Annotated in this window: 66 protein-coding genes and 1 pseudogene (1 of these 67 only partly in view); 18 read left to right on the top strand and 49 right to left on the bottom strand. The window is 44.8% G+C overall.

Annotated elements, in window-relative coordinates; translation table 11 throughout:
- Positions 1-82, bottom strand: partial view of an outer membrane protein gene (locus ABTQ23_RS08865; RefSeq protein WP_408615346.1) — the 5' portion only. 641 nt of this gene lie to the left of the window's left edge; only the first 82 of its 723 coding nucleotides appear in the window; its start codon is at positions 80-82; its stop codon lies off the left edge, out of view.
- A 199-nt stretch (positions 83-281) separates the two neighbouring features.
- Between ABTQ23_RS08865 and ABTQ23_RS08860 the strand changes: the two genes are divergently transcribed.
- From ABTQ23_RS08860 to ABTQ23_RS08840, 5 genes are all read left to right on the top strand, one after another.
- Positions 282-1,253: a contractile injection system protein, VgrG/Pvc8 family gene (locus ABTQ23_RS08860; RefSeq protein WP_408615345.1), complete on the top strand. Its 972-nt coding sequence runs from the start codon at positions 282-284 to the stop codon at positions 1,251-1,253.
- A gap of 2 nt (positions 1,254-1,255) precedes the next feature.
- Positions 1,256-2,521, top strand: coding sequence for a tyrosine-type recombinase/integrase (locus tag ABTQ23_RS08855; protein WP_408615344.1), 1,266 nt, complete (start codon positions 1,256-1,258; stop codon positions 2,519-2,521).
- A 77-nt stretch (positions 2,522-2,598) separates the two neighbouring features.
- The gene (locus ABTQ23_RS08850; protein WP_408615343.1) at positions 2,599-2,916 is read left to right on the top strand and encodes a MarR family transcriptional regulator; all 318 of its coding nucleotides are present in this window, start codon (positions 2,599-2,601) and stop codon (positions 2,914-2,916) included.
- An 83-nt stretch (positions 2,917-2,999) separates the two neighbouring features.
- Entirely contained in the window at positions 3,000-3,560 is a 561-nt protein-coding gene (locus ABTQ23_RS08845; protein WP_408615342.1) for an EndoU domain-containing protein, read from the top strand.
- Positions 3,553-3,867, top strand: a complete 315-nt coding sequence (locus tag ABTQ23_RS08840) for a hypothetical protein (protein WP_408615341.1) — start codon at positions 3,553-3,555, stop codon at positions 3,865-3,867. Before ABTQ23_RS08845 ends, ABTQ23_RS08840 begins: the two co-directional genes overlap by 8 nt.
- 193 nt (positions 3,868-4,060) lie before the next feature.
- Here the strand turns inward: ABTQ23_RS08840 and ABTQ23_RS08835 are convergent, their stop codons facing one another.
- Positions 4,061-5,812: a hypothetical protein gene (locus ABTQ23_RS08835; RefSeq protein ID WP_408615340.1), complete on the bottom strand. Its 1,752-nt coding sequence runs from the start codon at positions 5,810-5,812 to the stop codon at positions 4,061-4,063.
- Positions 5,813-6,314: 502 nt separating this feature from the next.
- Between ABTQ23_RS08835 and ABTQ23_RS08830 the strand changes: the two are divergent.
- Both ABTQ23_RS08830 and ABTQ23_RS08825 read left to right on the top strand, forming a co-directional pair.
- A pseudogene (locus ABTQ23_RS08830) lies at positions 6,315-6,674 on the top strand (ORF6N domain-containing protein); the annotation flags it as partial.
- 669 nt (positions 6,675-7,343) lie between these two features.
- Positions 7,344-8,489 (top strand): HNH endonuclease, encoded by a 1,146-nt coding sequence (locus tag ABTQ23_RS08825; protein WP_408615339.1) that lies wholly within the window; start codon positions 7,344-7,346, stop codon positions 8,487-8,489.
- Between the two features lie 255 nt (positions 8,490-8,744).
- Here ABTQ23_RS08825 and ABTQ23_RS08820 read toward each other — a convergent pair whose 3' ends face one another.
- The gene (locus tag ABTQ23_RS08820) at positions 8,745-9,623 is read right to left on the bottom strand and encodes a hypothetical protein (RefSeq protein ID WP_408615338.1); all 879 of its coding nucleotides are present in this window, start codon (positions 9,621-9,623) and stop codon (positions 8,745-8,747) included.
- Positions 9,624-10,013: 390 nt separating this feature from the next.
- On the opposite strand from ABTQ23_RS08820, the gene ABTQ23_RS08815 reads away from it, so the two are divergent.
- The gene (locus ABTQ23_RS08815; RefSeq protein ID WP_408615337.1) at positions 10,014-10,994 is read left to right on the top strand and encodes a tyrosine-type recombinase/integrase; all 981 of its coding nucleotides are present in this window, start codon (positions 10,014-10,016) and stop codon (positions 10,992-10,994) included.
- A 19-nt stretch (positions 10,995-11,013) separates the two neighbouring features.
- Here the strand turns inward: ABTQ23_RS08815 and ABTQ23_RS08810 are convergent, their stop codons facing one another.
- The 8 genes from ABTQ23_RS08810 to ABTQ23_RS08775 form a co-directional block, all read right to left on the bottom strand.
- Positions 11,014-11,919 (bottom strand): AbaSI family restriction endonuclease, encoded by a 906-nt coding sequence (locus tag ABTQ23_RS08810; RefSeq protein WP_408615336.1) that lies wholly within the window; start codon positions 11,917-11,919, stop codon positions 11,014-11,016.
- A 126-nt stretch (positions 11,920-12,045) separates the two neighbouring features.
- The gene (locus ABTQ23_RS08805) at positions 12,046-12,312 is read right to left on the bottom strand and encodes a helix-turn-helix transcriptional regulator (protein WP_408615335.1); all 267 of its coding nucleotides are present in this window, start codon (positions 12,310-12,312) and stop codon (positions 12,046-12,048) included.
- An 11-nt stretch (positions 12,313-12,323) separates the two neighbouring features.
- A complete protein-coding gene (locus ABTQ23_RS08800) occupies positions 12,324-14,990 on the bottom strand; it encodes a toprim domain-containing protein (RefSeq protein ID WP_408615523.1) in 2,667 nt (888 codons plus the stop codon).
- Between the two features lie 39 nt (positions 14,991-15,029).
- Positions 15,030-15,377: a hypothetical protein gene (locus ABTQ23_RS08795; RefSeq protein ID WP_408615334.1), complete on the bottom strand. Its 348-nt coding sequence runs from the start codon at positions 15,375-15,377 to the stop codon at positions 15,030-15,032.
- Complete coding sequence (locus ABTQ23_RS08790; RefSeq protein WP_408615333.1) at positions 15,370-15,648, bottom strand: Ogr/Delta-like zinc finger protein; 279 nt, start codon at positions 15,646-15,648, stop codon at positions 15,370-15,372. The genes ABTQ23_RS08795 and ABTQ23_RS08790 overlap by 8 nt, the downstream gene beginning before the upstream one ends.
- A complete protein-coding gene (locus ABTQ23_RS08785) occupies positions 15,645-16,112 on the bottom strand; it encodes a YmfL family putative regulatory protein (RefSeq protein ID WP_408615332.1) in 468 nt (155 codons plus the stop codon). The genes ABTQ23_RS08790 and ABTQ23_RS08785 overlap by 4 nt, the downstream gene beginning before the upstream one ends.
- Complete coding sequence (locus ABTQ23_RS08780; protein ID WP_408615331.1) at positions 16,105-16,398, bottom strand: hypothetical protein; 294 nt, start codon at positions 16,396-16,398, stop codon at positions 16,105-16,107. Before ABTQ23_RS08780 ends, ABTQ23_RS08785 begins: the two co-directional genes overlap by 8 nt.
- Positions 16,399-16,620, bottom strand: a complete 222-nt coding sequence (locus tag ABTQ23_RS08775) for a hypothetical protein (RefSeq protein WP_408615330.1) — start codon at positions 16,618-16,620, stop codon at positions 16,399-16,401.
- Positions 16,621-16,693: 73 nt separating this feature from the next.
- Here ABTQ23_RS08775 and ABTQ23_RS08770 point away from each other — a divergent pair, with 73 nt between their 5' ends.
- Positions 16,694-17,167: a helix-turn-helix domain-containing protein gene (locus ABTQ23_RS08770; RefSeq protein ID WP_408615329.1), complete on the top strand. Its 474-nt coding sequence runs from the start codon at positions 16,694-16,696 to the stop codon at positions 17,165-17,167.
- An 89-nt stretch (positions 17,168-17,256) separates the two neighbouring features.
- Positions 17,257-17,634: a helix-turn-helix domain-containing protein gene (locus tag ABTQ23_RS08765; protein WP_408615328.1), complete on the top strand. Its 378-nt coding sequence runs from the start codon at positions 17,257-17,259 to the stop codon at positions 17,632-17,634.
- Between the two features lie 41 nt (positions 17,635-17,675).
- Here ABTQ23_RS08765 and ABTQ23_RS08760 read toward each other — a convergent pair whose 3' ends face one another.
- From ABTQ23_RS08760 to ABTQ23_RS08750, 3 genes are all read right to left on the bottom strand, one after another.
- Positions 17,676-19,436, bottom strand: coding sequence for an AAA family ATPase (locus ABTQ23_RS08760; RefSeq protein ID WP_408615327.1), 1,761 nt, complete (start codon positions 19,434-19,436; stop codon positions 17,676-17,678).
- A 158-nt stretch (positions 19,437-19,594) separates the two neighbouring features.
- Entirely contained in the window at positions 19,595-19,720 is a 126-nt protein-coding gene (locus ABTQ23_RS08755) for a hypothetical protein (RefSeq protein ID WP_408615326.1), read from the bottom strand.
- Between the two features lie 249 nt (positions 19,721-19,969).
- Positions 19,970-20,344, bottom strand: coding sequence for a hypothetical protein (locus tag ABTQ23_RS08750; RefSeq protein WP_408615325.1), 375 nt, complete (start codon positions 20,342-20,344; stop codon positions 19,970-19,972).
- A gap of 291 nt (positions 20,345-20,635) precedes the next feature.
- Between ABTQ23_RS08750 and ABTQ23_RS08745 the strand changes: the two genes are divergently transcribed.
- Positions 20,636-21,628: a nucleoside triphosphate pyrophosphohydrolase family protein gene (locus tag ABTQ23_RS08745; RefSeq protein ID WP_408615324.1), complete on the top strand. Its 993-nt coding sequence runs from the start codon at positions 20,636-20,638 to the stop codon at positions 21,626-21,628.
- A 117-nt stretch (positions 21,629-21,745) separates the two neighbouring features.
- A complete protein-coding gene (locus ABTQ23_RS08740; RefSeq protein ID WP_408615323.1) occupies positions 21,746-22,165 on the top strand; it encodes a hypothetical protein in 420 nt (139 codons plus the stop codon).
- Positions 22,166-22,213: 48 nt separating this feature from the next.
- On the opposite strand, the gene ABTQ23_RS08735 is transcribed toward ABTQ23_RS08740, so the two are convergent.
- The 15 genes from ABTQ23_RS08735 to ABTQ23_RS08665 all read right to left on the bottom strand — a co-directional run bounded on the left by ABTQ23_RS08735 (position 22,214) and on the right by ABTQ23_RS08665 (position 33,782).
- Positions 22,214-23,392, bottom strand: coding sequence for a contractile injection system protein, VgrG/Pvc8 family (locus ABTQ23_RS08735; protein WP_408615322.1), 1,179 nt, complete (start codon positions 23,390-23,392; stop codon positions 22,214-22,216).
- A complete protein-coding gene (locus ABTQ23_RS08730; RefSeq protein ID WP_408615321.1) occupies positions 23,392-23,832 on the bottom strand; it encodes a phage tail protein in 441 nt (146 codons plus the stop codon). The genes ABTQ23_RS08735 and ABTQ23_RS08730 overlap by 1 nt, the downstream gene beginning before the upstream one ends.
- A 5-nt stretch (positions 23,833-23,837) precedes the next feature.
- Positions 23,838-26,375, bottom strand: a complete 2,538-nt coding sequence (locus tag ABTQ23_RS08725) for a phage tail tape measure protein (RefSeq protein WP_408615320.1) — start codon at positions 26,373-26,375, stop codon at positions 23,838-23,840.
- Positions 26,365-26,487 (bottom strand): GpE family phage tail protein, encoded by a 123-nt coding sequence (locus tag ABTQ23_RS08720; RefSeq protein ID WP_408615319.1) that lies wholly within the window; start codon positions 26,485-26,487, stop codon positions 26,365-26,367. The genes ABTQ23_RS08725 and ABTQ23_RS08720 overlap by 11 nt, the downstream gene beginning before the upstream one ends.
- Before the next feature lie 8 nt (positions 26,488-26,495).
- A complete protein-coding gene (locus tag ABTQ23_RS08715) occupies positions 26,496-26,792 on the bottom strand; it encodes a phage tail assembly protein (protein WP_408615318.1) in 297 nt (98 codons plus the stop codon).
- 26 nt (positions 26,793-26,818) lie between these two features.
- Positions 26,819-27,334, bottom strand: a complete 516-nt coding sequence (locus ABTQ23_RS08710; RefSeq protein ID WP_408615317.1) for a phage major tail tube protein — start codon at positions 27,332-27,334, stop codon at positions 26,819-26,821.
- A gap of 9 nt (positions 27,335-27,343) precedes the next feature.
- A complete protein-coding gene (locus ABTQ23_RS08705; RefSeq protein WP_408615316.1) occupies positions 27,344-28,510 on the bottom strand; it encodes a phage tail sheath protein in 1,167 nt (388 codons plus the stop codon).
- A 159-nt stretch (positions 28,511-28,669) separates the two neighbouring features.
- Positions 28,670-29,116, bottom strand: coding sequence for a phage tail assembly chaperone (locus ABTQ23_RS08700; protein ID WP_408615315.1), 447 nt, complete (start codon positions 29,114-29,116; stop codon positions 28,670-28,672).
- A complete protein-coding gene (locus ABTQ23_RS08695; RefSeq protein ID WP_408615314.1) occupies positions 29,116-30,744 on the bottom strand; it encodes a phage tail protein in 1,629 nt (542 codons plus the stop codon). Before ABTQ23_RS08695 ends, ABTQ23_RS08700 begins: the two co-directional genes overlap by 1 nt.
- Positions 30,741-31,355, bottom strand: coding sequence for a phage tail protein I (locus ABTQ23_RS08690; RefSeq protein WP_408615313.1), 615 nt, complete (start codon positions 31,353-31,355; stop codon positions 30,741-30,743). Before ABTQ23_RS08690 ends, ABTQ23_RS08695 begins: the two co-directional genes overlap by 4 nt.
- A complete protein-coding gene (locus ABTQ23_RS08685; RefSeq protein WP_408615312.1) occupies positions 31,352-32,251 on the bottom strand; it encodes a baseplate J/gp47 family protein in 900 nt (299 codons plus the stop codon). Before ABTQ23_RS08685 ends, ABTQ23_RS08690 begins: the two co-directional genes overlap by 4 nt.
- Positions 32,248-32,601: a GPW/gp25 family protein gene (locus ABTQ23_RS08680; protein ID WP_408615311.1), complete on the bottom strand. Its 354-nt coding sequence runs from the start codon at positions 32,599-32,601 to the stop codon at positions 32,248-32,250. The genes ABTQ23_RS08685 and ABTQ23_RS08680 overlap by 4 nt, the downstream gene beginning before the upstream one ends.
- Positions 32,598-33,197 carry a phage baseplate assembly protein V gene (locus tag ABTQ23_RS08675; protein ID WP_408615310.1) on the bottom strand — a complete coding sequence of 200 codons (600 nt, stop codon included), beginning with the start codon at positions 33,195-33,197 and terminating at the stop codon, positions 32,598-32,600. The genes ABTQ23_RS08680 and ABTQ23_RS08675 overlap by 4 nt, the downstream gene beginning before the upstream one ends.
- 80 nt (positions 33,198-33,277) lie before the next feature.
- Positions 33,278-33,568: a type II toxin-antitoxin system RelE/ParE family toxin gene (locus ABTQ23_RS08670; RefSeq protein WP_408615309.1), complete on the bottom strand. Its 291-nt coding sequence runs from the start codon at positions 33,566-33,568 to the stop codon at positions 33,278-33,280.
- A complete protein-coding gene (locus ABTQ23_RS08665) occupies positions 33,561-33,782 on the bottom strand; it encodes a TA system antitoxin ParD family protein (RefSeq protein ID WP_408615308.1) in 222 nt (73 codons plus the stop codon). Before ABTQ23_RS08665 ends, ABTQ23_RS08670 begins: the two co-directional genes overlap by 8 nt.
- A 219-nt stretch (positions 33,783-34,001) precedes the next feature.
- Between ABTQ23_RS08665 and ABTQ23_RS08660 the strand changes: the two genes are divergently transcribed.
- Both ABTQ23_RS08660 and ABTQ23_RS08655 read left to right on the top strand, forming a co-directional pair.
- Positions 34,002-34,520 (top strand): hypothetical protein, encoded by a 519-nt coding sequence (locus ABTQ23_RS08660; RefSeq protein ID WP_408615307.1) that lies wholly within the window; start codon positions 34,002-34,004, stop codon positions 34,518-34,520.
- A 185-nt stretch (positions 34,521-34,705) separates the two neighbouring features.
- Complete coding sequence (locus ABTQ23_RS08655; protein ID WP_408615306.1) at positions 34,706-35,974, top strand: PIN-like domain-containing protein; 1,269 nt, start codon at positions 34,706-34,708, stop codon at positions 35,972-35,974.
- A gap of 35 nt (positions 35,975-36,009) precedes the next feature.
- On the opposite strand, the gene ABTQ23_RS08650 is transcribed toward ABTQ23_RS08655, so the two are convergent.
- Entirely contained in the window at positions 36,010-36,225 is a 216-nt protein-coding gene (locus tag ABTQ23_RS08650) for a hypothetical protein (protein ID WP_408615305.1), read from the bottom strand.
- Between the two features lie 274 nt (positions 36,226-36,499).
- Here ABTQ23_RS08650 and ABTQ23_RS08645 point away from each other — a divergent pair, with 274 nt between their 5' ends.
- Together ABTQ23_RS08645 and ABTQ23_RS08640 are read left to right on the top strand one after the other, a co-directional pair.
- On the top strand, positions 36,500-37,762 hold the full coding sequence (locus tag ABTQ23_RS08645) for an AAA family ATPase (RefSeq protein ID WP_408615304.1): 1,263 nt from the start codon (positions 36,500-36,502) through the stop codon (positions 37,760-37,762).
- A gap of 1 nt (position 37,763) precedes the next feature.
- Positions 37,764-38,210: a hypothetical protein gene (locus ABTQ23_RS08640; RefSeq protein WP_408615303.1), complete on the top strand. Its 447-nt coding sequence runs from the start codon at positions 37,764-37,766 to the stop codon at positions 38,208-38,210.
- On the opposite strand, the gene ABTQ23_RS08635 is transcribed toward ABTQ23_RS08640, so the two are convergent.
- The 12 genes from ABTQ23_RS08635 to ABTQ23_RS08580 are packed head-to-tail and all read right to left on the bottom strand — an operon-like array spanning position 38,199 to position 44,102.
- Positions 38,199-38,627 (bottom strand): phage virion morphogenesis protein, encoded by a 429-nt coding sequence (locus tag ABTQ23_RS08635; protein ID WP_408615302.1) that lies wholly within the window; start codon positions 38,625-38,627, stop codon positions 38,199-38,201. The genes ABTQ23_RS08640 and ABTQ23_RS08635 overlap by 12 nt on opposite strands.
- Positions 38,617-39,099, bottom strand: coding sequence for a phage tail protein (locus tag ABTQ23_RS08630; protein WP_408615301.1), 483 nt, complete (start codon positions 39,097-39,099; stop codon positions 38,617-38,619). The genes ABTQ23_RS08635 and ABTQ23_RS08630 overlap by 11 nt, the downstream gene beginning before the upstream one ends.
- Positions 39,083-39,352, bottom strand: coding sequence for an Rz1-like lysis system protein LysC (gene lysC, locus ABTQ23_RS08625; RefSeq protein ID WP_408615300.1), 270 nt, complete (start codon positions 39,350-39,352; stop codon positions 39,083-39,085). Before lysC ends, ABTQ23_RS08630 begins: the two co-directional genes overlap by 17 nt.
- The gene (locus ABTQ23_RS08620) at positions 39,285-39,626 is read right to left on the bottom strand and encodes a hypothetical protein (protein WP_408615299.1); all 342 of its coding nucleotides are present in this window, start codon (positions 39,624-39,626) and stop codon (positions 39,285-39,287) included. Before ABTQ23_RS08620 ends, lysC begins: the two co-directional genes overlap by 68 nt.
- Positions 39,623-40,420 carry an N-acetylmuramidase domain-containing protein gene (locus ABTQ23_RS08615; RefSeq protein WP_408615298.1) on the bottom strand — a complete coding sequence of 266 codons (798 nt, stop codon included), beginning with the start codon at positions 40,418-40,420 and terminating at the stop codon, positions 39,623-39,625. The genes ABTQ23_RS08620 and ABTQ23_RS08615 overlap by 4 nt, the downstream gene beginning before the upstream one ends.
- Positions 40,421-40,759: a phage holin, lambda family gene (locus ABTQ23_RS08610; RefSeq protein ID WP_408615297.1), complete on the bottom strand. Its 339-nt coding sequence runs from the start codon at positions 40,757-40,759 to the stop codon at positions 40,421-40,423.
- Positions 40,750-40,956: a tail protein X gene (locus ABTQ23_RS08605; RefSeq protein ID WP_408615296.1), complete on the bottom strand. Its 207-nt coding sequence runs from the start codon at positions 40,954-40,956 to the stop codon at positions 40,750-40,752. The genes ABTQ23_RS08610 and ABTQ23_RS08605 overlap by 10 nt, the downstream gene beginning before the upstream one ends.
- Positions 40,953-41,417 carry a head completion/stabilization protein gene (locus tag ABTQ23_RS08600; RefSeq protein ID WP_408615295.1) on the bottom strand — a complete coding sequence of 155 codons (465 nt, stop codon included), beginning with the start codon at positions 41,415-41,417 and terminating at the stop codon, positions 40,953-40,955. Before ABTQ23_RS08600 ends, ABTQ23_RS08605 begins: the two co-directional genes overlap by 4 nt.
- Entirely contained in the window at positions 41,395-41,559 is a 165-nt protein-coding gene (locus ABTQ23_RS08595) for a hypothetical protein (protein WP_408615294.1), read from the bottom strand. Before ABTQ23_RS08595 ends, ABTQ23_RS08600 begins: the two co-directional genes overlap by 23 nt.
- A complete protein-coding gene (gpM, locus tag ABTQ23_RS08590; RefSeq protein WP_408615293.1) occupies positions 41,525-42,211 on the bottom strand; it encodes a phage terminase small subunit in 687 nt (228 codons plus the stop codon). Before gpM ends, ABTQ23_RS08595 begins: the two co-directional genes overlap by 35 nt.
- 2 nt (positions 42,212-42,213) lie before the next feature.
- Positions 42,214-43,272 (bottom strand): phage major capsid protein, P2 family, encoded by a 1,059-nt coding sequence (locus ABTQ23_RS08585; RefSeq protein ID WP_408615292.1) that lies wholly within the window; start codon positions 43,270-43,272, stop codon positions 42,214-42,216.
- Between the two features lie 11 nt (positions 43,273-43,283).
- Complete coding sequence (locus ABTQ23_RS08580) at positions 43,284-44,102, bottom strand: GPO family capsid scaffolding protein (protein ID WP_408615522.1); 819 nt, start codon at positions 44,100-44,102, stop codon at positions 43,284-43,286.
- Positions 44,103-44,238: 136 nt separating this feature from the next.
- Between ABTQ23_RS08580 and ABTQ23_RS08575 the strand changes: the two genes are divergently transcribed.
- Both ABTQ23_RS08575 and ABTQ23_RS08570 read left to right on the top strand, forming a co-directional pair.
- Positions 44,239-45,993, top strand: a complete 1,755-nt coding sequence (locus tag ABTQ23_RS08575; RefSeq protein ID WP_408615291.1) for a terminase large subunit domain-containing protein — start codon at positions 44,239-44,241, stop codon at positions 45,991-45,993.
- Positions 45,993-46,946, top strand: coding sequence for a phage portal protein (locus ABTQ23_RS08570; protein WP_408615290.1), 954 nt, complete (start codon positions 45,993-45,995; stop codon positions 46,944-46,946). The genes ABTQ23_RS08575 and ABTQ23_RS08570 overlap by 1 nt, the downstream gene beginning before the upstream one ends.
- Here the strand turns inward: ABTQ23_RS08570 and ABTQ23_RS08565 are convergent.
- From ABTQ23_RS08565 to ABTQ23_RS08535, 7 genes are all read right to left on the bottom strand, one after another.
- Positions 46,943-48,679 (bottom strand): P-loop NTPase fold protein, encoded by a 1,737-nt coding sequence (locus tag ABTQ23_RS08565; RefSeq protein WP_408615289.1) that lies wholly within the window; start codon positions 48,677-48,679, stop codon positions 46,943-46,945. The two genes, ABTQ23_RS08570 and ABTQ23_RS08565, sit on opposite strands and share 4 nt — an antisense overlap.
- A 72-nt stretch (positions 48,680-48,751) precedes the next feature.
- Positions 48,752-48,967 carry a hypothetical protein gene (locus tag ABTQ23_RS08560; RefSeq protein WP_408615288.1) on the bottom strand — a complete coding sequence of 72 codons (216 nt, stop codon included), beginning with the start codon at positions 48,965-48,967 and terminating at the stop codon, positions 48,752-48,754.
- Positions 48,968-49,352: 385 nt separating this feature from the next.
- Entirely contained in the window at positions 49,353-50,471 is a 1,119-nt protein-coding gene (locus ABTQ23_RS08555) for a hypothetical protein (protein ID WP_408615287.1), read from the bottom strand.
- Positions 50,471-51,385: a phage antirepressor N-terminal domain-containing protein gene (locus ABTQ23_RS08550; protein ID WP_408615286.1), complete on the bottom strand. Its 915-nt coding sequence runs from the start codon at positions 51,383-51,385 to the stop codon at positions 50,471-50,473. The genes ABTQ23_RS08555 and ABTQ23_RS08550 overlap by 1 nt, the downstream gene beginning before the upstream one ends.
- A gap of 967 nt (positions 51,386-52,352) precedes the next feature.
- The gene (locus tag ABTQ23_RS08545; RefSeq protein ID WP_408615285.1) at positions 52,353-53,369 is read right to left on the bottom strand and encodes a tyrosine-type recombinase/integrase; all 1,017 of its coding nucleotides are present in this window, start codon (positions 53,367-53,369) and stop codon (positions 52,353-52,355) included.
- A 2-nt stretch (positions 53,370-53,371) separates the two neighbouring features.
- Entirely contained in the window at positions 53,372-53,596 is a 225-nt protein-coding gene (locus ABTQ23_RS08540; protein ID WP_408615284.1) for a DUF4224 domain-containing protein, read from the bottom strand.
- Between the two features lie 90 nt (positions 53,597-53,686).
- Positions 53,687-53,887 (bottom strand): hypothetical protein, encoded by a 201-nt coding sequence (locus ABTQ23_RS08535; protein WP_408615283.1) that lies wholly within the window; start codon positions 53,885-53,887, stop codon positions 53,687-53,689.
- Positions 53,888-54,369: the final 482 nt, after the last annotated feature.

Genomic DNA, 54,369 nt, shown 5'->3' with positions numbered 1-54,369 from the left:
TTGCATAAAATCCAGTTGGCATTGTTGCTGCAGAAGCACTGGCAGAAAGAAGCAGCATGCTACTGAGAATTAGTTTTTTCATGATAATTCCTTTTAATTAAAATAATTAAAATAATAGAAATAAGGTGAATAATTTCAGGGCGAGTTTAGAACTGAATATGCAGATAATCAATATAACTATTTGATTTAAAAATAATTAATAAAATAGGATTAATTCTTTTTTGTTGTTTATATTCCCCCAAGGCCACTACTCAGTGGCCTTTTTTATGTGTGAGATCCCTATGTTTAAACTAACCGGCAAGAACGCCGAGCTGATGCTTGCGCGTTTAAAATCGTGGCACCTGAAAGATGGTAATGGCATTGAGGGCGATTCGCTCACCCTTGATATTAACTCATCGGATATTGACGGCATTCCACCCAAAGGCGAGCAGTACACCGTGTATCTCGATGATATCAAGCGCGATGTCTTTCAAATCACCCAACGTACGGCCACCATGCAGCCACGAACCGTGCAAATCGTGCTGACTGTTGCGCCTTTTATGGCTGATTCCACAGAGTTCTTAAAACGTCAATCGGCCAGCTGGGACAACACCACACTGGCGCAAATCGTCTCGGATGTAGTCACCCCATTTGGCTACGATATTTTTGTACATCCTCGATTCCAAAAAATTCAAATCGAGCACAGCGATCGCACCGATGAAAGCGCGCCGGCATTTCTGAATCGCCTAGCGAAACAGTTTGATGCGCTGGCTAAACCTGTCGAACGGCTCTATTTATTCGTACCCATTGGCGAGTCCCAAAGTGCCAGCGGCAAACAGATAGAAACCATCACGCTGACCAAACCTGCTGTCAATCGCCCCGATTTAGCCAACTTTATTAATGTTTCGACCGACCTTGATAGCCGCAGCGGCTTTAGCGGCGTCAAAGCCTTTTATGTCACCACCAACGATGGCCAACGCCATGAGGTAAGTGTGGGGGAATCGCCCTTTAAACAGCTGGGCAAAGATAAAAATAGCGAAAGCGAAGCCACGCAAGCCGCAGGGGCAGAGCTTCGAAAACTACAGAGGCAAGGGCGCAAAGTCACCATTGAAGCACCGCCCAATCCCAAAGCGTTTGCCGAAGGGCTGATTGTACTGGACGCCTCATTTCCGCAAGCCTTTCAGGGCCAATGCTCCATTGACTCAGTCGAGTTCTCAGGCCAAGGCCTGCAACCTACCCACATGACCATTCACGCCACCTTAACCGGAGAGTAACCATGCTCAGCAATCAACGTGCCTTTTTTGCCTCGACCGTGCGCACCAAAATTAGCGAAGCGCAAATCCGCAAATACTTAAGCGATGAATCCGTTCGCCAGCTCAAAGACACCCGCACGTCGCTTTATCTTCGATATCACAAAGACCGCCAACGGGCGTCATGGTGGCTGATGCGCTATGAAGACCGCCAACAATATCGGCATCGTATTGGAGCATGGCCCGCATTATCAGCCAAACATATTATGGAAGTGGTCGATGCGAATTTAGCGAGCCTTGCCAAAGGCGGCTCATCAGAATGTAACCCCTATCTCACGGTGAATGAACTGGTGAAATGGCACATTCAACGGCAGGTCAATCTGCATCAACTCTCTCAAACTCGCCTCACTAATCTGCGAAGCTTGGCAAAAAAACAGATTTACCCAAATTTTAAAGATATCCAGGTGCGCGAACTCACGCGAACCATCATTGACCAGCAACTCATCCAACCCATGCGCGCCAACAATTACACCGTCAGTTACATCAATGCCAGCTTTAGCCTGCTCAAAACAGCCTGCGCGATCGCCAAAGGGGTTCACTTCATGACCACCAATCCAATGGCCGATATCTTTTACAAAGACTTTTTTAGCCAATCCTTTTCAATTCGTAAGAGTCAGGTCAAAGGTTGCCAGCTCAATACCCATCAAATCCCCGATGTGTTAGCCCAATTAGACAATCAACAGCCGCCACAACGCCTGCTTATTCTGATGCTTCTTGCCCATGGCTCGCGTATTGGTGAAACCCGCAATGCTCGTTGGCAGCAAATCGACTTTACTCGGCATCAATGGACCATTCCTGCTAAAAACACCAAGAACCGTCGCGAGATGATCTATCCACTCACGCCCTATATGTTGGATGCGCTGCAATCGTATCGACAATGGCAATACAGCAATGGCTACCAAGCAGACGCTTTATTTCCAACCTCACGGTGGAACCCAAAGCCCATTTATTCCAGCAAGGCGAGCGAGTGGGTGCGAACGTTCTCTGAACAGCGTTGGTCAGCGCATGATCTTCGTAAACGTGCGCGCTCTATTTGGGCTGAACTCGGCGTGGATTACATCGTGGCCGAAGCACTCTTAAACCACAGTGGCAGCGCCTTAGATGAAGCCTATATCTACTCACATATGGCCGATAAGAAGCGTGAAGCCCTGCAGACCTATCACGAATGGCTAAATTCCTGCTGGTTAAACACATTTACACCTGTTTTTTCTCCAAACAAGATCGCCGCTTGATCCTGATAGCTCCTCGATTCAACGCTCCTGCAACTTCCCAGCACACGAAATGATACAAATGAGTGGAAAAATAAAAAATGAACAAAAAACAAACAGTGGATTTAAAGCTCGCTGAAGCGGCTCGTCGCGTTCCTGAACAACTCCATTTAGTACGCTTATCCAAGACGCAACTCAAAGTGCTCAAAACGATTGTGCCAGGCGAAAAAGTCACAGCTGATCAAATTGCCAGTCGATGTGATCTTTCCAAAAGTTGGGCAAGCAATTTAATGAAACAATTGAACATTAAATTTTATCTAGAACGAATACCACAAAATAGGAGAGTAGGTGGGGTGGAATATGTATATATGGTGAAGCAGGGGAAACATTCTTATGTCGCAAGCACGTGTTCCAACTAAAATCTAATGGTCTTAGATAGCTTGTGTCGTTCTCTAAGAAATAGGTTGTATATGTAGGAGTATAAGCAAACAAGGATATCATTATGAAAATGTATACTAAATATTTAGTTGGTATGTTTAGTCTGATTACAGCAATGTCAGCTACTGCCTCAATTTATTGCCCTAGTCTACCGCAGTGGAGTCAACCGATTAATGCAATGAAGGTAAACCAACATCATATTTTTTGTGGCGAAATTAATAAGAAAGGAAATGCAGTAGGTTTTCACTCTATGCCTGGTGGCGATTCCCCTTCTACATTTATTATGGCTGAACAAGCATCTGCACCAGCTGCTTCAGGGGTCTATGTTTTAAAAAAAATACTGTTAAAGATTAATGGCAAACAGGTAACGAAAAGCTATAGTTCAATGTATCCAAATAGTTGTACTGTAGCTCAGATTGAAAAATCTATTGTATATGCGTATCAACATAATAACGGTCATTGTACATCGGGCGTTACGTGGGCATTTTGTGGGCCTAGCGCTCCTTTAGGCGATAATTCAAATAGCTATTGTATTGGTGATAATGGAAAGCCTTTAACTCTAGCTACTGCTGTGGATAATGCTGATAAAAGCAAAATTAATACAGGGTTCCCTGTTGATGAATGATATTGATAATTTTACATGGGCTGGCTGCAATGCCAGCCTTACTGAGCACCAAATCATAAAAAGTTTTATTGCAACTGAAATTCAGCGTTCAGTAAGCATGGCTGACTACTTTATCGATGGCTTAAATGCGGCAAAGCAGGGGACTGATTATTCGCTGTCCGGTGCAGGAAATGGTTACGAATTTGAAGCAAAAAAAGATGGATTCGAGCTTGAGACTCTTTTCCCTACAGATGCGGACAAACCTATTCTTGTTAGCTATCAAGAGATCTTAGAAGCTCTTAATGAATGGAAAAAGCAATTGATTTAAAAAGAAAAAATATTAATATCTACGGGTCCTTCTAAGCCCTAAAAACCTGCATACGCAGCCACATCGCGCGATAAAAAAATTTTTAGCCCCCTAAGTCACCACCAACAGCAGAGCCAAAATTGGGCAAATTGGTGGATGAGGTAGGGAGCGTGACGTGTCACAGAGTAAATACTGAACTCAAACAAGAACGAAACTACTCTGAATCAGAACTTAGGAAAAACAGTTCAGCCCCCTTTTTTATGGGAGCACTTAACAAAATGCCAATTTCACCAGATGACGCACTTTCAACTGATAGGTTATCTAATTTAATGGATTTAATAGAAACTTTTGATAATTCGTTATTTCTTTTTACTACAATAAACGAATCCTTATACAGTGTAATGTTATCCTCATTGTTTAATTTAATGATAGCTACTGTTCCACCTTTATATATCTCACTAGGAATTCCTAGAGAAAATAAATTATTAGGCTTTAAGTCTATTAGTCCATAGTTATATAGCATCTCTCTTACATATTTTTTAGTGATTATTCCTTCAGTAATCCAAAAGTAAGATTTATATAAATCGTAAGTTGTTAATAATCCTCTTTTCTCATTAATTGCATCTTTTATCTGATGTTCAGTAAATGGTGGGTTAACTCTTATTTTTGGCTCTATATATCTTTGGTGATTTACAATATATAATCCAAATACATCAAAGCTGTTTCTTTCTTCTGAACGACGATATTTTATTTTATTTATTTGAGAGCATTCTTTATCTTTAGATGTTCCCCCAATTCCTTTTATTTCAATTACTAAAAGTCCTTTTTCTGTATCAATTTGTAAGTCTTCTTCAAAGATATCCTTTGCTTTTTCATCCATGTCTACGACATTATCAAAACCTAGCCATGTTAAAAATGTGCTAATAGCAGTTACTAGTTTACTTCCAGATTCTGAGATCATTTCATGAAGAAATTTATAATTTTCTCTTTGAGTAATTAACTCCGTATCTAAAGCTTTAATATCATCTTGATATTTACGTTCTATATCTTTCTTTTTGTGAAAAATTTCTTTTTCTCCGGGTAAAAGATAATCGCTATTGGATAACCATTTAAATTGTCCATGCTGAGGGAAAAGTCTTGGTAGAATGTCTGGTAGGTAGTTGTTCATTAACTCTAATATGAAACTATCTTTATCTTTAAAATCGGGGAAAAAGAACACCACCGTTTTGTTTATGCAATGTATAAAGCTAATTATCTGGTTTTGTTCGTTAACCAATAGAGGAACGAAATTTTCCGATGGTTTACCATTTGATTGACTACTCCAATCTACAGGGTGTGAAAATACTGAATAATACTCTAGATTATCTATATAGCGGCTTAGGAGTTCAGAAAATTTAGTATCTTTATCGGGTAGCTTGGCTTTTTTACCATATTTATATTCTGATTGAGGAATGTCAGGATAAAAATTCTTACTATTTATTTGTAACGTTTCTGTTATACTGCTAGTGTGACTACTAACTTCAAATAGATTATATTCTATATCTATATTATTTGAATTAAAAAATATGAGTATAGAATCCTTACTATATAAATTCTTTAATTTATTTTGAATAGAATAATTAGATAGTGGACGTAAATCTAATTGATTTTGTGGGAATTCGCAATATATAAAAAAAAGTTTGTCTCTATTGATTACCCTTTCATTTTGCAAATTATGAAAATTTGTTTTAGTTCCATTGCTCTGATCAACTATTATGATATCATATTCGTAGATGTTATTAGGAATGTCTATATCTATGGGGATTAGATTGCTTTTTCCTGCCTGATCATTTGGAATGCCTGTTACTATTTTACCTAGAGTTCTTTGATCAATGTTAAATTTGCTTCTTTTTAGATCATCAATCGCTTCAGGTGAAACATCAAAGCAACATACCATAGGATAATCATAAAATTCATCATTTTCCATTATAGCCTGCCAAAAATTTTCATCTATTAAACTGATTAATATAACTCATGCGTTATTAACATTAAAGTGATTAGATTTTATTTAAAGAGATAATTATATAAAGTGGATTAGTACGGTTTTTATGCTTTGGACTATCCCAAGAGCCATTACATTGATGACTATACATTGATACGATAAAATCGTACATCTAGGAGATCTTAATCTGTCTGCTATTTTCTTAATAAATTTTCTTGATTCTTCTCATGAACTTTCATATGCTGAATATTCACTGGCAAAATCCAGTGTCGGGATTGGTCCCCCGTTTAATTTCCTTGGCATGCAATGCCAGCTTTTCGCTGGTTTTTTTATGCATATTCGGCTCGTCATTATGGTGGGCTGGATGAGGCAGCCTTCATTGGCTGGCCGTTCCCAAGGTAACGGTAGGACCAACCTCGTTCAGTTCACCACCCGTGATTGGTCCCATTGGTGGTGATTTAAGTCCGATACTACCTTGGGGGTTATCATGACTAATGAAATCAGTGCAGAAAACCTATCGATTATTTCTTATAAATCCACTCCTGTTTTAACTTCAGAACTGCTTGCCCAGCTGTATGCAACTAAATCGAAAAACATTTCAGATAATTATTTGAATAATCAGAATCGTTTTATTGTTGGTAAACATTACTTCAAGCTAACCCATTCTGAATTAAGAAATTTTAAGAACAGACCCGATTCTATCGGGTTAGTAAAAAAACATGCTCGTAGCGTGATCTTGTGGACAGAGCGTGGTGCTGCAAGACACGCCAAAATGCTAGAAACTGATCAGGCGTGGGATGTTTTTGAAAAGTTGGAAGACTATTATTTTAGTCGGCAAGCTAAATCAGATGTCAGTGTTCAAACTCGCCAATGTACTGCTACCGCCGAACAACTAACACCACTGCGCCAAACCACCGAACGACTCATTACCACGGGCGTGGCCAACATCTATCCCGATATCTGGAAACTCGTTCATCAACGCTTCGATGTTCAACACATCAATCAATTGTTGCCAGAGCAGGTGAGTGAAGCAATCGATTATCTCGATGCCATAGAAGGGGAGTTTATCGGCAAACAAGCCGCATTGGCCGCGCCAAAACTCAACCTGAATTACCCCATGAGTTGGTGGCAACAACACCAAAAAATATTTCAGGCGAGGGGACTCAAACAAATCAACATCGACAAACCGTGGAACTTCCCCGCAAAACTACTCTACGGCGACCCCATCGACTCCCCATCCGCGATTTATGAATTACTCTTTGTGCTCGAAAAAGCCGGTTTCAACGTCCAAGCTGCCCGCTTCGAAATCCAAGCGCACCGCCATCACCTAGAAATAACCGAGCAAAAGCTAGAGAATCTAGCCAAACTCACAAAAAACTACACCCGCGAAGCCCAGCACTACCTAGGCCACCACTAACCACTTCCGCTTTTCCCCTCCCAAAGGAGGGGAGAATCTTGAGTTATTGAGAGGATAGTGTTTAGATGGAAAGAGGGATCTTTAATAAGGATGCACACCGTGACAGTATGTCCTATTTGTTCAAAACCGATTGTTCAAGATAGTGAAGAGCACGTAATACCAAATGCTATTGGAGGTCGGAAAAAGGTTTCAGGTTTTATATGTGATCCATGCAACAATAAAACCGGAAAGACATGGGACGTCGCTCTATGTTCTCAATTTGCCGATCTCTGCTTATTTTTTGGCATAAAACGAGAACGAGGGAAAGTCCCTGCTCAAATTTTTGATACTGTTGACGGAAATAAGATAAGGGTATTACCTGATGGAGGTATGGAACATACAAGACCTGAAATAGAAATTATAGAATCGCCTGATAAAGCAGAAATTCACATTTCTGCAAGAAATGAAAAAGAAGCTAAAAAGAAAATCCAAGAAATAGTGAAATCGCTCCTTAAAAGAAATCCTGGATTAACACCACCAGACTTAAGTCAATTCGAATGGCAAGAAAAAATAGAATATTTAGATAGTCCTATTACTATAACGAAATCTTATGGAGGATTGGATGCAGGAAAATCTATAGTAAAATCAGCTTTGGCAATGGTAAGTGATTCTGGAATTAATCCCAATATATGCGAACATGCTATTTCTTTCCTTAGAGAAGATGCAGAGGCATGTTTTGGTTATTATTATAGTAAGAGAGATATAATTCAGAATAGGCCTATAGGAGTCCCTTTTCATTGTGTTTATGTTGAAAATGCAAGCGGATCTCCGCTTATCAAAGCATATATAGAGTTTTTTGGTCACGTAAGATATGTCCTACTATTGTCGTCTTCTTATAAAGGCCCTTGTTTTTCAAATAGTTATTGTATTAATCCTGTTACAGGAAAAGAAATGGTATTAGATATTAATCTGGATATTTCAGAACAAGATATTTATGATAGTTATGAATATAAAAATTATGATAGTGAAGTATTTAATGAATCCATGGATGCTATAATGGCTAGTTTAGATGAATCTAATTCTAAAAGGCAACAAGTTAAAGCAATTCAATCAGCAATAGAATATGCGATCAAAAAAACACAAGAAAAAGGAATACAAGAAATTGTTACTCCTGAGGATAGAAATATTTTTGTAGGGTATTTCTGTGAACATATTCAACCATATCTTTTGAAACGAATATCAGATACCCATAACCGAGAACATTAACTATTTGAGAATGGTGTTCAACTAGAATAGGCTTGATGTAAATTGAAATCTGGCTTAGTGTCCAAGCTGCCCCAACTCCCTATTTTTTCAAATAAGGTATAGAATCATTAGCATAAAGATAAAGTCTACTTCTATTATCTTGATAGAAGCATTAATCAAGATATAAAAAAGTTTGAGATAATGAAAAAAGTTGATATTGATAATCCTAATCTAGGAGCTAGGTTATTAGGAAAATCGGGTATCAATAATAATTAGTTATCTAAGATTATTATTCCATGTGTTAGCGCTATTTATATACGCCGTAATAAATTTATCAATATCTTTATCGTCATGTTCTTCGATACTTTTATGAAATTCCCCATCGGCAAAAGATAGTTTTATATAATAGATATCTTTATTAGTGGGAGGTGGTAGTATTGCACCTTTCTCTCTAGAATAATCAAATAATCCTGTTATGACAAAATAAAAATAAATTGAATAAATAAGCATTTCTTTTATCCAGTAAGAATGCATGCCATAAGATTTTTCGAAACTTTCCATTCTTGAGAAAAATATTTGTAATTCAGTTAATGCTTTTGATAGATAACGAGATTCATTTTCATTACCTAAAATGATACATTCTTTGAAAAATAGTATGGATTCATGTGGTTTTTGCAATAACTTAAATTTTTCTGCTAACTCTGTTTTTTGCGGTGGATTTAATTCTTGTGGATTTCTCATCATTAACTGAAAATATGCTTGTAAGAGTAGGAAAGTGCAATCTTCAACATGTGATGCTATAAGTGATAAGGAATGAGGGAGCATCGCTTTTGCTGCCTTAAATTCTCTTTCTCTTTGATCTTGACGTAATTGTTCTTCCCGCCGAAGTCTTTCCTTTTCTCTGGCATTTTCGGCTCTGATTTGGTTATCATTTCTTTCTCGTGCGTTAGCATCTATCTTTATTGCTATATATGCTGTGATTGCGGCTGCTATAAGTGCTATGAGTCCTGCATTCAATGTTTGCCATTCTGCGAGTACGCCTAAAAGGTTCGAAATCCCTCCAATATACAAAGGATATATAAACATAGAGAAGATATATAAAAAGGTAATACTAGCGATAATCACACAACTGATTAGTTTGATTTTTGAGCTCATTTCCCTTCCATTTAAGCTTAAAAAAACCTTATAAATATAGCACAGACGTTCATAATATAACTACGGGGAGGCTTATAAATCAGCAGGTTACAAATTAAAAATAGGAAATGATATTATGAATAGGCTAGTTAAGTGTCTGATATTCCTCACTTGAGCGAGGAATTTAAAATCCCTCGAACGCAAGTTCGTGCCGGTTCAAGTCCGGCCCCGGGCACCACTCCTCATTTAGTCGATTCTCGACAATTCAGTTAAAATCCTTTAATTCCATTAAGTTACGCACCGATTTTGGTATACTATTTCCAACGTATGTTGGTGTAATTTGCCGTTTTCGCGCGAACTTTACACCATTTTTACACCACTTTTTACACCAATTTGTAGCCAGAGGCGGTTATGGCACAGATCTATAAGCGGGGTAAAAAATGGCGCGCGCAGGTGCGCTTAAAGCATCAATCCCGTTCTGGAACCTTTGATTCAAAGATAGAAGCGATGGCTTGGGCCGTCGAAATCGAGCAGGAACTTGGCAAAGACGATGGCATTATCAGCGGTAAGACGCTGGGCGATGCGTTTGCTCGTTATGCCAAAGAGGTCTCACCGAGTAAAAAAGGGTATCGTTGGGAGATTGTTCGGTTAAATAAACTGATGCGCGCGCCGATGGCCGACATTGCGTTGAAAGAGCTTCGAGTCGATGACATTCAGCGTTGGATAACCCATGAGCTCACACGCGTTCAGGCATCTTCGGTGAACCGTGAGCTTAATGTGATTGCCGTTGTGCTCGAGACGGCTCGTAAACGTTGGAAATGGATAGCGACCAATCCATCACGCGATGTGGAGCGCCCCAGAAACCCTAGACCACGCGATAGACGCATCAGTGAGCTCGAAATACAGCGAATTTTAGACGCCTTAGAGTTTAACGATGGTGAAGCGGTAAAAACTCAGCGTCAGGAAATTGCAGTTGGCTTTTTGCTGGCACTTGAGACGGCGATGCGCCAGGGTGAAATTTGGGGTTTAAATTGGGTTGATGTGCATTTACGCCAACGCTATATAACCCTTAACGAAACAAAAAACGGGACGAGCCGCAATGTGCCGCTCTCTTCTCGTGCGGTCGAGCTGTTAAAAATGCTGAAAGAGCAAAAGGACGGGGTGGTTTTTCATCATCCGCAGCGCTCTTGCGGTGTGTTGTTTCGCAGAGCATTAAAGATTGCTGGCATTCGTAACATGACTTTTCACGATACCCGCCATGAGGCGTTAACGCGCTTAGCCAGAAAGTTAGATGTATTGGATTTAGCTAGAATGGTTGGTCATCGAGATCCGCGTTCGTTGATGATCTATTACAATGCCACAGCAACCGAAATTGCCGAGCGACTTGGGTAGTAATAACAGATTTGTAAAATTAGAACTGCCGAATGGATTCTTTGTCGCTTATGCGATCAAATCTGATGCAGGTATCTGTACTTGCATCTAGATTCATGCGAAAAGTCCCGACATAACGTAACAAGTTAAAACCGAAAACATCTTTTGCTTTGGCAAAAACAATATGTTTTCGTTCACCCAATTCTATTTCTTCTTCTTTCTGTGAACTAATTGAGGTTTTAGCTTGCTCTATTTTGCTTTTGTCATGGGAGGCTTCTTCATAAATACGCATTCCGTCTTGGGATAGATTGTTGTTCCAAATAAAGTGTTCGTATAACCTAGGAAACCAAACGCAGTCGTGTGTTCCATCGGGGATCTCCCATGCGCCTTTTTGATATCCTTTGCCTTTGAATCCAAAGCACTTCATTGCTTCTATTTGAGTTTTAAATACGACATCATCTTTTAACGATATATATCCGCGTTCGATATGTGATTTCGCTAGATACTTATTTTCAAAATTCCAAGGGGCAAATTTATTTTGAGATTGCAGCGAATCTTTTAATTTCATGATTTTTTCTATAAATCGGTCAACTTCGTTGCGGATATCATTAAGTTCCTTATTTGTAGATGGTTCGTCCCGATCCGAAACTTTTATATGTTCAATGGAGTGGTCGGTTACTTGAATGATATCTCGTTCTCGTTGTTCATCTTCTCTTATTTGCCTTTGATGATGTAGCTCATCAATTTCTAAATGAAGATTAAATTGGGGAAAGTACAAATCGGTCAGAGCTCGGGTCCCATCAGCTTTTCTTACCAATTGCTGGGTTATAAATTCTATGTCATCACTTATGGCATGAATGATTCTCGTAATAATAAAAAATTCCCACTTTTTATTATGAATCTTGCTAATACTCTCTAATATATATTCCGTTTTTGTTAGTGGCATAAATTTAGTTGTCCTGAAGTATTAGAGCGAAGAGCATGGTCTTTAGGTTAGTTTAAGCGAATAGACTACGTCTAGAAAAATAATCAACGTTTACCACCCAAAAAGCCGAGTTTCCTCGGCTTTTTGTCATCTTCGACTTCGTCTGGCGGGTTCTCGGTGGCGCATGACCCATTGTTTGACCTCTTTGGCCAACCATCTGCGCCCGCCAAGGCCGGTGTCGGAGGTGGGCAGGCGTACTGCCAGCGGGAAGCTTTCGCGGCAGATGATGCGCCCTTGCACCGTTGATTTAGACAAGCGCATATAGCGGGCGATATCATCGGCGTCCCAAAGCGAATCGTTCCCGCGGCCCTGGTAGCGCAGCTCTTCTAAAATCTCATCAATGACGTGTTTCATATTCCGTGCTCCTAACGACGAAAAATCCAACATTTCACAGTGCGGCTGCGAATCGCGCTGTACACCGAACGGTTCGCCTCCACGAAAGGGTGGCTACGCGAATCTTTTAACAATGTGCGTAGCAGTTTTAGCTCTGGTAAGTTCTGGCGATGGTCGGCCGCCAGCTCATAAAAATGGTTCAGGTTAATGGCGATCACGTGTGAATCGCCCGAATGGTTAAGTTGCAGCGTTGGGCCAAGGGTTGAAAGGTAGTCGTACACTTCCCAAAACTCAGCAACCAGCGGATGGTCGGCACTAATCGCCTGCTGGCGGTCTTGGGCGGCATCCTCAATGGCTTGCAAGGTTTGCTGGTGTTGCTGTGCGGGCAAATCAACCACCAAAGTTAAGGCATCGACTAGCGCCATTAACTGGGCGTGATTTTTAATGATGCGCTCAATGCGAATGGTGCCGCTGTCGCGTAATTTGGCCTCGTAAATGGCGAGCCGTTCTTTTAAACATTCCATCACCTGCTTTTCAGCGCGGCAGGCTTTAAGTAAAAAATAACTGAGCTGTTCAACGTCTAATAAATTTAAGCGGTCGGCACTGGCGCGGCTGTCTTGGGTGACATTGGGGCGCGTAAAGTGCATTTTAATAATTCGGGTGAGGATGGCTTCGCTGGCATTTACCGGTGCGTTCTGGCTAATGCAAATGGTCCCGCGAAAGGGTGGCTCATAGGTTTCGTTGCCCGCGGTTTTTACCCCGCGTGTTCGCAGCGTGCCACCGCCAAAGAAATCTTTTAACTCATCCCAATCAAACGCGCGGGCGTGGTTGCGATCGGGTTCGTTACGGTCGCCTTCAATGAGTACAATCGGCATCGAGGCAATCTGCCCCATATGGCGCGCGCGTCCTGCTGGGCTTGATTTTGATGGGTCAAAGCCTTCGTAATCACGGCCAAACAGCTTCCATAAAAATTGAATGAGTGTGGATTTACCCGCGCCAGCCTCACCTGTGAGCTCTAAAAATGGGTAACTTTTATAACGGCTGCGAATCTGCTCGGCAAACAAACTGCCAAACCAAAATGTTAGTGCTATCACCCCATGCGTGCCAAAGCAGCGCCAAAGGTCGCCCAACCAGTTATCCACGTAATCATCGCCCTTGGTATTAAGCGTCAAGCGCACCGATTTTTGCGTAGTTTTAATCCGTTCGCGGCCAATCTCAAAGTAATCCTCTGGGTTCACATGAATTAACTGGCCCTGGTGCACCGCATAGTCGCCCAATAAATAAGCCTGATGCTCGCGGGAATACCCTAAAAAATCCACGGTATCGACTGTGCGCAGGGCAAATAATTGCTGCTCGATTAAACGGTCGAGTTGCTTGCTGGAACCGGTAAATAGCGCACCGCTGGCGGCACTTAATACCCGCTTTTTAAACTCCGGTGCAGCCGCCAACTGCGCACCCGTGAGCGTAGTTTGTACCGGCGCACCATCATGCGGAAAGTCAATTTGGTAGTAATACCAGGTTTCTTGGGTGTGCGGCTCGCGCTGAAAATACAACGCATGCGGATAACAGTTGGCAATTTGTGTCACCTTGGCATATTGCTGCAGTTCGGTAACATCAAGCGCATCATCAAAGGTATCGAGTTGCTGCTGTTCAATCCCCGTATTGCGGCTCATCTGTTCGGCGTCTAACTTCCACCAATACAGGCGATTATGAAACACAAACGGAAACTCCAACTGCTGCGGGCTATGGCGAAACATTAACGCTGCTTTTTTCGCGGGCGTTTCTGCCAGTAACAAACTGCCGCGATACAATGACTGCGCAAGCTCCTTGGTAAAGCTGGCTTCGGCGATGTCAGCCGGTTGACCAATTAAACGCAGGTGCAGGTCATTCCAGTCGGTTTTTCGCTGCCCGATCACCGGAGGAACCGCCGCCAACGAACCAAAACCTAATTGCTGCGCCTGACGCGCCCATTTTTCGGTATAACGGCTGGCATCCGCATCGAGCGCCCAAACCAGCGTTGGTTTCGGCTTGGTTGCTTCGCTATAGCGCATGCGCAGCTGTTCTAACCATTGAAATGGAAAGTTATTGCAGCTCATCAAACTCACCGCTGTAATGCCGTGGTGAGCCAGCGCAATCGCATCAAAAATCCCTTCTACCAACCAGATGGTATCCACCGCTGACCAGTTTTGAATCGGCAGATGCCACACCAGCCCTTTGGTGGATTTACCCGGGGTAAAGCGCGCTTTCATCTTGCCAAAGCGAGCAGGGTGATCGATTAACCGCTCCCACCAAATACCATTGGCCAGTTTAAAGCGAACCGTGGTTGAGCCTTGGCCCAGTTCAAAATTCCAGTAGGTTTCTTGCACCCAAGTATTGGCAAGAATCGCCAAGTTAAACCCGCGCGCCTGGCTTAAATAGGCTTTTGCGGGTGCGGTTGGGTCTGCTTTGGTGGCAGGTGCGCGCTGCGTCCAGTCTTCAAACAGGTCAGGGTAGAGTTCACGAACATGCCAGCTTTGGCCACATTTAACCTCACGCCCACAGGTGATGACCCAAGGCGACTGCGCATTTACGTATAACTCAGGCTTGCCGCAGGCTGGGCAAATACCGCGACGTAACCAGTTACTATCGCCACTGGTAGGGCGCAGGTTGTAGTCGCGGGTCAAACGCGTGAGTATATCGTCCCGCAACCGGGCATCCATCGGTGCCCGATTGGTGGTTAAATTTGCCATATCGCCCCCTTATTTTACGGCGAACAGTCGCCGCCGTTTGGGCGATTCAATCAGTTGGCGCACAATTAAAGGCAGCGCAATGGCATGGCTCACCCCATCGGGGCCAACAATAATGGCCACGTTCGCGGTGGAGCTCGACATATCCAACCAGTAACCGGCTTTTTGGCCGCGGTTGGTATATTCCCCATAAGCGCGGCCCACAATGCGGTTGGCCAGCTCGCGTTCGGCGCTTAGGGCATTGCGTAAAAACATCACCGTGCTTTGAAAGAGCAATGTGTCTTCGTTCAGGTATTCACCCTGATGCCGGCACATAAAATTAAGGGCTGCTTCTTGCAAGGTTTGTTCGTAATCACGCACAGTGCACCTCCATACTCACGGTGGTTGAGGTGTCATCCTGCATCGCTTCACGGCGAATATTATCATTGGCCGCTGGCAGTAAAATCTCAGGGTTGGGCGTACCAGAAGGGCTAAGCTGATGGGTAATTTCAACAATTGCCCGATACGTTGCGCCGCAGGCCTCATTGGTACACTGCAGATACATGGTGCGCACTAACTCGCTCATCCCTTCGCTGGTGCGAACGCGCATGGTTTTATGGCAATGGGGGCAAACAAAACGATAAACACTCATAATACTCTCCGTTGATGTAACAAGATCACTGCTCGTACTTCTTCTTCACGGGCGACTAAATGGCGAATATGGGCCGCTTGGATGGCTTGCGCTTCAGCGCTGTCAATCACGCCATCATCTAATGCTGCATGAATGAGTTCATCGACCTTGCCGCGATGCGCGCTGGTATTAAGCGAGTTGGCGTATAAGTCGAGCGATTCAGCATCGTTCGCGGGTAACTTCACAAACACACCGCCATAAAGGTGGGTGATGTAATCGGCCAGATACCGAGTGCCGGTGTCTTGTTCGAGTTGGTAGAGCTGGTCGTCACTTAAAGGGGCAGCACCACGGTTGCCATAAATCTGGTTATCGAGGCGCTTGAGCGAAATACCCAAACGCGCAGCGGCGCACGCTCGGCCACCGGGATAAGCGCGAATAATCGCACTCATCACCGCGCGGCGAGTTTCCAGAATGTCATCAACCATGTTCTGCTCCCAAAGCGCGCGATTGTGCACTAACCTCGGAGAGGATCGTGCGCAGCTGAGCGGTTTCAAAATGAACAATGTGCGCCTGCATTTTCGGTAACTGCTGTTGCTGTGCGGTCAAAAAGCCAATGACGCGGCCTAAACGGTTTTGATATTGCATCGGGGCAGAGCAATAAGCGCGTTGAGCTTCATCGAGCCAATGTTGCAGCATTGGCTCTTTTTTTATGAGTTTCTCCACATGGGGCGTTTGCGACTTCAGCGCCTGAGATAGTGCGAGTGACAACATCTATACCTCCTTGAACAATCCGGGAATAATCTCGGCATCGATGGTTTTAGAAAGGTCGACTAAAATATGAAAGGTCTGGCGTCCGTGCGGCAGCTGATTTCGCCCCGCCCAACGGTCCACAGCAAACAACACCTGACGTGGTGGGTAGTGGTGATTCAGTGCAAACTGGCGAAAGTTCAGACCACGCATTAGTAAACGTTGGTAAATCTCTTGCTTGGTCATAGTTGTGATGCCTGTTATGGGATAAACTGTACTCAATTTGAATATAAAATAGATCCTCGAAACTCGTATGTCAATGGATAGTACTAAATTTGTTTATATGTCAGCAGTGGATGTGCTGGACCGTCTGTCCTCGGTATTAGGGACAAAAACAAGTCATGAACTCGCTAGTGCGCTGGGTTGTAGCCCCCAAGCGGTGAGTGGTTGGCGTTCTCGAAATAAAGTGCCGTATTCAAATTGCGTAGACATCGCCGTGAGGACGGGAATCTCGTTAGATTGGTTGTTAACTGGGTTGGGTCCTGTTCGTCGCTCACCAGAAATTACAGCTGAATTATTACCGCAATATGCAGATTCAGAAAAAGCAGATCTCAATGAAATGAGTATCGCGTTTAAAAAGCCATTAACCGAGCTTTCAGCTGATGAAAAAGAGCTGATTGAGTTGTATCGGAAGCTGGATAAAGCAGATCAACACGATGTGCAATCTGTTGCTCGGCGTTTTAAACGAATGACAGAACTTGAACAACAGCTTTATCAAATGAAGGGCAAGTAACTGCCTAGCTTTACTTAGATCATGATTATGATTTTTAGATTAGGATAAGCTTTCTCAGAACGTGAAATTCTAACTAGGATTGATTCATTTTGAGTAACAAAGATATTCGCAGTGTTATAGAACGCCTGCAGATTATTCTAAAAGTTTCTAACAATAATCAGCTATGTAAAGCCTTGGGCGTGAACCGTTCGACATTAGGCAACTGGGTTTCGCGTAACTCAGTGCCTTACTCATTGTGTGTTGACGTCGCTGAACAGAATGAGGTTTCAGTGGACTGGCTATTAACAGGCGAAGGCTCGGTTAAACGCATCCGGCAACTCTGCACCCAAACCGACCAAGAACGCGTGCTTTTGGAAACCTACCGAGAGTTAGACGAAGCCGACCGCCAAGCCATTCATGCCGATGCACTGCATCGCAAGCGCGTGAAAAATCTTGAACAACGATTGAATGAGATAGAAGGGAAGTAGCGGGCTGTGCCCGCATTTGGCTTATTCTCAGCTATAGAAATCTAATTTCTATTCACTTCAGCGATAAAAGCACACAATTCTATAATTTTCTTATCCAAATTTAGAATATTAAATTTAGCAGGATTATTTTCAGTGTAATATCGAGCAACATCAACTTTGTTTGCTTGGATATCTCCTTTTGAAGTTTTTTTATATTTTAATAGATTTGCCCATTGTCCTTTATGTAAAATTTTTGTCGCTGATTTTACAACATTAACCACAGCATCTTCGACTTTGTCGTCATCAAGATAGTTTTCTATTTCACGACCTTGTGTTATCCAGGCAAAACCTCGCCCTTCATTGAATTCATTTTTTAACCGAGTTTTAGTGGCATTTAAGTGTTTGCTAAGCTTATCTTTATCACTATCTATTAGAATGACTGAATTTCGATTCAGTTTTCTAAGAGAGATTAATTTGTCAGCTTGGTCACTATCTAATGCAGTTAAATGATTTGCTAACCGACCTCCATAAAACATAATCGAATAATGAACTCCTTCTATAAAATTGGGATTTTTAGCAGAAATCCAATAGTTGAGATAGATTCGATCTGATGGGCCTTCAACCCAGATGATGCAGTTTGCTTGAAGAAGATCTGACGCTTTATAGCCTAAATCAGTACATATTGCCGATCTTTCTTTTGTATTGATAACCGATTCAACATGAGACTCACCATCGACTTGAGTTACATGAAATATAGTTGCTTCGGCGGCATCCAGCAGGTGAGCTGAATGGGTAGTGAAAAAGTATTGATTATTTGTATGTTCTGAAAGGTACTTGATTAATTTTCGTTGAAGGGATGGATGCAGATGAAGCTCTGGTTCTTCAATACAAATAATTGTTTTTTCTAATAATGTGGCAGCGGCCGCAAGGATAATGACCTCATGAACACCAGTACCTAAAGATTCTAGGGGAAGAGTTTTATCCTCCGTATGAACGAGAATCATATCTCGTTCATACGGTACTTCAATCACGGCATTATCGTTTTCTAGAACTTTTTGAACAAACCGATTAATTGCATCAAATTTTATTTTTTTTTCTTGTTCTTCAAGAGGTGGATTTTGAATTTGAGCCAATCTCTCAATGATCCCTTCGCCACTAAAATCATTAGCAATACTTTTAGCTTCACCGATTTTTCGTATGGCTGGAATGACTTCTATTTTTAGTGGTTGGGAGGGTAAATATTTTATCTTTTCTATGCTGTCATTAATCCAAGTGTTTACTTCTGCTCCGCTTCCATTCGTTAATGCTTGCCATAAATGAAACCATTCCTGGGTCGTTAATATAGACGGAACTACATTATTATTTATATCTAATAAAAAACCTCCATTTGTAATATTCGATTTATATGTAAACCAAACCTCATCACTATCTGTGAATAGATGATTTATTATTTTATGAATATTAGATATGATAATTTTATGAGAATTTTTCCTATACAATATATGTTCTATATATTGATTCAAATCTTCATCTAAGATAGGAAATGAAATTCTTTGACTAGCATTAACTTTTGAGAAGTGCTTATCTATATATTTAAAAGGAAAACTATTGGGTTCGCTTCCATTTGGATGTCTTGCTCTGGAGACAAAAAACTCATACTGTTCCTTTAAAAATCTGATTATATTAGATTTTCCAACATTATTTTGCCCAATGATTAAATTTATTTTTTGAAGTGGAGCTATTTTTGTTAATTCATCTCCGAAGCTACGATATCCAGAAAACCCAAATCCTTTTAGCAAAATACCATCATTCTCATCTGACATAAAATTAACCTTGTTAGCACCAATCTAATGAATCCAGTTTATATCTCGTTAATCGATTGAGACTTATCATCTCTCTCGAAAGATGAATGAGCAAGTTTTTAGAAGCGGTTGTTTGATCTGAAAAGCCACTGACTAGCAGTGGCTTTGATGAAAATACTCTAGGCTTTGTCGGCTTGACTAAACTCGATTGTAATATCGAGCAGTGCGCCAAATGCTTTCAGTTTTAGGTGGATACAGCGAAATCTACCTAACGAACTGCCAGCATTGCGTTTGAACATTCCCATATGGGCTCCTCAAACGGGTGGGGCGCAGAAAAATCGCCTTGATAAAAACATAGGCAATGTTTAATATCTTGAATGTGAATTGATTAAACATTTATGTTTTTTCCAAGTTGATGATGCCCTGCACACTCATCATCAGAAACCCAGAAAAGTTGCCGCTTTTCTGGGTTTTGTTTTTGCATCAATTACTCATCTGATGTGCTCATGTGATTATTATCCTGCCACTTAAAGATACGATCCACACCCTTTGCTTTATTCGAATAATTCTTCTTCATCATCAATCTTCGTTAATTGGTTTAAGAGCGTTTTGTAGCGCGCTTCATCCCAGTAGCGGAATCTCGTTGCCAATAGCCCTGCAGCTTGCTGCGCTAAGTCATTATCCGGTACTGAAATTTCCAAAACGCCATAGGTCTGCGCTGCTTTGATATGCAGCAGTTGCTCAAGTTCGGGTGGGGCATCAAGTGCCTCAATGAGAATCCGAGGATAATTTTTATGAAGTTTGGCTTTGTTGATTTCGATGAGATTGATGGTCTTTGGATGAATGTGCGAGCGAAGCGATAACTGGCTGAGTCGCATTTCTAATTCAATACGCGCTTTGCGCATTTCTTTTCCGAATGGAGTGAGCATAGTGGCCTCGGCCTTTGCTGATGTGTGATCCCCAATTTAGAGAAGAGGCAACTCTTGGACAGCTCGTTTAAGTTGTATTGGCAGAGCTTACATTCGGTTATTTCTGTGATAGATCAATGATAAATTGCAGAATTTGTTGTTGTATAAAAAAGAGGCCGATTTCATGAAAACTGAAGCTTTCACTGTACACCTAGATAGACGCGTAGACTAAAGCAGAATTTAGGCTAAAAGTGTGTGGGCAGTTTTTGAGCGTTCATAATATACAAACTCTATATTTATAGGATAGAAAGAATGGAAATAAAATCTGTTAAATCAATAGACGAGCTACAAACCTACTTCGGTTGTCTTTATGGTGAGATAAATAATAAGCGTGATTGGCAAGATATCTATGGTTACTTAAGTAGGACAACTGGGTATTTAACTAGAAATATTTTGAAAAAGCGATCTGATATACAGGATTTTATTCGAGCATTTTCGTGGTTATTTGCATTAGCGAATAAGTTAGATATTAATTTACAAAATAGTTTTTATAAAAAATTCCCAGGAATTTGTCCATATTGCCTAGAGGAAAACTGTTGCTGTGTCAAAACTAATAAAAAGCCGATAGAATACAGACCTGCATATAAAATAGCAGAAGAATTGCAAGCTAAGTTTGATGTAAAAGAAAGATTTGGTACTAAAGATTTGAGTTCTGCCGCAAAAAATATTAGCAAAATTTATCCAGCTAATAATGCAATATGGCACTTTGCTGGCCCTTGGGTTAATTGTTCTAAATTGTTTGAAGAAGTAGCTGAGATTCATGAGGCTATTAGTAAATTTCTCATACATGAAAAACGTAAGGAAAATGTTGAAGAGGAATTCGCTGATGTATGTGCTTGGTTATTATCTGCGTGGGATTGTTGCAATCAAAATAAAAATATAGATCAAGAAATTGTTAATTATTTTTATCATGGTTGTCCAGTATGTCACTCAAATCCTTGTACTTGTGATACCAACGATGGCCGAATTCAAGGTTTGGTTGATGCCAAGAGGTTTGCAGAACTTAGAGGTCTATTTGAACAATTAGAAAAAATTTCCCCACATGCTAAAGAAGATGTTCAGGATTTAATTTTATCACTTAAGAGTGCTGAGAATTCTCAATCAGAGACCGTTGCTACAGCAGCAATTTCAGAAGCTAAAACTAAGTATGAACGACTTACTAAAACATTAGAAAAAACAGAGGATGTATCTAAGATTTTATTGTCTATAGGTGCTGTAATTAAATCTATCCTAGGGCTCTTCTAAACATAAGGAGCCGCTTAAATTGACAACTAACGCCCAATCTTTTTTAGTTCGTTTTAAATTCAGTGTGGCGTTAGCTGCAACTTAGCTAAGCGTCAGGCGATAATACGGAGCACTTACATGGAAAATATTGACTATGTAGCATGGTGGGGAGCACTTCTTTCCACGCTCTTAGCCATCGTAAAACTCTATGAACTATGGACCAATCGTTTTCGTATTGATATTGGGAAAAATTTAACTTCAGAAGAAGAGTTAGGAAATCAAATCTTCATACGAAATTTAAGTTCTAAGCCAGTCATTTTGGAATATTGGGTTGTAGTATATAAGTCTGGCATATGGCCTAGGAGAAAATTTGAGTATATAGTTTCTCCCGAAGAATGTGCTACAGATGTACAGATTCTACCTAATTCTAGTAAAACGCTTTCATTTAATGGTCCAGATCATTTTCTCTGGGATAGTAAGACATTAAATGGCCGTAAAATTTATATAAAATTATATATTGCAGGTCGTAGAAAATTCTATAAGAAAGTATGCGACTAGCCGTTTGCCTAAAACTCGCAGCACTTAACAAAAATACCAGTCATTAATTTAACCCTTCAATTTTCCCCATTCCCTTTGTGCTGCGCGTTTGGCGTTGTTCTCACTGGCGTACAGGTAACTTAAATGCTTGTAGTTCGGGCCGCTGCCGGCGGTGACGGATTTTTGCTGATTATTGGCATCTAAATACCAAGCCATAACACCGCTGAAGGTATCCGGGTGGCTGTCGATGAGGTTTTGCGGTGTCTGGGTGGTGAGCGATAGTTCGGTGGTGTAGCTTTGCGGGCCAAATTGGTGGCGCACGTTGCCACCTAGCCAGATGATGGCACTTATCTGCAATTTAATGCCGTTGATGCGATAGGTTTGCTCAGGGATTAAATCGGGGCGGCCACGGGCGAGAGTAAAGGTGAGTGAGGCACTGCCTTGCTGGAGCCGTTGCCACTCGGCTCGTGCGGCGGCTAAGGCGCTGGCTTGGTCGGTGTAGCTGTGGCGCAGCTCTTTGTAATCATCGCCCGTGCCGGCAATGGTGGTGAGTCGTTTTGCCTGGTCGGTGCGGTAATAGTAGGCTTTTACGCCGGTGTAGCTGCCTCGTTTGGCTAACATGTAACGGTGTTGGTCGCCATCTTGGCGATTGAGCGTGATGGTTGGCAGGGCAATGCCGCTTAAGTTTTGGCTTTGGCCATTGGGTAAAAACAGCAGGTGATTGTTTTTAATGGTGGCCACTGCGCCATAGTGTTGACCAAGGCGGCTGAGCAGGTTGGCATCGCTCTCGCGGGTTTGGTCTAAATGTTCCAAGGTAATACTGGCAAGTGAGGCCGATATCGCTTGTTTGAGCGAATAGCGCTGGGCAATAACCGATAAGACCGAGCCAAGTGTGACGCCATGCCAGCTTTGCTCGCGTTTGGTTTTAAATGCCCCGCTAAGGTCAGCACTGCGGGCGCGAATATGTAGCAAATCTGGTGTGCCGCTGTGTTCGACTTCATCGACCGTGTAACTGCCTTTGTAAGTGAGGCCGCTATCGCTCCAACCCAGCCATAATTGCAGCACGGCATTGGTAGGCGGTAATACCAGCAGGCCGTCATCATCGCTTAATGTGACGGTTAAAGTGTCGGCGGTTAAATCGCGGTTATCGGTGAGTGATAAACTGACCAAACGCGGCTGTAGGGTGCTGGTCATATCCGTGCCATTGACGGTGAGTTTGCAGATGGGCTGCGGATTAGTGAGCGCCATTAGTTAGTGACCAGCGGTAACAGTTGGCTGCCTTGGGTGACATCGCCCAGCAGGTCGGTTCGGTCGTCATCAATGCGCTGCAATGCCAGATTAAATTCAATATGGCGGGCACTGCCGTTGTCGATAAAGATGCTTTTGCTCTCTTCCATGCTCTCTAAAATAAAAATGCCATACACGCGGCCCGCGCCTTCAACCAGTGGGTAGGCTTTGCCAGTGTTGCCCATCATTCTGAGGGCATCAAGGCTGGTCGCGCTGCCTTTAAAAGTGGGCAGCAGGGTGCCGGTTAAGCGAATGGTGTCATCACCTTTGCCGATAAACTGGCGCGCGGGGTTGGTGCCAACGCGCTCCGTTTTGCCAAAGCGCCACTGGGTTTGGCGGCGCAGTTCTTGGTAGGCAAGGGTGGTGAGTGAAAAGACAAAGTTGCCGTAGGCCATCATCATGGTGGTTAGTCCTCATCACTGAGTTGGCTGCGTTGGTTCACGGCCAATTGCTGCTGAAATTGGGCCAGTTGGCGCTGTACTTCGCGGCCAATGGCGGCGGGGTCCATGCCCGGAGCGGGGGCAATGGTCACGCTAAAGTGGTTGGTTTGGGAAACTTGGCGCGAACTGTTTGAGCGCAGCGGCGCGCGGCTGTCAAAATTGGCTGATTGAAAGCTCAGCGCCTGTGCGCCTTGTTGGGTCAGCTGCTGGCCTAATTGGCGCATGGTTTTAAGCGGCGCTCTGGCGCTTTGGCGCAGGCCGTTATCAAGCCCGGCCATGGTGTAACCGCCCAGCTCTGCAAAGACGCGGCTTGGTGAGTGGATGCCGAGTTTTTGTTTAAACCAGCTGATCACGTTGCTGCCAATGCTCATGATGCGATCTTTAATCGCACCTAATCCGAGGCCATTTAAAAAGCCCTGGATGACCATCTTGGCGCAGTCGGTCATTTTGGCGGGCAGTTTAATGCCAAAGTAACTGAGCACTCCCGCAAAGGCGCGGTAAAACAGCGCCAGCGGATTAAAATCGGCAATGAATTTTAAAATGCCTTTGAGGCCGCCGCTAAAGTCTTGCTTGATTTCGCTCCAGAGCTGGCTAAAAAAGCGTTTAATTGGGCTCCAGTAGCGGTAAATCAGATAGGCCGCCGTGCCAATGGCAGTAATGGCAAGGCCAATTGGGTTGGCCAGTAGAATTCGCCCAAGCCAGAGCAGCGCTTGGCCAACCATCGGCAGGGCGCGAAGGGCCAGCGCTTTAAAAATACTGCTTAAAAAGCCGAGCCGCAGCCCTAAAATATTGACGATAAAGCGCAGGGTAAACAGCGGCCCCAATAAACTGGCTAGGGTCAGCGTGAGTGCGCCACCCACCACCATAATGGTGGTGAGAATGCCCGCTAGTTTAAACAGTGTGGCGGCAAGCTTTGGGTTGGTGTGCACCCAGTCTTTTATTTGGTGCAGAATACTGGTGATGTTTTGCACGAGTGAGCGCAGCGGCCCATCTTGCTGGGTTTCTATCTCGATACCTAAGTCTTGCCAACCACTGCCCAGCGTTTTTAAATCGCCGCCTAAGTTATCGGCCATCACATGGGCGACTTTGGCCGCCGTTCCCTGATAATTGCTCACCTGCGTGATGTATTTTTTAAGCCCGCCAATGCCGGCTTGGTCGAGCAGTTCGGCCATGCCGGCAGCTGGTTCTTCACCAAAAATCTGTTTGAGCACATTGAGCCGTTTGCCGTTGCCCATTTTTGCGGTGGCTTTGGCCACATCTTGCAATACATCAGGAATGGCGCGCACATTGCCTTTGGCATCGACTGCGCTCACACCGAGTTTTTTCATCATCTTAGCCGCTTGTTGGGTCGGCGATGAAAGCCGCAGCAACATGGCGCGAAGCGTTGTCCCCGCTTGCGAGGCTTGAATCCCCACGTTGCCCAATAACCCGGCCATACTGGCGGCTTGCTCTAAGCTCATCCCCGCGGCTTTGGCAACCGGTGCCATAAATTTCATGGTTTGGCCAAGCATCTGCAAGTTGGTGTTACTGGTGATGCTGGTTTTGGTGAGCACATCGGCCACGCGAGTCATTTCACTCGATTGCAGGCCAAAGCCGCTCAAAATATTGGAGGAGATATCGGCGGTTTCGCCTAAATCTAAGTTGCCCGCTTTGGCTAGATTGAGCATCGATGGCATGGTCTGGCGAATCGCTTTGGGGTTAAAGCCCGCCATGGCTAAAAATCCCTGAGCATTGGCAGCATCCACGGCAGTGTATTGGGTGCTGGCCCCGAGGGCGCGGGCTTGATCGCGCAGCGCTTTGAGTTGCTTGCTGTTGCCCGAAAGTTGAGTGAGCGCCTGTACGTGGCTCATCGCCTGGGCAAAATCAACACCTGGGCTAAGCAGTTGTTTGCCGGCAAATAAATAGGAGGTGCCTGCGGCCAGTGTGCCCGCGCCATTGGCAGCCATGGTGCCGGTAAAGCGCTGGTTGCGGCGGTAACGGTTGCGCAGAAATTTCATTTTTTCTTGCTGCTGAGCAAGCCCGCGCAGGCGATTTTTTTGCGCGTTAATGGCGCTGTTGGTTTGCTCGATATCACGGCGCAAGCTGCGCTCATGCTGGCTTAAGTGGCGGGTATCAAGCCCTGATTGGTTTAAGCCGCGGCGCATCTGCTCAAGTGAAAGGCGTTGTTGGTTGTATTGCTCTTTTAAGCGGCTTGCACCGCGTTTGGCGCGCTCAAACCCGCGCACTTGGGCGCGCGTGGGCGATTCGGTTTGGGCCATGGCCTTGCCCAGTTGTTTGACCGTTTGCCGGGCTTGTTGGTATTCGTTTTGGGTGGTTTGCAGCGCTTGATTTTGGCGGCGAAAGGCCTGCACATCGCGCTGTTGGGTGTTGAGCTTTTTGAGTGCGTTGAGGTTGATTTGCAGTTGCTTGGAGAGTTTGCCAGAGCCTTGGGTAATTGCCCGAATCGGCTTTAAGGCTTTATCCACCGCTTTTAGAATAATCTGAATTTTTAGATCATTGGCCATCGTTTTGCTCCCACCGAGCGCGGGCCTGTTCGCGCCAGCTCATTAAATCGCAAAGGGCCAGGGCGTTTAACTCGCTCGGCCCCCAGTGAAACACCAAGGCTAAATCGGCCATGGCATCTTCTACTCGGTTTGGTAGTCCATGAACTGCTTGGGTACTAAAAAACTGTTTACCTCTGTGCCCAGTTGCACTAAATCAGCTGGCGAGAGGCGGCGTACTTCATCTTCGGTGAGCGTGGGTTGAGTGAGCCGGGGCAAGAGTTTGGTCATGGCGTTGACGTCCATCTGCATCACGTCGACCAGTGATAAGCCGCGCAGTTCGCCGGCACTGGGTTTGCGTAAGGTCAGCGTGGTGATGGTTTGCTCGCCGCGGCTGAGTGGATCATCTAACGTTACGGTGGTTAATTTGGGCTCGGTCATTGGGGTTCTCCATCAAAAAAAGGGGCTTAAAGCCCCAAAGCACTGCGAATATCTTCAAGGCGGTCTTCACCGTTGACGTTAAAAACCATGTTGACCTGGTCTATCTCAATGATGTCGCTGCCATCGATGCTTAGTTTGTAGTAGCTGCAAGTGGTGGTGTATTTGTGTTCGGTGTCGTCGCCGGGTTTGGCATCGCCCATGTCGATTTCTTTATGAAAACCGCGCACGTTAATCTCAACGCCTACGGTTTCGCCGGTATCATCGCGCTGCACCGCGCCATTAAAGCGCAGCGGCACGGCACCAGCGCTGGTTTGGCCAAACTGGCTAAGGGCAATGGTGTCAAAACCGCCAAGGGTCCACTCCAGCGTGATGGCATCATCCGACAGGCCCATATCCACATCAATGGTGCCGGGCATGCCGCCACCGCGATAGCTCTCGGTTTTAATAGCAAGCTTAGGCAGGGTGATGCTTTTCACCATCCCCATGTAGCTGTTGGCGTCGTTAAACAGGTTAAAGTTTTTTAGTTTACGTGGCAGGGCCATGGGGACTCCTTAGCTGTTTATTTGGCTGGCAAAGTCAGCTAAATAGGTGTCGGTAATGTGCTGGCGCAGCATTAAGTTTTCCAGCGGCGGCACCGGCGTGTAGTCGTAATCGATATACAGTTTGCCGGCTTTGAGGGTGTCTTCGGTGTTAAGCGTTTCGTCATACCAGGCGCTGCCGCCTAACAGGTAGCCAAGCGACACCCATTCGCGGAATTTGGCATTGATGCCTTCTAAGATGTCGCGCACCAAGGAGGCATGCAGGGGTTTATCTACCGCCCAAAAGTGCGCATCGGCCATTGTGTCCATGATGATTTGCGCAGTGCGGGTGTAGTTTTCAAAAAAGAAGGTGTCTTCTTCGCAGGTGCGCGAGCCCCAAAAGCGAAAGCCATCACGGCGAATCAATGTGGTGATGCCGTTTTTGTTGAGTAGGTCGGCATCGGTGCTGGTACTTTGTAAGTCCCAATAGACATCTTTGCTGATGCCATCCACGCCGTTGACCGTAACGTTAGAGAGGGTTTTGTGCCAGCCAGTTTCTTCGTCGATTTTGGCGCGCAGCCCTAATGCGCGAGCAACGGCATTGGCGTTGGCTTCGGCATCGGTTGTGGTATCCCAGGCGGTAAAATCGGGCCACAGTAGCATGAGCTCGCGCGCCCCAAAGTTATTGCGATAATCAATGGCGTCTGAGACGTTCTCGATGCCATAGCAACTGGCGTAGGCAAAGGCGCGCAAGGTTTGGGCAATGCTGATCATGGCACTAACCACTGGCTGGGTATCAAGCCCCGGTACGCCTAAAATGCGTGGTTTCACACCTAATTGTGCTTCGGCGGTGAGCAGTGCTTGCAAGCCGGTGTAGCGGCCGTTCTCTGTGCCACCAATAATGTTGGAGGTGGTTTCATCGTCGCTTTCACCTTCGGCCACTCGCACCACTACGGTGACGGGGCTGGCTTGGTCGCTAATGGCGTCTAATGCCGCGGCCAGCGTGCCTTTAACGCCTGCATCACTGATGGCGTTTTTAACGTTGGTTAGCAGCACTGGTTTATTGAGCGGAAACGCCGATTCGTCGGCATCTTCAGCGGTGCAGACCATTCCAATAATGGCCGATGACACCGTTGTGATTACCCGGCTGCCTTCGGTTATCTCGGTAACACGCGTGCCGTGGTGGTAGTCAGTTGGCATAACAAGCTCCTGCAGGAAGATTGATTCTCTGGCAGGTTGCCAAGGGCCGGGGCAATGGGCAGCTGATTTTAGATGTAGTGACCAAAGCTACAGTGGGCAATGTATTGGCGGTTTTGAAGTTAGCTAAAAATGAGGGCCGCAATGACGCAGCCCTTTGGGTTATTTCCCTGTAAATTCGCCCGGTGTTTCGGGCCATTGCACATCAAATGGAAAACCGTCTTGCTCCGGTACATTGCGCAGTGCAATGCGATATTGCCGCCAATCGCTGGCATCAGTGCCGGCATCTTCTAAGCGGTTAATCTCACGGCTCGTGCGGTCGGCTAGTTCATCACGCGTAGCGCGAACGGCAGCGGCTTCGGTCGCTTGTTTTTGTTCGTCGGTGGGGGCAATTGCCGCTTGATAGTCGGTTTCACTGAGCTCTGTTAAATCATCTTTGATGTAGACCCGAATGGACTGAGCACTTTGCAGAGCGATTAGATTCTCATCTGAGTTATCGGCATCATACGCCGCCTGAGCTGCGTCTACCTGTGCCTGTTTTTCAGTGGATGTGAGTAAACCATTATCGTATGCATAAAGCTGATTAGTATCATCTTTGAAATATCGCATTATTCAATCTCCATCCAGTGGTATCCACCATTCATCGAGTTTCCTGTAAAATCAAACATATACGTTTCACCAGGCAAAAATAAAAATGTCCCGTCATAAAAGTCCCAAAGTCCGCTCCCCTGAGAGGCGGTAATCGCATTAACAAATGCCGTTCCGTTAATCTCTACAGTTAGCAACCCAGTGTTATTTGAGTTACCAAAAATCAGATGTACTAACCTCGGTTTTTCACCCGTAACTGTATAAGTTGTGCCAAAAACACGATCAACACCTACCGTATATATTTTTCGAGTCGATGATGCGTTGAACGGATATACAGGTAGATTCGACGTTGTATAGTTTTGAATCCATTCATTCGTCCCTCTATGATATGTACCAGCTATCCTCTCACCGGCTTTCCCACCAGCACAAATTATTGCATAATCGTAGCTACCGTATGGGACTTTAACCCCTTTAAAATTTAATGACTCAGTTGGGTCACTTGATAGTAACGTTGTATTAAAATAGATGAATCCATTGGGTATCGCGTCAATTACCGACAAAGGGGTGGTTGAGTCGATCATCAAACCAGTGTCAACCCCGTCACCAAACAAACCAAACTGACTCATCATCTCCGCGACCTGATTGACTCCAGGGATTGCCTCCCCAGTTCCGGATAACGCGTCAGCATCTTTTGCGCGCTTGACAGCGCCGGCGACGGAAGTTGTTGCTGCGGGTAATCGATCGCTATCAACTTGCCCAGTTTTCAAATTCCCCGCATCTTCGCTGTAACTCTTCGCTGCGGCTTCAGCCGCATCGGCTTTACTACTGGCATCCGCTTTTGCACTAGCCAACACGGTTGCATCCTGTGTATCCGCATAACTTTTGGCACTGCTTAAAGCGCTGTTGGCTTTGCTGGTTGCATCGGATTTAGCAGCGGCTAAGGTTGCAGCATCTTGGGTATCAGCATAACTCTTGGCGTTTTCAAGAGTGCTGGCATCTTGAGTGTCGGCGTAGGTTTGGGCGTCTGCCAGTGCCTGGTTGGCCTTTTTAGTGGCGTCCGATTTTGCGGCGGTTTGATAGCTTTTATCCTGAGCATCGACATAGGCTTTGATGTCGCTGTCTTGGCTATCAACGTAGGCTTTTAAATCGCTGTTTTGCGTGTCGCTGTATTGCTGAACACTGAGCATTTGCGCATCGACATAATCGCGGGTGGCGAGCACGACCGATGGGTCAATTTTAAGGGTGACGGCGCTGGTGTTGCTCACTGTTAAGACCATGCGAATGCGCTGCACGCGGCCGGAGCCTTCAGACAATAGCGGCTTATAGGTCGGTGGGCAGTTGGCAATCGCCAGCATATCGCCGTTGGTGTCGAACAAACCCAACTCGCGGATCCAATAACCGCCTTCATCTTCAGGCACAACCAGCTCGGCAATGATCTGGCTGGGGTTATCGTCACTCACGCTTAGGCTGTTTAAACTGGCGCGGTAGTGCTCGTTAAGCAGCGCCGTTTGGCTCTCGCTTGGCGTTGGTGTGTCGCCGTTGCCATCGCCGAGTGCCATCTGTTTAATCTCAACAGCTTGGTCCAGTGCGGTGGCATTGGCGATTTTAGCCTCGCCAATGGTGGTTAAAATGGCAAAGTATTGGCTCATGAATCACCTTGCGGTTGGATGGTGAGGGTATCAATTTGATGGCTGCTGCCACCGGCATATTGGGCGCTTTGCGTGGTCACCAGCTCTGGCATGTAGGCGTACACGGTTAAGTCATCCCCGCAGTAGGTCGCTGCATGGGTGAAAAACTCCCCTGAGGTAGAGAGTGACAACATCAGCCCCTGCATTTGCCGACTGACTGGTTTGGTGTCATCTATTAGCAGCTCGAGCAGGGCGTAAAGCTCATCGGTAATGCCTTGATCTTTTACGCCGATAATCAGCCGAAAGGTGCCGGGCGTTGCGTCCTCTTGCCACCACTCAATCACCTCCAGCAAAAAGCCCAGCGGTTCAACCACGCGGCGCAGTGCAGCAATGGTGCCTTTGTGGGCGTGGGTAAAATAGCTATCGGCGATGGTTTGGCGTTTGGCCGCATCGCTCCAACTGGCATCCCAACGGTCCACACTGCGCGCCCAGGCTAAATAGGGCATTAAATCACTGGGGCAATCGGCGGGGCGATGAATCGCTCGAATCGGCACTTCGATGCCATCGACCGACTCACTGATGGTTGAAAGCTCGCGCTCTAATGCGCTGGCATTGGGTGGTAAGACACTCATTGCGCTACCTCAACGCTCATGCCCGTGCAATAACCGCACTGGGCCGCGGTTGGCACCACATCTTGCCAGTCGGTGAGGGTGACTTTGGCCACGCCTTCAACATGCAGGGCCGCATAAATCGCCGAGGCGGCAATCTCTACGCCCAATCGGCGGCGCTGATTGACCACCTCGGTTAAATTACTGGTGGCGGCATCCACAATGAGTGAGCTTTCTGCGCCTGTGGTGGCAAGCTCTAAGGTTGCGTTGACCTGGTATTCAATAATCTCAGCTGATTGCACTGTTAAGCGATCGCCCAATGGGCGGCGTTCTTCATCACTTAAATAGCTGCGAACGGTATCAAGCAGCGCGTTGTCTGCGGTGCCGGGTTCGGTGGCCGATTGAATGGTCACCGTGACCGCTGCTGGCGATGGACTCACCGCGGTGGCATCGGCCACTTGGCCAGAGGCATTACGTGCGTGAAAAATATAGCTGTTGCGCGGCCCGGCGGTTGATAACCCTTCCCACGCCATTTGAATGCGCTCGCGTAGCGCTTCGTCGCTTTCCATCACTGCATCGGTCGAATCTGTGGCGGCGGTGATTTCTAATCGTGTGAGGTTTACATCGGCGGCTTTTTGGTCAAGGTCATTATCAGCGGCATAGGCCAACATGGTGGCTTGCGCCGCCTCATTAACGCGCTGGCGCAAGAGCATTTCGCGATAACTAAAGACTTCCAACAATTTGGTGAGCGGTTCTGATTCCAGCGCCAATGTTGCCGCCACTTCGGCCTGTTGATCGTTGTCGTAGTAACTTAAAAGCAGGGCCTTGTTATCGCTTAGCAGAGTTTCATAGTCGATGGTTTCTATTACATCGGGGGTTGGCAGTGCAGATAAATCAATCGGGGTAAACGTTGCGCTCATGCGGCAGCTCCTAAGCGCACCGGAATGCGTAAATTAGTGGCAGCATTGGTGTCGGTGCGTGTGCCGGTGATTTCAACCACAAACGCGCCGCTTTGCTCGGTGCTGCTTAAACTTAATTGCGAAATACGAATGCGCTGCTCCCATTTTAAGAGCGCCGAGGCAATAGCTGAGTACACCAGCACGCTTGTGGCTTCGTTGGCTGGGGAGTCGATTAAATCCAGCAACTGGCTGCCGTAGTCGCGGCGCATCACCCGCGAACCAATGGGCGTGTTGAGAATATCGCTAATCGATTGCACCAGGTGATCATCACCCGTTAAAGTGCGGCCATTGTCGGCTGACATCCCCATCATGCGACTGGCCCTCCTGATGTTTCATCGCCGCGTTCCACATCACTATGGCGATGGCCTTTTAAGCTGATGGACTGCGCGGTGACATCTTGCTCTGAATGAATCACCCCTTGGGATTGCATCTCGCCCTCGGCATTTAAATTGCCAGTAATGGCAGTATTGCCAACAATTTTGACATCGCCGATTAAGGTAAAACCGCCCGATGCCGTAGCCGTGACTTTACCGCCAGCGGGCAAAGTGGCTGTGAGCTGATGGTTAGCGGTGTCGTAATCAATGACTGCGCCATCACGATACTGGCGGCGATGCGTAGTGGTGGCGGTCGATGGGCTAGGGCGGTTGGTGCTAAATAGCGAGGCGATGATGACCCCTTGCTCGAGCGTGCCACCGGGGCAGAGCACAATGACCTGTTCGCCAACTTCGTGCGGGTCATGTTCCCCATCACTACCCGCGCGAACCGTGGCCAGAGGCAACCAGTGGGTTAGAAGCTCGCCACAGCTGACCCGCGCACAGGGAAACTCTGCACGGGAGTAGTCAAGCTCGCTAATTACGCCGATGCGAATGAGGTTATCCAGTCGGCGATTGATTTCTGCAATGGTCATACCCCGCACGCTAAAGAGCAGCGCGCAGAGCGTCAGCTAGAGGTGGGTGTATCGAGAAGGTTTACAGAAATAAGCAGAGATTATAATTCGCGCTTAATATCGCGATAAAAATTTTCGTGAGAGCCGAACGTGAGTAGCTCCAGCGTAACTGTGCCGTCTTCGTAACTGTAGCCAAGCAGTGTGAGTTGCTTAACCATTTTGAATTTATAGACACGTAAAAAAAGCAGATCTCCTTTTTTCTGTTCACCAAGGAGTGGATTTTCCATCAATTCGCGAACAGCCTGGTCGAGGTCTGCTTTTTGATTTTTGTGCAGTTTCTTGGCAGCTTTTTTAAACGTAGGCGTTTGAAAAATACGTTCTATTTTAGCCAAAGTTATATTCCTCTAACTCTCCTGCTTCTTTCTCAGCTTGAGCAATAATAGCTTGTTTAACAAATTCATATGGGAGATCTGGGTTATCTTCCATCATTTGGCCAATTTTAGCCCAATGCTCAATTTGCTTTGGCGTTGTGCGGTTCAATGCTTTAGCCATAATGGTTGCTTTATTTACTAGCTTTTGGTCAAGCCGTACACTTGAAGTTGCCATAATTTCCCCCTTCTTTAATTTGATTATTGTAGCGATTCGCCACAAATGATGCAATTTGCATTTTTTATACTCAATCCAAGGGTTAAGCCTTTTGCTCGATTGTAGGTTTATAAATTATGGTTTTAAGATACCTCTCTTTTCTGGCAGGGTTCAACGTTATCCAGTTGATTTTTTTGATAAATAAATCAACATGAACGGGATAGATAGAATAGGGATGTTATGAAAATTTATGCAGTGCCAATACTGGCAGTTTTGACAATGAGTTTAGCAGGATGCTCATCGACGTTTTACAGCAATTACAAAGATGGTAAGCCGTTGGTTAATTTTCCATACAAAGCGGAGAATAGTGCGATGCGCCAGCGCAATTTTACGGACTGTAAAATTGAAGCTGTACAGCGGGTGCCACAGCATATTGTGAGTAGCACAATGCCGACTTACACCACGCCAGTGCAAACCCGCTGTAATACCATTGGTACGCAGGTATTTTGCAATACCACTGGTGGACAAACCTATGGTGGGCAGACGTATACCTCCGATACGAACGCGGGGCTTCGCAAACAAGCATTTGTGGAATGCCTAGTTGACCATGGATATCGCTTTGTAACCATCCCCGCCTGTCCGTTAGGAACTACCCAATATAACCTCGATTCGAGTAATGGATTACAGCCATTATCGAGCAACACCTGTTATATCGCATTTCGTAAAGGCGGCTATAGAGTTGGGACGCTTGTTTATTAAGTAAGGATAGCTTTCCAATCAATTGTCACTTTAACACCAACGAAGGGAAAAATTTAAGCTTTCGTTGGTTTCCTCCACAACAATATTTGCTTCTCAATCAATGGGCTAAGCCTTTCGAACTATTGATGATTTAGATAATGTGGGATAACTTTATCCTAAAGTCTTTATAAAGCATGGAATTGCGTGTGAAGGATCTTTTCCCTGGATATTTTCCTAAAACCGGGACTGAGCTTGAAGCTCTCTGGACGTCTGATGAGACATTGTTTGTCTTTGATACCAACATATTGTTGGGGTTGTATCGCTATACCCCTACCACTAAAGATGCGTTCCTTAATACCTTGGATAAGATTAAGGAAAGAGTGTGGCTGCCTTATCAAATAGCTGAAGAGTATCTGCGTAATCGCGCATCGGTTATCCATGAAGAAGCGGAGAGTTATTCAACCTTATTGAAACAAATTGAGGGCGTTAGAACGTCACTTAACAATCAGCGTAAAAACCCATTTATTACCGATGAGACGCTGACACAGGCAAATACGCTGTTTGACCAGTTAAAAACAGAGTTAGATGAAGGTAAAAAGGAATTTACTAAACGTTATCACGATGATGCAATCCTAGATAAAATTAGTTCTCTTTTTGAAGGGAAAGTCGGTAAAAACGGTGATTCTAAGCAATCTGATAAATGGATAGAACAGGGGGTTTATAGAGTTAACCAACAAATTCCGCCTGGTTTTGCTGATAAGAAAAAGCTCAATGAAGCACCTACTATTAAAGACAAAATCGATGCGCTGGGTGATTATGTCTTTTGGATGCAGATTATTAATCATGCTAAGTCTAAAAAAAACAATGTTGTATTGGTAACTGATGATACTAAGCAAGATTGGTGGCATAGAACAGAAGATAAAAACTGGACTTTTGGGCCTCGCAGTGAATTAATTCTTGAGTTCAGGGCCTCAGTTCCTGAGAGAGATATATTTATCTGTCAATCTAACAAATTTTTGCAGCTCTCAAATGAATACTTAGATACAGAAATTGAAGAGGATGTCATCTCTGAAGTTGAATTAACTGGAGGGATCTCTTTCGATGAAGCTAGAAAAATAGCATCAAATATGAGAAGTAAGATGTTTAATATGGGGCTCGATTTCCAAGAACATTCTTTCCAAGAGCAACAGGTGTTGAAGGCTGATTTTGAAGATCAACTCGATAATGACATGATGGTTGATCAGATGAAGACACATATCTTTTCAGTATCGCATGATATAGAAGGGCTAGATATTGAGAAGCAGAGATTAATCCATCGGTTAGGTAGTGAAAAGGTTTCACACTCTAAAAGTCATTATCTTAAAGGGCGCATTGAAGAAGTTGATATAGAACTATCAAACAAACGTAATCAGCTTAAGGCGTTTCAAGAATTATTGTCTGATTATATAAAGCAGAATTATCCTGATTGGAACTAAATCTGATTAGAGCAGCCGAAGCTGCTCTATAGGAATTAGTGGGTACTGTCTGGATTTTCAATGTGCTGTAACACATCACTCATCAGTGATGTCATGGAGTCCAAGAACGCGGTCACTAAAGTTGGTTCGAGGAAAAAATCCTGAGAGTTGGGTATGTACGCCGTTGTGCTTTGTGTTAGTGCCAGACTGTCGCGGATGTTACGAAGTTTTCGAAAGTCTTCTTCACTGAGATGATAGGGATAGTTTGCCATGGTTGGCTCCTTAGATTTGTTGTCACACAAATGTTTGTTTACCCAATGTTCGGGTGGTCAGGAGGGTGACAACGGCTCTAAGAGACCGCTCTGCCTATTCCCCGAAGGTGTTGTATTCGGCAGAACTCCCGACCATAAATCAGTCGGCCCACAAATTTTGGGCACAAAAAAACCGCAGTGCTTTCGGGTGCGGGTAAACCGCTTAGAAGAGGTTGTCACGCCTCAAGGTCAGAGTAGTATATTGAATATTATTGTCAAGAGGAATTGATAGATTATGGAAGGAATAACGATAGACAATTTTTTGGTTGTGAAGAGAGCCAAGTTTGAAATTAACAGGATAAATGTAATTATTGGCCCTCAAGCATTAGGTAAAAGTGTTGTGGCAAAAGTAGCATTTTTTCTTAGAAATTGTTCAGGCTATTTTATAGAAGGATGTATCAAAGAAAATACTCTATTAGATATATCAAAAAAAATCAAAATTGACTTTTTATCTAGGTTTCCAAAATATACGTGGAATGGTACTAATTTTGCTATTGAATATTATAATGGTAGTATTTCTATAAAAATAATAGGTGTTAAATCAAAATCAAAAAACAATACTACAATAAAAGTTTCATACAATAAAAGGTTAAAGGCTATCTATAATAAAAATAGAACCCTTTATAGGAAAAAAGTCGAAAGTATTAATGCTAGTGAATCAAAAGATGCATCAGATGAATTATTCGGATTTTTTTATAGCGATATCAAGATGAAGTTGTTTGAGTCAGAAGAAACAAGTTTTTTCAAAGAAACAGTATTTATCCCAGCAAGTAGGTCATTTTTTTCTAATTTACAAAAAAATATATTTCTATTTTTATCTTCAAATATTGATATAGATCCATTTTTAAAAGATTTTGGCTCACAATATGAAATGGCTAAAAAAATGTATAAGAGAGGTATTCTTGAAAAAGAATCCTTTAGGGGAAATATGAATGAAAATATTAATGAGCTTTTTGGTAGGATATTAAAAGGACAATATAGATCTAGAGATGATCAAGATTGGATTTTTTCTGCTAAAGAAAGGAAAATAATAAATGTTCTTAATGCTTCATCAGGGCAACAAGAATCGTTACCTTTTTTACTCGTTTTAATCGTATTTTCTAGATTTATGGAAAATGATTTCTTTTTTATTGAAGAACCGGAAGCTCATTTATTTACAGATTCCCAAAGTCAAATCGTATCGCTTTTATCTGAATTATATAAGGAGGACACTCGATTCTTTATTACAACACATAGTCCATATATATTAACTACATTAAATAATATGATTTATGCTAATGATGTTGTTGGTAGTGATGCTGATAAGTTAGCTAAATTTAAAAAAATTAATGGCGGGGGAGAACCTATTAAGTTTGAAGATGTATCTGCATATACTATAAAAAATGGTATTTTGGAGTCTATTCTTGATACAAAATATAGAATGATCAATAGCGCACATCTTGACGGAGTTTCTGATCGAATTGAAGAAGTTATGGATAATCTTATGGAGATGGATTGAGATGGATATTAAAAGCTTAGGTGAACCATGCTCGGATTCTAAAATCAATATGCATGAGAATAAAACGTGCGTAAATATAGAAAATTCATCTCGATTTACATATTACAAAATTCATGTTGATTGTAAGGATGCAGATCCTACAAAGCGGAAATGTGATTATATTGTATTTAAAAATGCGTCAGAAAAAGATGAGCATCAACTGGCATTATATGTTGAACTTAAAGGCGGAGGGGTAGCACGAGCTTCATCTCAAATACAGCAAACACTAAGAGATACAGAAAAGGATTTTAAGGACTATTTGAAGAAATGCTTCGTTATTTCTACTGGAGTACCAAAAATGAGAGGGGAATTACAGAGGATAAAAAAAGAATTTAAACAGAAAACTAATCTGATTTTGCATGTAGAACGTTCACCTGCTTCTCTCAAGGAAAATATATTATTCCGATAAATTTATGTGTTGTAACATTGTTTGCTGGACAGCGTTTTTTTTGTTTACTCCTAACACTTCCCTTTTCCTATACCGAATAGACCGGCTCTTTGGAGACGGTTTATCGGTCAATCCATACTGATGCACGCGGGCGATTTTAGCCGTTCGGCCTGTGTACCCGATGGTGACGATGTCGTCTTTGGCTTGCACCTTCATCCATTTCGCTTGTTTAAGCTTGGTAAACATTTTGCGTTTGATGCGGCCTTTGCGCGGGGCAAAAGGTGTGCCGTCGGGGTTTTGCTGGTTGCTAATGCGGCTTTGCTGCTGTTTGCGAATTTGCTGGCCAATTTGGCGCAGTTTGTTGCGCCGTTCGGCGGGGGCGAGTTTGTTTAAAATCGGCGCGGTCCAGTCTTCAAGGGCGGTGAGGTTATTCGTCATTATCATTCCAGGTGGTGATGGGTTGGCCCGTTGGGTCAATTAAGGTGAGCGCAGTGTCGCTGGGCAGTTCTTCTTCAAGCTGCGGCTCGGCGAGGTGTTCAACCTGCAAGCCCTGGTCGGTTTCAATCACACTCACGGATTCGGTGAGCGGCAGGTGCAAGATAAAATCGACATGCACGTTGTCGTTAATTTCTGCCTCAAACTCAATGGCTTCAAGCTTATCACTGTTAGTCATGAGCTCGCTTTGGTTGGTGCGTACCCAGTCAAACAGGGCGATGGTAAAGGCGTCTAAGTGGCTGGCAAAGTCGGTAATTATCAGCGTTGCGGTGTAGCGGTATTCAAACGAGCGGCTGTAATGGGCGGTGGCGCACAGGTGGCCGTTTTCGATAAACAGCAGCAGTTTGTCGGGGTTTTGTTTAAGCTCCGGCAGGCGGCTTAAAAGGTGCGCGCGCAGGTCAGTGAGTTTTTGCATTGGTTTCCTGTTGCGATTGAATCACCGCATCCACTTTGGCAGCACATTGGCTGAGCTCCCCTTGGCTTGTGAGGTAGGCTTGCAGCAGTTCGCCATTGGTGGTGATGGTTACGCTGCTTTTAGAACACGCGCTGATGCTGGGCGCATGATGCACCACCACAACCGGTGCCGGGCAGATGGGCTGCTCACTGGAGCAACTGCACAGCGCCAGCAGGCAAAGGCTGGCTAGCCCATTGGTTAAGCGTGCTGTCATGATTGATGGCCTTGGTGAGTTGGGTTTGTTTGGCTTGGGCGGTTTGTTGCAAGTGGGCCAGTTGGGTGCTGAGCGCACTTTGTGCCTGGCGCTGCTCGGCCAGTTCGCCATTTAAGGTGCTAATAACCTGCTGCGCCTGATTGTAATTGGCATTTAAGGTTTCGGCGCGCTGCTGGTAATGGTCGGCTTTGCTCTTGGCCACGCTAATGCGCCACTGTTGAAGCGAGAGTGCCACGGCGGCCAAGAGCAGGCCGCCAATGAGGTATTTATTCATCCGCTCACCCGTGTGAGGTAGTGGGTGTAAGCGCGCGCCAGTTTGGCATCGTAGGCGTTGCGCTGGTAGTTGGGGCCGTTATAACCGCTGGCAAAGTCGGCCCAATGTTGGCTGCGCAGGGCGCTTAGCAGTGGGTGGCTGGCCTTAATAAAACGGGTAAAGGCGATAAACTGGGCGCTTTCGCTGGCTTGCATTTGGTTTTGCCAATCTTTGGCGCTGGCATAACCAAGCCGTTGCCAGTGCATGCCCATAATTTGAAACAAGCCCCAGCTGGCCGCTTCAATGGCGCAGTCTTCATCAATGGCTTTGGCATCGTTCAGGCGTTGCCATTCTGCCGCACCGCCTTCGTAACCACCGGCACTGGCGTTCACCAGATTGGGGTGCGCTTTGGCAATGGCATCAATTTGTTGTTGGCGCAGCCCTTTGGCTTGTAAGCGCCGATACATGATGTGCCGCTCAAATAAGATCACCGGGCGAAACTGCTCATCAAAACCGCAGCCGCGTGATTCGACCTCGTTCACGGCGAGTATTGCCGCCAGTGGGACATCGAGCTGGCGCGCGCCTTGTTTTAACATCGGCATTTTTAGGTATTTGTCGGTGGGTTTGCCGCTTAAGGCGGCCAGTGTTTTCGCGCCTGCGCAGCCATCGGGCACCAGCTGCGTGCTTTTTTGAAAGGCCTGCACAGCTTTTTCGGTGGCGGGGCCATAATCGCCATCAGCTTCAATGGCGTAGCCGGCTTTTTTAAGCAATTGCTGCAGATGGCGCACATTGGCGCCGCGATCGCCTTGTTTCATTTAATCACTCCCTAGTTTGTTTTTGATAAAGCTCAGTGCCAGCGTGCGGCAGGTTTCGATGCCAAATAACCCAACTAATGAGGCGACACCGCCAGCGGCGGCTGCCGAGAGGCCAACACTGGTTAAACCGTAGGAGCTGGCAATGCCTAACAAACCGCACAGCGGCGCTTCAAAGGCGTACTGGCGCAGCTTGCCGCCGTTGTAGCCAATGCGCATAAAGGCAATTAAAAACGCCAGCCCGCCAGCGTAAAGCGAGGGCCAGTTGTCGTGCACAAACGTGGCAAGCCACGCCCATTTGTCGGGGTTGTCAGGCATATTCATCTGGTGATTTATTCCCATAGTTGTACCTGTGCGGTGGTGGGCTGCGAGACCCGCTCGGGCAAGGTCAGGTTGAGTCCGGCGGGCAGTGTGGGGCCGTAATCTGCCAAGCCGGGGTTAGCGTTTAAAACTGCTTCGGTGACGGCGGTGGTGCGGCCATAGTAGCGCCAGCACAGGCTATCGACGCTGTCACCTTGTTGGGTGCGAATGGTGGTCATAGTAAATCCACCGTTGAGCGAGATTGGCCGAGCAGATCGCGAATCGCCCAGCGGGCATCGCGGCGGTATTCGTCAATGCTGTAGCTGAGCAGTTCGGCGGTGTCGAGGCCATCGCCGCTTGAGTCGTAACTGCGGTAGTGCTCGGTAAGCTCGGCGGCGGCGGTGCTAAACACGGCGCGCTGATACAGCCACACAGGGCGCGAGGTGCCGCCAATGTTGACATCTGGCACGGCGTTTAAGTTGCTGTAGCCGTTGCTTTGCTGCTCGAGCGCGTAGCTTTTGAGCTCCATATTCACGCTGAACATGGCACCCATGGTGGCTTGTTCCAGGCGCGCATCGCTAATGGCGCTATCTAAGCGCATGGTGTCGCGCACGCGGTTGGTGTTGATGTCTGGAAAAAAGCCATCGTTGGTGATGGTGATGCCAGTTGGCGGAATGTCACCGTTGGCTATTAGAGTCATGGACTCTCCTTAACGCAAGTTCGGCGGTGACCAAGTGGGCGCGATTGGTTGGCCGTTGGCGCGCCAGTCGGGCCACTTGGGCCGCCGGGGTGCGTGGGTCGCTCGGGTTAGTCGGCCGTGCGTTTAAGTAAACGCTCGACACGTTCTAAATCCTTTTTGCCGCCGCAGCGGTTGTGTAAATCAATGGCTGCTTTTAGCTCGCTTTGGGCGTGCTCAAGCTGGGTGTTGTCGGGGTTTTGTTCATCGGTTGTGGCCTCGAATAGCCATTGTTTGCCGAGTGCTAAATGCACTTTGGCACGCACTTCATCGGGCATATCGTGGCCGTTGGTTAGCGTTTGGGTTTGCTCAAGCAGTGCGCGCTCAAATGGCTCGTTTTGTTTGAGCTTGGCAAGGGCGGCATCGCTGAGCTCTTCGGCAATCACACAGGCGCTGGTACGGGCGAAGCGGTCTGGCATTTTGAGGTTAAATTTGAGCACATATGCCCCAATTTGCAGGGCTCTGGCGTAGTTGGCGGCATCCATCTGCCAGAGCATGATGGTGGTGACGATGTCATCTTGCGCGCCAGTGCCGCTTTGCAGCACACCGTCAATATAAGGGGTGTAAGCGGGCAGCAGTTTGGTTTTGAGTTTGGCTTTGCCCTGGCTTGATTGAATTTGTTTTAAGCGCAGTTGATCTTGTTTGAGCTGCATCAGTTGCAGCTCGTATGCGGTGGCCCCGGCCATCTGCGGGGCGTTGGTGTTGGCAGCTTTAGCGGCTTGTTGTCGCCGTTGATGGCGCTGTGCCAGTGAGAGCATGGTTAGGCATCCTGTTCTGCGTCGGTGGTGGTTTCGCCGTTGTCGTCGATTTGGTCGGTGCGCTGAATGTTTTCAACCACGGCGCCGAGGCCAAAGTCTTCAATCACGTAGGCATCGTTGGATGATTCGTAAGTGGCGATGCGGTCCCACTCTGGCTCTTCACGAATGAGGCGGCGGCGTGCGCCTTCTTGCCAGTAGATGGAGAGGTTTTTAAGGCTGGTGACCATCACCACACCATCTGGGAAGTGGGGCACATCCACATAAGGCAGGCCGCCAATGTGGGTGCGGGTGATGATTTCATCGGCGGCAAGTTCTTCGCGGTTACTGGCCGCGCCGCGCTCAATGGCTGCGAGCATTTTGCTGTGGATGAGGTTGCGGTCGATGATCGCAACGAGATCCGGTGATTTGCGATACCACGGGTCGAGCATTTGAATGGCATCGTAAACCAGCGCGTCGAGATTGGCGTAATCGCCACCATCGCCCAGCAAGATGGAGCCTTCTTTTTTGTCGCCACTATCAAGAACGCGATCGGTGGCTTTGTTGCGATATTTTTGCAACCAACCGATGTTGACGTCTTCAAGCAGTGGGTATTGGTCGCGGTCGGTATCGGCGGCCGCTTGGGTGCCGTGCCAGCCAACCATGATGCGGTCTAACGCCTGTCGCTGAATAATGGCGTTGGATAGGCGCGCTTGAAAGTCGGGGAATTTGGCCCAGGCATCGAGCAGCGCGTAGGTGACGTGGGTGTCGTAGTCAGTTTTTTTACAGGTGTAGTCATCGCTCGACAGAGCGGCAACATCGCGGGTGTTTCTGCGGGTTTTGGTGGTGTCGGTGCGGCTGGCAATGGTGCTGCCAACACCGAGCATCACCGATTCGCCGGATTGTTCGGTCACGCCAAGCATGTTGATGCGCCCTAAAAAGGCGGATGACTCTTGCATGGCGGTTTCGAGCCGTTGCTGAATGGTTGGCTCGACGTTGAATTTTTCGCTCGCGCTGCTGATCTGGTTGAGCTTGGCCTGCTGCGCGAGGTATTGGTTGAACTTATTGCGAGTGTCGGTGCGCATGAGTGCTCCTTTTAAAATTGGGCCAGCTGTTGGTTGCCACCTGTGATGGCGGGCCGTTCTGGATGGTTGGGCGTTTGCTCAAGTTCGGTTTTTAGGGCGTTAAAGTCGCGCTCAAGTTGCTGATGGGCCGCTTTAAGCTCGGTTAATGCCTGGGTGTGTTGCTCGCTCTGTTGGTATTGGCCCTGGGCGAACTCGACTAACTCACTAATGGCGGTGGCCAGTTCGTCGTCGTGGTGGCCTTGTTGCTGTTGGCGGTTAAACAGCGCTTTGAGTTTGTCGGTAAGGTGGGTGAACTTGCCGCCTTCGTCTTCAAACTCTTCAAATTCAAGCTCGGTTTCGGCTGCTTCACTAAACAGGGCATCGGGCGCTGATTTGCGATCTTTAAGCGGGCTGGCTTGTGGGTTTTGCTGGGCAAATGCGAGCATCTCGGTGCCAAGGCTTGCTGGTGAATCGGTCACTGCAAGGCCAGTTAAGTAGGCGCTGGCGGTTTTGGCAAAGTTCGGCTGCACTTCCATGCTGGTGTAAATTTTTTGTCGCCCTTTGACCATGTTAATGAGATCGCCCGTGGGTTCGATTTGGGCGAACAGGGCGAGCTTTTCTTCGCCATTGATGGTGACGGTGTCAGCTTTAACGGCACTGACATCACCATATGCACGAAAGGGTGACTCCGGCAAAATGCCGCGAATATGTTCAAGCCAAACGCGAGCGCCGTAGGTTTGTGGGTTGTAGCTTTGCGCCATTTGGGTGATCCAGTCGCGCTCGATTGTGCGGCCATCGGTAGTGGCGCCTTCAACCGCAACGCGAAACCATTTTGAGCGGGTTTTCTTCATGGTGTGTCTCAGTTTGCTGACAGTTGTGCTCATGGTCGAAACTGCAGCCATTTGCGGCAACGAGGGGCTGTTGTAGCCCATCGGCATACACTGGGCAGCCGTAGGGGCAAGGTGGGACTCTGGCCAATATGGGCGCATGAATGAAACGCCATTAATGCAAGACCATCGCCGCGCGGCTCGCTTTTTGTATTGGCAGGGCTGGCCGCTGGCTCAGATAGCAGATTACTTAGCCGAGAATGCCAAGACGGTGCGCTCGTGGAAAAGCCGCGACCAATGGGATAACGCCGATGCAGCTGAGCGCGTAGGTGGGGCGCTGGAAGTGCGCTTAATGCAGCTGATTTTAAAAGATGCCAAAACTGGCGGTGATTACAAAGAGATTGACCTTCTGCACCGCCAGTTAGAGCGCCAAGCTCGTATTAGCCGGTATCAACACGGTGGCAATGAGGCCGATTTAAACCCCAAAGTCGCCAACCGCAATGCCAAAGCCAAAGAGCCGGCTAAACGCAATAGTTTTACTGAGGATGAGATTGAGCAGCTGCAGGCGGCATTTTTAGAGCAATGTTTTGATTACCAAAAAGATTGGTATCGTGCGGGCAACCAGCGAACGCGGATGATTTTAAAGAGTCGCCAAATTGGCGCGACCTTTTATTTTGCCCGTGAGGCGCTGATGGATGCGCTGATAACGGGGCGCAATCAGATTTTTCTATCCGCTTCGAAGGCGCAAGCCCATCAGTTTAAAAGTTATATGCAGGCGTTTGTGAATGAGGTGACGGGCAAGCCGCTCACCGGTGATCCGATTGTGCTGGGCCATAACAATGCAGAACTGCATTTTTTAGGCACGAACTTTCGCACGGCTCAAGGGCGCAGCGGCAATTTTTATTTTGATGAGTTTTTCTGGACGCAGAGTTTTGAAGAGCTCAATAAGGTGGCCTCGGGTATGGCGCTGCATAAGAAGTGGCGCAAAACGTATTTTTCAACCCCATCGAGCATGGCGCATCCGGCCTATAAGTGGTGGACAGGCGAGCGGGTGAACCGTGGGCGGCCTAAAGCGCAGCAAATTCAGTTGGATGTGGCGCATCAAGCGTTGGCGCAAGGGCGGTTGTGTGAGGATAAGATCTGGCGGCAGATTGTCACCATTTTAGATGCGCAGCAGCGTGGGTGTGACCTGTTTGATATCGATGAGCTGCGCTTTGAGTACAACGCGGAGCAGTTCGCCAACTTGCTGATGTGTGAGTTTGTGGATGATGGCGCGAGCATCTTCCCGCTGGCGATGTTGCAGCCGTGCATGGTGGATTCTTGGGAGCAGTGGACGGATTACAAACCGTTTGCGCTGCGGCCATTGGCCGATCGCCCTGTTTGGGTGGGGTATGACCCGGCTGAAAGTGGCGACTCGGCAGGCATGGTAGTGGTGGCACCGCCGCAAGTGGCAGGCGGTAAGTTTCGGGTGATTGAGCGGGTGCAGTTTAAAGGGATGGATTTTGCCGCTCAGGCGCGCGCCATTGAGCAAGTTACCCAGCGCTATTTTGTCACTTATATTGGCTTGGATGGCACAGGTATGGGCGCTGGTGTGGCGCAGTTGGTGAAGCAGTTTTTCCCCGCACTCACCACGTTTAGTTACAGCCCGCAGGTGAAAACCGCCTTGGTGCTCAAAGCCTATGATGTGATTAAAAATGCGCGGCTGGAATACGATGCGGGTTGGACGGATTTATCACAAAGTTTAATGGCCATTCGCAAAACGGTGACGGCTTCGGGCCGCCAATTTACCTACACCGCCGGGCGCAGTGATGAAACCGGCCACGCCGATTTAGCCTGGGGCTTGTTTCATGCCCTGCAAAATGAGCCGCTGGAAGGGCGAACCGAAACCAATAGCGGCTTTATGGAGATGTTCTAATGAGCGATAGCGTTGAGATGTTTACCTTTGGGGACCCAGAGCCGGTGCTGTCGCATCGGGATTTGCTGGATTATATGGAATGCTGGCAGAACGGCAAATGGTACGAGCCACCGCTGTCGCTGGGCGGGCTGGCAAAATGCACGCGCGCCAGTGTGTATTTGCAAAGTGGCCTGAACTTTAAGCGCAATATGTTAAGCCGCGCATTTGTGCCGCATAAACTCTTAAGCCGCGTTGCGTTTGAGCAGTTCGCCATGGATTGGTTGTGCTTTGGCAATGCCTATTTGGAGCGGCGTACCAATCGCTTAGATAGAACCATTGAGTTAAAACCGATGCTGGCGCGTTACATGCGGGTTGGCATAGAGAAGGATGTGTATTATCAGGTGGAATCGTTTCATCAGGCGCATAAGTTTGCCAAAGGCAGCGTTTGCCAGATACGTGAGGCCGATGTGAATCAGGAGATCTACGGTTTGCCCGAGTGGTTAAGTGCGATTCAATCGGCATTGCTTAATGAGGCGGCAACGTTGTTTCGCCGTAAGTATTACCAGAACGGCAGCCATGCCGGCTTTATTTTGTATATGACCGATGCGGCGCAAAATGAGCAAGACATTGCCAACCTGCGCGAGAAGATGAAGCAGAACAAAGGCCCGGGTAATTTTCGAAATGTGTTTATGTACGCACCGAACGGCAAAAAGGACGGGATTCAGTTGATCCCCATTAGTGAAGTGGCCACCAAAGATGACTTTGCCAGCATTAAAAACATCAGCCGCGACGACCTACTGGCTGCACTGCGCATCCCACCACAATTGATGGGCATCATCCCACAAAACGCCGCCGGCTTTGGCTCGCTGCAAGAAGCCGCACAAGTCTGGGCCGACAACGAACTCGCCCCACTGCAAGCCCGTTTAAGTGTGGTTAACGAGTGGGTGGGGGAAGAAGTTGTTAGGTGGGGTTAGTCATCCGGTTCAACATCGAAGAACTCTTTAATTCGGCGACGGTTGAAGTCACTTTCGCTGGCAATCTGTTTTAAGGCTGCAATCGTGTTTTCTTCGATTTTCTGATAGAGTAATATATTAGGAATAGAGTCTTTGTTTTTAAAACTCCTATATTTTAATAGCCCTTTTGATATTTTTCTATTCACGTTGTTCTGTTCATTTTTAATCCAACCAATAAGAATATCGGTACTTACTGTAGATAAATCTTTTAGTTCCCAATCATCAGCCATATTTTGTTCTAAGTTGGAAATTGCTATATAGATGTTAAACTTATATTTATTGTTTAAATAATGTTGAAATAGCCTACGGATATCTTTATTTTTTATCCTCATGTTGAAAAAAGCTTTGTCGGATTCTGACATCTTTAATTGGGGGTGTTCTTCTTTGTATTTTTCTATATAAAAAATTTTATTTATTGATATTCCTGTTTGATTTATTAGATCAAACAAAGAAGAAAGGTATAATATATTTATATTCTTAATGTTTGTGTCTAATAATTTTTTTATTTCTGTGTGAAAATAATGTTCATTACAATTAAAGTCGTCATAGTATTTTTTTTGTAGAGAAACTATTAGAAAATTGATATTTTTAATTAGTTCTGCATTTGCATTATCAACAATAGCATTATAAGTTTTTTTGTATTCAAAAAAACCATTTTTAAGATAAAAGTCTATATGTTCATCAAAAGGAGAATATTGAAGATTTAGATTGTTTAATATTTCATCTGCCCAGCTTTCATCTTGACTTTTTTCTCTTGGTTCTTCCCCTATTAACGTTAAATCAAAAGGCCCATTTTTGTATTTTTCCTTTAAAAAAGTATATTTTGACTTTTCTGTACATATATATTCCATCCAAAAAAGAAAGGTTATCTGGGGTAAAATAAACTTTGTTAAATTGCTCTCTGGAATGTTTTTTTCTATATTCTTAAATTCGTCATAACAATTTTTTATATTTTTAAATAACCTAATATTGTTGCAATCTAGTATTTTTAATATTTTCTCTATTTCTAAAATGTTATCATATTCTTGGTTAAATATAATAATTAAATTATCAGCGATTGTTGGTGAATACTTTAATTCATGGTCAATTATTTTCTCACGGTATGCTTTTAAATCTTTTTTGTCATTATCATCAAAAGTATCTTCGTTAAAAATAAGTATGATTTTACACTGTTTCTTAGTTCGAAGTTCATCGATTAACCCTAAAATTTCTTTTAATGATAAATTGCCTTTCCTTTCAATATCATCAATACAGATTAAGTAGTTGTTAACTAGACTATACTCTATTTTTTGTTTGACATAATCAGAACCATCAATAAAAGGAATTTTTATAGAAATAGAGCGGAAAGTGTTTGGTAACCACTTGAAAAATTTATTTTTGGAAGAAACATTCTTTATCCTTTTTAAGGCATTATTTAGCCTATCGATACTTTTTTCATCTTCTTGGATATTTTCTTTTTTAAGATAAATGTTTTCATAAAAAATATCAGATTTAAGCTGTTCAAGAGTGTTTTTACCAAAGAGAGAAATGTAGCTATATGCTTTAAATTTTAATTTATTGTTTTCAATTTTATCGTTGATGAAATGTTCCCAAAAATAGGTTTTGCCTATTCCCCAATCACCTTTGAGAGCGAGGACTTGAATCTCACTTTTTGGGTCTAAAAATTTGTCGAGTGTTTTGTCTAATTCATCCATGGAGCCTTCCCGTGTAATGCTGCTATATCAGATGGATAGCAGCATTACTTTAGCAAAAGCACAATAAACTGACTAGCGAATGGAGCTAGTTCCATCCACATGTTGAATAACATTACTCACTTGGTCATTCATCAATTCCAGAAAGCGGGAGAGGTGTTCGGGGTTCACCTGCAGAACGTCACCTTTGGCGGTGCCATCATCCAGCATAAAGCGCATCAACTGCAGAGTGCCTTGAAGTTCTTGCAATGTGTTGAGATCTGAATCAGAAATAGCGTATGAATTAGACATAATGTCATCCTGTTTGATTTTAGTGTGTAGCAGCAACTCCAGTTAGTAGCTGGAGAGCCGGGTCTCAACTAGAGCTCAAACAGATGCTCCGGGCCTATTCCCCTTGCGGGTGTTGTATTAACGCCTCTCAACCCGGCCATAAAATAGGCATGGGTGCACACTGCAATAAATCGCAGGCACAAAAAAACCGCAAAGGCTTACGGGTGCGGATAACCGCTGTTTGATTTCTAGTATCAAAGATCATAGCCCGCCCACCAGGGGCGGTCAAGTGCAGGATGCCGGGTTTCAACTAGAGCTCATACAGGAGGCTCCGGGCTTATTCCCCTCAAGGGTGTTGTATTAGACCTCTCAACCCGGCTATAGATAGTGTCCACTATTATTAGCGCTAGCAGTGTTTTTTAAAGTTCTTTGCGTGTTGAAAATCCTTCCCTGGCTTTTTAGGTGAGTAATTACATTGATTAATGAAGTCATTTTGAGGGATGACATACATGTTTGGATCATTTAATAGTTTGAAATATAATTTATTCGGAGCACTTAAAATAACATGTACGCCATGAAAAGTTTGATTATTTCGGCATACTGAATTATTGGAACTTAGATCGTCTTGTCTAGTGCAAGGGTTTTTAAAATTATCTCTTAAAACATCATATTTTTCATCATAAACTAATTCGATGCTAGCATAATAATCACCTTGACGGAAAAATCGCATGATTTTATTTACAAATATATTATTTTTCTGCGTCAAAATAAAATAAATTAATAAAACAAAAATAAGAGCATATTCAAATCTTAATTTATATTTATTGTTTATTTTTATGAATTTCTCTGAAGGTAAGTATACAAATGATAGTATGATGGAATATGCTATATTGAATATGGAAGTTATCCAGATGGAATCAACATTATTTTTTGGATATAACGTTATCCAAAAAATATAAAAACAAAATTGAAAAATAAAAATGAAGAACAATATAAATAAATATGTACATATTCCACTTAAAGTTTTTATGTTGAATTTACATACTATGTTTTTATCTTTATATATGAGTAGGCATAAAGATATTATACTAACAACAAATATTATAGTCCAAGTGGTAAATGTATTTTTTAATCCAATCTCGTAATGGTTTAATAAAAGAGAAGTTACTATAGAAAAGCAATAGATGGCTATTATTGTTCTATAAAATATTTTTATGTTCTTAGATGCATTTTGGATATCTTCGCTAAGATTGATAGTTAAAGGTGCATATATAAGGAAAAAATACAGAAATCCTGTAATTATTATGGCAGATGCTGCAATTAACATGAGGTATTTATAATCGGATATTATAAAGGGTAATTCATGCAGTAGACCATATTCATTTAGATAGGAATAAATAATGATAAAACCTAAAAATATAGTGAATGTTGATCCAACTAGTAAAGATTTTGTTTTTTGAAAATATTTTATTGTTTCTGTAACTTCCGTTTTTGGTTGTTCTACTTTAGATTTTTCTTCTGCCATTAATCTATATTTCCTTCAAAAATCCAACACCGAACCACTTTCCCATTGATTTGGCTGATGACTGCTTTATTTTTTGCCAAGAATTTGGGAGAGTCACACTGTCGGAGTACTTTACGGAGTGTGTCAACACTAGCTACGACACAGTTATTATTAATAAACTCTTTTTGAACTTGGTGTAAATCGAGGGCGATTAAGTTATGGATAGGGCTGTGATCTAATCGAACTCCTGAACGTTCTAGCCCAGCGAGATTAGCCCAGAATAGTTGCGCTTCTAATGGAGCACTTTCCGGAGCAATATCATCATCGGGAAGAAAAGGGTTTTCTTCATCTAAAATTGCTGAAACTTGAAGAACTCGGTCACGTAAACGCTTTCGATTAAACTTCGATTGTATTTTTTCCAATTTATAGAGCAAGTTGGCTTCAAGCATCACATAGTGTGCATAATCTTTTGGGGGCAGGTTATTGGGAATCTTAAGCGGTTGTCCTTCTCTGTGATGTTTAGTCGTCCAGTATTGCCAAAGTGCTTCGTCGCACTGCTCTTGGTAATGCTCCACTTTAGCTTTGAGTTCGGGTTTCACTTTATTCGGATTAATAGTGTAAAGCCAGCCTGGTAATTTACGCAAAGGTAGGCAGACCATCTCATATCTTTTCCCATCTGAACCTTGTGCTTTAAGTGATTTAACAACATTAGCAAATCGGGTATCTATTTTTTCTTTTTGCGGAGACCAGCTGAGGCCGAGGTTTTCTGCAAGTGGGCGAATAGGAACGTAGGGAATATCGTTTTGCTCAATCAAGATTAAGTTATCAGAGTCAAAGTCCACGTGATATATATTTGTGTCGCCTATCATACCTGCTTCATTTATTCGCTTGATAAATTCAGTCGTACTGGAAAGCAGTACAACTGAATTTGCCACTCTTATTGAACGTTCTTTTAGACTGCGGCTATTTTATAAACCAATCAATAGCCCTGTCAATTTCACCCCGGCGCGCGCAGTCGACTCCCCGCCACGCCTGCGCGCTTTTTGTATCAAAAATGCTGCAGTGCTGCATATGCGTTGAGACCAGACAGGGCAGGCGCTTAGCCGCGATTTTGCGTGCTGCAAATGGATGCGGAATGCTGCAGTGTCGGCCTGTTTTTACGGGGTAATCAATTGCACTTGGAAAAGTTATCGCACTATTGATAAATCAATCGGATTTAGGGAATTTTTATGAGATGGCCACCGGAAAAAGGTGAGAAGGTGAGGAAACCCCTATATTACGGGTTAACTATTTGATTTATATGAATTACACAAAGGTGAGAATACGGTTAGAAAAGGTGATGTTAAAAGGTGAGGAATTTTAAAAATGTTCTAACTATATGATTTTATTTAAATTGTTCATTACCCTTAAATAGGGTGATCTCACCTTACCAAAAGGTGATGACATCACCGTTTTAGCACCGATTTCTCACCTTTTGCACACTATATTAACTATATGATTTATATATAAATATAGTATTATTTTAAACTTCCTCACCAACATCACCTTTTTCCGGTGGCCGAACAATAATTTTTACCTTATCTATTTATATAAGTATCAATATCTATATTTCTCTCACTCAAGAACAATTCTACATCCGTTCTGTTTGCGCTCTGTCAGCACTGTGCATAGGCTTGATGCGAACCGAAAGTTTTCATTCCAGTAAGATGATGAAATAAACGTTTTACACCATTTTTACACCAAAAATCACTTAACTTGTTGAAAAATATATGTTGTTAAAATCCGGCCCCGGGCACCACTCCTTCTTCTTGATTCTTAAAGCTTTTCTAGCTGAACATTCCATTAGAACTTTCTAAATTACGTTTTAAAACGTCGTTTTCAGAATATTTTTCAGAATATAATTCATTTTTTTATGTCTCCATCGACAGCTCGAACGTGCTTAATTTTGCGATCATAGCGCGCTGTTTGGCGGATATCTTTGTGGCCTGAAATCATCTGTTTTTCTTCTAAAGTGCCATTTAAGTCAGAGATCCCTTTTGCTTTTAAGTCATGAAATGTGAAATCCATCGGTAAGCCTGTTTTTTCACGAACTTTACTGCGTGTTTTTCGCCACCGGCTACTAAATCCATCTCGGGTAAAACGGCTGCCATCGGCTTGGCAAACTACGAATGTTGAAACAACGCCTGGTTTATCTGTGAGTCGTTTTGATAAAGCAATGGCTTTGCGTAGGCGAGGGGACCACTCTTTGATTTGTTCAACGCCGGTTTTCCCTTGAGCGATATAAATTCCCTCATCTAAGATTTGGCTCGTTCGCATTGCTAAGATGTCGCCCTGGCGCGCACAACATAAATATGCCAGTTCCATCGCCACTTGAATGACTGGGGCTGCGGATTTATACAGTGCGTCATATTCCATATCGGTGATATAACGTTTACGACCTTTTTCTTTAAATTTGCGAACGCCTTTGCATGGATTGCTTTTGCAGAACCCGCGTTCGTAGCCAAAGCGAAAGCAGCGCGAGAAGAAAGCATGCTCACGGTTCGCTTGAGTGCGTGATTGTAAGCCTCGTTTATCCATATACAGGCGCACATGTTCGGGCTTAACTTTATTAACATTCATTTTGCCAAAGACAGGTAACACTTTTTTGGCGTACTTACGGTAATCTTTTCGCGTCTCGTTCGCGAGTTCTTGAAAGTCAGCGCTTTTGAAGAAACAGTTCACTAAATGTTGGACAGTCTCAATGTCTTCTATTTCTTTTACTTTCTTCTCAAAGGCTAGCCATATATCAGGAATTGAAGCCTCTAAAGAGCACAGGCGGATTGTTCCGCCTGCTGCTGGTTTCCATTCATAGGCACTGCGGCCTCGATAAACCCGTTTAGGTAACGCATAATCCTGCGGGTTGGTTCTTTTCCTTGCCATCTCTACATCGCATCCATCGCACTAAAATCTGGTACATCTTCGCTTTGTGTCATCGTTCTAGGGTGATTGACGTGATACCAGGTCAATTTGGGTTTCCCATAGCGATCGATAATATGATAGATGCCATTGCGAGCTAAAACCTCGATTTGCAGGTTTGCTCGACTCGCGCCCGTGAGCTGCGTTAACTCATGCTCCGTGAGTATGGTCATGTCAGCTGTGTCGTTCATGCGGCCTCCTGATTCTGTCCGTGTTTAATTCCAATCCTTGCCAGATAAAATACTGCAATGGTGATTAAGGTGATCGTCATGTCGGCTCTCCTATAACATGCCAAAAGAGTGTTCTAGAAACTCTTGTTTTTTCGACTCGCTATATTCGGAGCGGACAAGTTCTCTGGATACGCCATAGCCATTGCACAAGTTCTCATCTTTGATAAAGGTGAGGGAGACGCGCCATTTAGTTTGTTGAATGGTCAATATGCCGCCTCGAACGCGCTCTCGTTGTGTTTGATGTTCTAACATGTCGATTCCTTATCTCGATAGGCCTCATCTGTTGGGCGGGTGAGGTCGTGGATGCGAACTCGGTGCAGGGTGTGCCAGCATTTGGCGCTTCCATGAAATAAGCCGCCGGGAGCGTCTTTACAGCAGCCCTCTGGCAGTTGATGGCCGCAGGTGGGCATTTGCACAGCTTTTCTCGAATGGCTGGCAGCTCGTCGTATACGCGGTGGATCAACGCTTCTATGGTATCTTGCGTGTTGTCGTAGTTGTGTTCGACGCCTTCTGGATAACTAAAGAAGGTGCGAATCACTTCTAACCGCTCAATATCGACAGGGTAGAGCTTTAAACGAAGCTCTGTGACACCTAACGCTTTTTGGCGTTGCCGATGGGCCTGCTGGCGTTTGCGGGCCTGTTCCTTTTGGTTTGCTTTGAATCGCCACTGATTTCCTAGACACCTTTTAGTTAGATAAACTAGCTAAAAAAAGAGGTGTCCATGAGCCATAAAC

The organism is Celerinatantimonas sediminis, assembly GCF_046054195.1.
GTDB lineage: Bacteria > Pseudomonadota > Gammaproteobacteria > Enterobacterales > Celerinatantimonadaceae > Celerinatantimonas.
This window is presented reverse-complemented; position numbering and strand designations above follow the sequence as displayed.

Excerpts from the sequence above, each read along its gene's own strand:
- ABTQ23_RS08860 (WP_408615345.1), top strand. The coding sequence starts at position 282 with ATGTTTAAACTAACCGGCAAGAACGCCGAGCTGATGCTTGCGCGTTTA.
- ABTQ23_RS08855 (WP_408615344.1), top strand. The coding sequence starts at position 1,256 with ATGCTCAGCAATCAACGTGCCTTTTTTGCCTCGACCGTGCGCACCAAA.
- ABTQ23_RS08850 (WP_408615343.1), top strand. The coding sequence starts at position 2,599 with ATGAACAAAAAACAAACAGTGGATTTAAAGCTCGCTGAAGCGGCTCGT.
- ABTQ23_RS08845 (WP_408615342.1), top strand. The coding sequence starts at position 3,000 with ATGAAAATGTATACTAAATATTTAGTTGGTATGTTTAGTCTGATTACA.
- ABTQ23_RS08840 (WP_408615341.1), top strand. The coding sequence starts at position 3,553 with ATGAATGATATTGATAATTTTACATGGGCTGGCTGCAATGCCAGCCTT.
- ABTQ23_RS08835 (WP_408615340.1), bottom strand. The coding sequence starts at position 5,812 with ATGGAAAATGATGAATTTTATGATTATCCTATGGTATGTTGCTTTGAT.
- ABTQ23_RS08820 (WP_408615338.1), bottom strand. The coding sequence starts at position 9,623 with ATGAGCTCAAAAATCAAACTAATCAGTTGTGTGATTATCGCTAGTATT.
- ABTQ23_RS08815 (WP_408615337.1), top strand. The coding sequence starts at position 10,014 with ATGGCACAGATCTATAAGCGGGGTAAAAAATGGCGCGCGCAGGTGCGC.
- ABTQ23_RS08810 (WP_408615336.1), bottom strand. The coding sequence starts at position 11,919 with ATGCCACTAACAAAAACGGAATATATATTAGAGAGTATTAGCAAGATT.
- ABTQ23_RS08805 (WP_408615335.1), bottom strand. The coding sequence starts at position 12,312 with ATGAAACACGTCATTGATGAGATTTTAGAAGAGCTGCGCTACCAGGGC.
- ABTQ23_RS08800 (WP_408615523.1), bottom strand. The coding sequence starts at position 14,990 with ATGGATGCCCGGTTGCGGGACGATATACTCACGCGTTTGACCCGCGAC.
- ABTQ23_RS08790 (WP_408615333.1), bottom strand. The coding sequence starts at position 15,648 with ATGAGTGTTTATCGTTTTGTTTGCCCCCATTGCCATAAAACCATGCGC.
- ABTQ23_RS08785 (WP_408615332.1), bottom strand. The coding sequence starts at position 16,112 with ATGGTTGATGACATTCTGGAAACTCGCCGCGCGGTGATGAGTGCGATT.
- ABTQ23_RS08780 (WP_408615331.1), bottom strand. The coding sequence starts at position 16,398 with ATGTTGTCACTCGCACTATCTCAGGCGCTGAAGTCGCAAACGCCCCAT.
- ABTQ23_RS08775 (WP_408615330.1), bottom strand. The coding sequence starts at position 16,620 with ATGACCAAGCAAGAGATTTACCAACGTTTACTAATGCGTGGTCTGAAC.
- ABTQ23_RS08770 (WP_408615329.1), top strand. The coding sequence starts at position 16,694 with ATGGATAGTACTAAATTTGTTTATATGTCAGCAGTGGATGTGCTGGAC.
- ABTQ23_RS08760 (WP_408615327.1), bottom strand. The coding sequence starts at position 19,436 with ATGTCAGATGAGAATGATGGTATTTTGCTAAAAGGATTTGGGTTTTCT.
- ABTQ23_RS08755 (WP_408615326.1), bottom strand. The coding sequence starts at position 19,720 with ATGGGAATGTTCAAACGCAATGCTGGCAGTTCGTTAGGTAGATTTCGC.
- ABTQ23_RS08750 (WP_408615325.1), bottom strand. The coding sequence starts at position 20,344 with ATGCTCACTCCATTCGGAAAAGAAATGCGCAAAGCGCGTATTGAATTA.
- ABTQ23_RS08745 (WP_408615324.1), top strand. The coding sequence starts at position 20,636 with ATGGAAATAAAATCTGTTAAATCAATAGACGAGCTACAAACCTACTTC.
- ABTQ23_RS08740 (WP_408615323.1), top strand. The coding sequence starts at position 21,746 with ATGGAAAATATTGACTATGTAGCATGGTGGGGAGCACTTCTTTCCACG.
- ABTQ23_RS08735 (WP_408615322.1), bottom strand. The coding sequence starts at position 23,392 with ATGGCGCTCACTAATCCGCAGCCCATCTGCAAACTCACCGTCAATGGC.
- ABTQ23_RS08730 (WP_408615321.1), bottom strand. The coding sequence starts at position 23,832 with ATGATGATGGCCTACGGCAACTTTGTCTTTTCACTCACCACCCTTGCC.
- ABTQ23_RS08725 (WP_408615320.1), bottom strand. The coding sequence starts at position 26,375 with ATGGCCAATGATCTAAAAATTCAGATTATTCTAAAAGCGGTGGATAAA.
- ABTQ23_RS08720 (WP_408615319.1), bottom strand. The coding sequence starts at position 26,487 with ATGGCCGATTTAGCCTTGGTGTTTCACTGGGGGCCGAGCGAGTTAAAC.
- ABTQ23_RS08715 (WP_408615318.1), bottom strand. The coding sequence starts at position 26,792 with ATGACCGAGCCCAAATTAACCACCGTAACGTTAGATGATCCACTCAGC.
- ABTQ23_RS08710 (WP_408615317.1), bottom strand. The coding sequence starts at position 27,334 with ATGGCCCTGCCACGTAAACTAAAAAACTTTAACCTGTTTAACGACGCC.
- ABTQ23_RS08705 (WP_408615316.1), bottom strand. The coding sequence starts at position 28,510 with ATGCCAACTGACTACCACCACGGCACGCGTGTTACCGAGATAACCGAA.
- ABTQ23_RS08700 (WP_408615315.1), bottom strand. The coding sequence starts at position 29,116 with ATGCGATATTTCAAAGATGATACTAATCAGCTTTATGCATACGATAAT.
- ABTQ23_RS08695 (WP_408615314.1), bottom strand. The coding sequence starts at position 30,744 with ATGAGCCAATACTTTGCCATTTTAACCACCATTGGCGAGGCTAAAATC.
- ABTQ23_RS08690 (WP_408615313.1), bottom strand. The coding sequence starts at position 31,355 with ATGAGTGTCTTACCACCCAATGCCAGCGCATTAGAGCGCGAGCTTTCA.
- ABTQ23_RS08685 (WP_408615312.1), bottom strand. The coding sequence starts at position 32,251 with ATGAGCGCAACGTTTACCCCGATTGATTTATCTGCACTGCCAACCCCC.
- ABTQ23_RS08680 (WP_408615311.1), bottom strand. The coding sequence starts at position 32,601 with ATGATGGGGATGTCAGCCGACAATGGCCGCACTTTAACGGGTGATGAT.
- ABTQ23_RS08675 (WP_408615310.1), bottom strand. The coding sequence starts at position 33,197 with ATGACCATTGCAGAAATCAATCGCCGACTGGATAACCTCATTCGCATC.
- ABTQ23_RS08665 (WP_408615308.1), bottom strand. The coding sequence starts at position 33,782 with ATGGCAACTTCAAGTGTACGGCTTGACCAAAAGCTAGTAAATAAAGCA.
- ABTQ23_RS08660 (WP_408615307.1), top strand. The coding sequence starts at position 34,002 with ATGAAAATTTATGCAGTGCCAATACTGGCAGTTTTGACAATGAGTTTA.
- ABTQ23_RS08650 (WP_408615305.1), bottom strand. The coding sequence starts at position 36,225 with ATGGCAAACTATCCCTATCATCTCAGTGAAGAAGACTTTCGAAAACTT.
- ABTQ23_RS08645 (WP_408615304.1), top strand. The coding sequence starts at position 36,500 with ATGGAAGGAATAACGATAGACAATTTTTTGGTTGTGAAGAGAGCCAAG.
- ABTQ23_RS08640 (WP_408615303.1), top strand. The coding sequence starts at position 37,764 with ATGGATATTAAAAGCTTAGGTGAACCATGCTCGGATTCTAAAATCAAT.
- ABTQ23_RS08635 (WP_408615302.1), bottom strand. The coding sequence starts at position 38,627 with ATGACGAATAACCTCACCGCCCTTGAAGACTGGACCGCGCCGATTTTA.
- ABTQ23_RS08630 (WP_408615301.1), bottom strand. The coding sequence starts at position 39,099 with ATGCAAAAACTCACTGACCTGCGCGCGCACCTTTTAAGCCGCCTGCCG.
- lysC (WP_408615300.1), bottom strand. The coding sequence starts at position 39,352 with ATGACAGCACGCTTAACCAATGGGCTAGCCAGCCTTTGCCTGCTGGCG.
- ABTQ23_RS08620 (WP_408615299.1), bottom strand. The coding sequence starts at position 39,626 with ATGAATAAATACCTCATTGGCGGCCTGCTCTTGGCCGCCGTGGCACTC.
- ABTQ23_RS08615 (WP_408615298.1), bottom strand. The coding sequence starts at position 40,420 with ATGAAACAAGGCGATCGCGGCGCCAATGTGCGCCATCTGCAGCAATTG.
- ABTQ23_RS08610 (WP_408615297.1), bottom strand. The coding sequence starts at position 40,759 with ATGGGAATAAATCACCAGATGAATATGCCTGACAACCCCGACAAATGG.
- ABTQ23_RS08605 (WP_408615296.1), bottom strand. The coding sequence starts at position 40,956 with ATGACCACCATTCGCACCCAACAAGGTGACAGCGTCGATAGCCTGTGC.
- ABTQ23_RS08600 (WP_408615295.1), bottom strand. The coding sequence starts at position 41,417 with ATGACTCTAATAGCCAACGGTGACATTCCGCCAACTGGCATCACCATC.
- gpM (WP_408615293.1), bottom strand. The coding sequence starts at position 42,211 with ATGCTCTCACTGGCACAGCGCCATCAACGGCGACAACAAGCCGCTAAA.
- ABTQ23_RS08585 (WP_408615292.1), bottom strand. The coding sequence starts at position 43,272 with ATGCGCACCGACACTCGCAATAAGTTCAACCAATACCTCGCGCAGCAG.
- ABTQ23_RS08580 (WP_408615522.1), bottom strand. The coding sequence starts at position 44,102 with ATGAAGAAAACCCGCTCAAAATGGTTTCGCGTTGCGGTTGAAGGCGCC.
- ABTQ23_RS08575 (WP_408615291.1), top strand. The coding sequence starts at position 44,239 with ATGAATGAAACGCCATTAATGCAAGACCATCGCCGCGCGGCTCGCTTT.
- ABTQ23_RS08570 (WP_408615290.1), top strand. The coding sequence starts at position 45,993 with ATGAGCGATAGCGTTGAGATGTTTACCTTTGGGGACCCAGAGCCGGTG.
- ABTQ23_RS08565 (WP_408615289.1), bottom strand. The coding sequence starts at position 48,679 with ATGGATGAATTAGACAAAACACTCGACAAATTTTTAGACCCAAAAAGT.
- ABTQ23_RS08560 (WP_408615288.1), bottom strand. The coding sequence starts at position 48,967 with ATGTCTAATTCATACGCTATTTCTGATTCAGATCTCAACACATTGCAA.
- ABTQ23_RS08555 (WP_408615287.1), bottom strand. The coding sequence starts at position 50,471 with ATGGCAGAAGAAAAATCTAAAGTAGAACAACCAAAAACGGAAGTTACA.
- ABTQ23_RS08545 (WP_408615285.1), bottom strand. The coding sequence starts at position 53,369 with ATGGCAAGGAAAAGAACCAACCCGCAGGATTATGCGTTACCTAAACGG.
- ABTQ23_RS08540 (WP_408615284.1), bottom strand. The coding sequence starts at position 53,596 with ATGAACGACACAGCTGACATGACCATACTCACGGAGCATGAGTTAACG.
- ABTQ23_RS08535 (WP_408615283.1), bottom strand. The coding sequence starts at position 53,887 with ATGTTAGAACATCAAACACAACGAGAGCGCGTTCGAGGCGGCATATTG.